Genomic DNA, 55,808 nt, shown 5'->3' on the forward strand with positions numbered 1-55,808 from the left:
GGCGGCATGCCGCGCTTGAGCGCGACCTCGGAGAAATCGCGCTTGAAGACGATGCGCCAGGCCCGCCGCAGCCAGAAAAACGCGATCGGGAACAGGGCCACGAAGAGAATCCAGGTCAATACGGTGCTTACATCCAGAACCATTCACTGCTCCAGTCACGGCTGACGGAAAAAAGACCGCAGCCCGCAAGGTGCCATAAAAGAAAGAACCCCGCCATGGAATCCGCTGGCGGGGTTCTCGGGAGGCCCTCTGGGAGGGAGCCTCAGTACCAGACTCGAAGCTTAGTGCGCGCCGTCGACCGCCTTGGCGCCACGCGGGATACGCACTTCTTCAACCAGATGCTGGATGTGCTCCGGCGGCTCCTTGGTCACCTTATCCACCGCGAAGGCGACGATGAAGTTCACCACCGCACCGATCGCACCGAAGGCTTCCGGCGTGATGCCGAAGAAGCTGTTCGGGCCACCGATCAGATCGACGAACTCGGTGCCCTTGATGAAGAAGATGCCCTTGTGAGCAAACACGTAGAACAGGGTGACGGCCAAGCCTGCCAGCATGCCGGCGATGGCGCCTTCCTTGTTCATCTTCTTGGAGAAGATGCCCATCATGATCACCGGGAACAGCGTGGACGCCGCGATACCGAAGGCCAGGGCCACGGTACCGGCCGCGAAGCCCGGCGGGTTCAGACCGAGCCAGCCGGCGAGCACGATCGCACCTGCCATCGCGATTTTGCCGACCATCAGCTCGTTCTTGTCCGACATATTGGGCGCGAACACGTTCTTCACCAAGTCATGCGACACCGCGGACGAGATCGCCAGCAGCAGACCGGCAGCGGTCGACAGCGCCGCAGCCACGCCACCCGCCGCGACCAGCGCGATCACCCAGTTGGGCAGCAGCGCGATCTCGGGGTTGGCCATCACCATGATGTCGGCGTTGACCGTCAGCTCGCTGCCCTTCCAGCCAGCCTGCTCGGCCTTGGCCAGAACGTCGGCGCTCTTGGTCTTGTCGTTGTAGTACTGGATGCGACCGTCGCCGTTCTTGTCTTCCCACTTCAGCAGGCCGGTCTTTTCCCAGCGCGACATCCAGTCCGGACGCTCGTCGTACTTGAGGCTGGACTCTTCGGCGTACAGATCGCCGTTGGTGGTGATCGCGGAGTTGACCGTAGCGTGCAGGTTGTACTTGGCCATCGCGGCAACAGCGGGCGCGGTGGTGTACAGGATGGCGATGAAGACCAGCGCCCAACCCGCGGAGTAGCGCGCGTCAGCCACCTTCGGCACCGTGAAGAAGCGGATGATGACGTGCGGCAGGCCCGCAGTACCGATCATCAGCGACACGGTGTAGACGAACATGTTGAGCTTGCTGCCCGGCACCGAGGTGGTGTACTCGGCGAAGCCAAGGTCGGTGACGACCTGGTTCAGGCGATCCAGCAGGGACACGTCGGTACCCACCAGGTTGGCGCCCAGGCCGAGCTGCGGCAGGAAGTTGCCGGTGAGGTTCAGCGAGATGAACACGGCCGGGATGGTGTAGGCCGAGATCAGCACGATGTACTGCGCCACCTGGGTGTAGGTGATGCCCTTCATGCCGCCGAACACCGCGTAGGCAAACACGATGCCCATGCCGAGGTAGATGCCGGTCTCGTTGCTGACGCCGAGGAAGCGCGAGAAGGCCACGCCCACGCCGGTCATCTGGCCGATCACGTAGGTGATCGAGGCAATCAGAAGGCAGATCACCGCCACCGTGCTGGCCGACTTCGAGTAGAAGCGGTCGCCGATGAACTGCGGCACGGTGAACTTGCCGAACTTGCGCAGGTAGGGCGCCAGCCACATGGCGAGGATCACGTAGCCGCCGGTCCAGCCCATCAGGAACAGGCCGCCGCCGTAACCCATGTTGGCGATCAGGCCGGCCATGGAGATGAAGGACGCCGCCGACATCCAGTCAGCTGCAGTTGCCATGCCGTTGGTAACCGGGTGCACACCGCCGCCAGCGACGTAGAAGTCGCTGGTGCTGCCGGCGCGCGCCCAGATGGCGATACCGATGTAGAGGGCGAAGGACGCGCCCACCACCAGGTAAGTCAGAGTCTGAAGTTCCATGTCTCCCCCTGTTTATTCTTCGTGGACGTCGAACTTGCGGTCGATCTCACCCATCTTCTTCGCGTAGAAGAAGATCAGCGCGATGAACACGTAGATCGAGCCTTGCTGCGCGAACCAGAAGCCCAGCGGGTAGCCGCCGAGGTGGATCGTGTTGAGCACATCGGCGAAAAGGATGCCGGCGCCATACGAGACCAGGAACCATACGATCATGATCTTGGTCAGGAGGCTCAGCGTGGCTTTCCAGTAGCCTGCTGCATTGTTTTCCATAACGTCTCCTCGTCTGAAGTGAAACTCCCGCGCCGTCCTTCTCCGGCCGCAATACGGCCTGATCCACACGACTGCGGGCGCATTATAGAAACATCAGTCTTACTTATCCCTTACAGCGCCTTACAACAGGCTCCGGCCGCTCAAGCGATCTGCACCGTGTCGGAGCGCCCCCCTCCCCTGTTGTCGACCCAGCTCACGCTCAGCTCATCGCCCTTGGCGCCGCCCTCGAACCTGAACGCCAGACTGGGATTGGCCGACACCGAAGTGCTGAACTCGGCGGCCAGCACCACCCTGTCCTTGTGCCTGACGGTGACCGAGGTAATGAAGTGCGCGGGAATCAGCTCGCCGGACGCCGACCTGCGCTGACCGGTTTCCATGTCGTGCGACATCCGCATGCGAACTTCGGTAATGCCGTCCTTGGCGATGGCACGGATACGCGTCGGATTTGTCATAGCCTTGCTCTCCTTTTCCAATGCACACTCAGCCGCCGCAGCCGCCGAGGGTCACCCTGACTTCCCGCTTGGCGACGAAGTACTTGCCGTCAGCCCGCACCATGGCCAGCACATTGGATGTCTGCCCCATCTTGATGCTTGTCTGCACGTCGGCCATCGTGCCCGACGCAATCACGAAGGAGGCGGCGACCATGTTCAGGTTCTTCTCGACCATGATCACGATCTGATCGGTGCCGGGCAATGTACTGAGCACACCGACCGGCACCGCCGCACCATCTTCGGCAATGTCAGGGGCGGAAATCAGGATGCCGCCACTCTCGGCCGGCGTGGTGGCGCCAAGCGCGGCGACGACCGCATCCAGGCTCTTTGCGCTGAAGGCCGCCTCATTTCGGGCCGCGTGCGCAAGCTCCGGCCTGATGAAGCCGATGGCCGCAAGCAAGCCGAAAACACCCAAGCCCCCTGCAGCTTTCAGGGCGTCCCTGCGTTGATGATTCATCCTTTCACTCCTTGTCGACCAAGCCTTTCATTGTACCCAGGCCCTTCGGCATTGGCTGCGCCACCCCTGAGCCGAGGATTTCCTCCTCGGCCGATTGGATATACTCTGGCCTGTTACGGCCCAGGCCCCAGGACCCGAAAGCGGCTCGCGCCCCATCAGAAGACTTGAACGGCAACCCAACGGAGGAACAACGCAGTGCAACTCAGGATCGCAATCGCCGCACTCGGCCTGGCCGGCCTCGTCGGCACGGCACAGGCGCAGGACGCCGACCCCCATCTCGCCCGCAACCTTGCCGCGACGTGTGCGAACTGCCACGGCACGAACGGCAACGCACAGAAGGGCATGGCGTCACTCGCTGGCGAATCGGCCGAGAAAATCATGAAAAAGCTCGCTGACTTCCGCTCGGGCGACGCGCCGGCAACGATCATGCACCAGATCGTCAAGGGCTACACCGAGGAACAGCTGGCGCTGATCAGCGAATGGTTCGCCGCGCAGAAATAAGGCTCACAGGGGAACAACGATGATCAACAGACGCGACTTCATCAAGGCCATCGGCATCGCTGCGGGTGGCACCACGCTGACCGGTCTCTCCGGGCTGGCCAATGCGGCAGGCTCGACTGCAAAAGGGCACATCGTCGTCGTTGGCGGCGGCTTCGGCGGCGCCACCGTCGCCAAGTACCTGCGCATGTGGAGCCAGGGCAGCGTGGATGTGACACTGATCGAGCGCAACACGCGCTTCGTCTCCTGCCCGATCTCCAACCTGGTGATCGGCGGCCTGCAGCAGATGGACGACATCACGGTCAGCTACGACAACCTGCGTGAAAACTGGGGCGTCAAGGTGATCACGGACGAGGTGACCGCACTCGACCCCGACAAGCGCATGGTTACCACTGCCAGGCATGGCACGCTGGGCTATGACCGCGTCGTGCTGTCGCCGGGCATCGACTTCATCCCAGGCGCAGTCGCAGGCCTCGACGGCAACGAGGAACTCGTGCCGCACGCCTGGAAGGCCGGCCCGCAGACCGCACTGCTGCGCAAGCAACTCGAGGACATGCCCGATGGCGGCGTGTTCGCGCTCACCATTCCGCGCGCACCCTATCGCTGCCCGCCGGGGCCTTACGAGCGCGCCTGCCTGGTCGCCAACTACCTGCGCGACACCAAGCCGAAGTCCAAGGTGCTCGTGCTCGACGCCAACGACGAGATCCAGTCCAAGAAGGGCCTGTTTACCAAGGCGTTCGAGAGCTACGGCGCGCTTCTCGAATACGTGCCCGGCAGCAAGCTCGAGGGCGTGGATGCGGCCAGCCGCAAGGCACGGCTGGAGTTCGACGAGATCAAGGCCGACGTGCTCAATGTCATCCCGCCGATGCGTGCAGGCAATATCGCCGCTCAGGCCGGCCTGCCGCTGATCAACGAGCGCTGGGTCGACGTCGAATGGCTGTCGATGGAAGCCAAGGGCGTGCCGGGCGTACATGTGATCGGCGACGCGATCTTCCCCGCGCCCACGATGCCGAAGTCCGGTCACATGGCCAACCAGCATGGCAAGCTGGTCGCTGCAGCCATTCTGAACCTGCTCGAAGGCAAGGCTCCGAACGCAGCACCCGTACTGATGAACACCTGCTACAGCTTCGTCGATGACAAGAACGTCATCCATGTTGCTTCGGTTCACCAGTACAACGCCGAAAAGCAGCAGCCGTTGCCAGTGGAAGGCGCAGGCGGCGTTTCGGCTGCAGCCAATGAGCTCGAAGGCAAGTTTGCGATGGGCTGGGCGCGCAACATCTGGGCCGACATGCTCGCCTGACGAGTCCCCGCCGCTGCAGGCGCCTCCGCGGCGCCGCGCTGTCATGACGAAGGGGGCGCACGGATCCTGGATCCGTGCGCCCCCTTCGTTTCCGCCCCGAGGCCGTCGCCTTTATCAGTCCAGCGTACTGATGTAGAGCGACACCGCCTTGACCTCTAGCTCGGTGAGCTTCGAGGCGATCGAGTGCATGATCTCGTTGTCGTTGGTGCGCTGACGCTTGTTGAACGAATTGAGCTGGGCCTCGGTGTAGCGTGGCACCTGCCCTGCGAGGCGCGGCAACTGTTCGGTACCCAAGCCACGATCGCCGTGGCAGCCGGCACAGGCCGCCACCCCGGAGAACTCATTGCCGCGATGGAAGATGAAGCGCCCTACCGATGCGAGATCCTTGTCTCGTGCCTCGCGCGGCTTGGTCGGCTTGGTCTCGAAGAACACACCGAGCGCGAGCATTTCGTCCTCGGCAAGATCCTGAACCATGCCACCCATGGTGTCGCTGGCACGCCGGCCGGACTTGAAGTCCGCCAGTTGCTTGGCGATATATTGGTGATGCTGGCCCGCCAGGCGCGGATAGAGCGGCGAAGAACTATCGCCTTCAGGCCCGTGGCACAACATGCAACGCCCCGCATTGATCGCGGCGGCGCGCTCGAGATCGACCTGTGGCAGTTCCCCAGCCGCCGTGGCGAGCGAGGCGAACATGAACATTGACGCCGCAACCGTGATGCTTCTGCCTGCCCTCATTCCTGCACTCTCCTGTTCGCGACAGGACGGCCATCGGCAGCCTGTCAATGGTTCAAGGTTAGCAGAAGCGTCAAACGTGCAGAACGCCTCAGACCGGCTTAAGAGACCGATAGCCGCTCCGGGCGCGGACGGTCAGTCCCAACCCAGCTCGAGAAACCACGGACTCCCGCCCTGAGCCAGTGCCGAGCGCACATAAGGCACCATCTGCGTCGGCAGGCAACGCGGATCATGCCAGTCCAGCGCATCGCACTTGTCCGGTTCGCGGATCTCGGGTCGGCCAGCGAAGGCGTCGGCCCGGACGAAGAAATCGATCCGGTTGGTATCCGAACGTCGGTGGACAGTACCGACGTGACGCAGATCGCCCAACTCGACCCTGAGCCCTGTTTCTTCAAGCAACTCTCGCCTCGCCGCCTCGCCGATGGACTCACCCGGCTCGACATGCCCTCCCGGCAGACTGAACAAGCCGTCGAAAAAGCCGGTGCCCGCGCGCCGCATGAGCAGGATCCCTCCTGCATCCTCGCAGATCACATGAACACCCACGGGAATGCCAGCATGCCTCATCAGTGCTTCCCGGTACTGCCGAATCCGTCGGCGCCGCGTTCGCTCTGGGCGAACTGCTCGACCAGGTTGAAGCCAACCTGCAGCACCGGCACCACGACCAGCTGAGCGATGCGCTCCATGGGCTGAATAGTGAAACTCGCCCGCCCCCTGTTCCACACCGACACGAAGATCTGCCCCTGGTAGTCGGAATCGATCAGCCCGACCAGGTTGCCAAGCACGATGCCATGCTTATGCCCCAGTCCGGAGCGCGGCAGCACCATTGCAGCCAGCCCCGGGTCGGCGAGATGGATCGCCAGGCCGCTCGGCACAAGCGTCGTTTCTCCCGGATGGAGGGTGATCGGTGCCGGCAGGCAGGCACGCAGATCGAGGCCCGCAGCACCCTCGGTCGCATAAGCAGGCGGATGGGTCCTGAGGCGCTCGTCGAGCAGCTTCACGTCGATTCGATGCATATCCATTCTCCCTGCCCACCGCCAGCCCACGGCCGGGTGAGCGTCAATTCACCACAAAATCCGTCCGCCCAGCCCCCGCGCCGGTCACGCCTGCGGTCTGCAGCCATCGAGCAGGCGCGCAAGATGCGAAACAATCCCATGCGCAAGCTCTGCCTTCGGCGCACGTGGCAGCGGATGGCGGCCGGCGTCGTCATACAGGACCACGGTATTCTCATCACCGCCCATGCCGTCACTCACCAGGTTGCCGACCAGCATCGGCAAACCCTTCCTGCGCCGCTTGCCCTCCGCATACGCATCGAGATCCCGGCTTTCGGCCGCGAAGCCTACACAGAAAGGGGCGTCCTGCCTGGCAGCCACCTCGGCAAGAATGTCGGGGTTCGGCGTCAGCGCAATCTCGAGCGTCTCGCCGCTCTTCTTGATCTTGTGCTCGGCAACCTCCAGCGGGCGGTAATCGGCCACGGCCGCAACGCCAATGAACACGTCGGCTCCAGGCAGGGCGGCGAACACCTGCTCGCGCATACCCAGGGCACTCCCTGCGGTGACCCGGCGAACCCCCGCGGGCACCGGCAGGCTGACAGGCCCGCTCACCAGCACAACCTCCGCACCTGCCTGGGCACAGGCGCGCGCAAGCGCGTAGCCCATCTTGCCCGAGCTGATGTTGGTGATACCACGCACCGGATCGATCGCCTCGAAAGTCGGGCCTGCAGTCAGCACCACCTTGCGCCCGGCAAGCACACGGGGCACGAAAAAGCCCTCTAGACGCTCCACGATCTCCTCGGGCTCCAGCATGCGCCCCATGCCGACCTCGCCACAGGCCTGATCGCCGGCGGCAGGGCCGAACACTTCGACGCCATCCTCGCGCACCTGAGCAAGGTTGCGGCGAGTAGGAGGAGACTCCCACATCTGGCGGTTCATCGCTGGGGCAACGATGAGCGGCACATCGCGTGCAAGGCACAAGGTGCTGAGCAGATCGTCTGCCCTGCCCTGCGCGAGCCGGGCAATGAAGTCAGCCGTAGCTGGCGCAACCAGGATCGCATCGGCATCACGGCCAAGGTCGATGTGCGCCATGTTGTTGGGCATGCGCGCATCCCACAAGTCCGTCCACACCGTATTGCCCGACAGCGCCTGAAAGGTGACGGCAGTCACGAAGCGGGCCCCGCCCTCGCTCAGCACCACGTGGACGTCCGCCCCGGCCTTGCCGAGCAGGCGCACCAATTCGGCCGCCTTGTACGCCGCCACCCCCCCGGTGACACCGACGACGATCCTTCGACCCTTCAACATGATCATGCCATTCGCCTATAATAAAACCCGATACACATATACTGCAGCACCCAACCTGAGGAAAGGCCCACGATGGCGATCACCGACTGGCCAGCCGACGAGCGCCCACGCGAAAAACTCATCGCCCGCGGCGCAGCGGCACTGTCCGACGCCGAGCTGCTCGCCATCTTCCTGCGCGTCGGCATTCCAGGCCAAAGCGCTGTCGATCTCGCACGCGGACTGCTGAACCACTTCGGCAGCCTCACCCGGCTATGCTCGGCAAGCGCAACGGAATTCTCGGCCCTGCCCGGCATGGGGCTGGCGAAGTATGCCCAACTGCAGGCAGTGATGGAACTCTCGAGCCGGGCCCTTGCCGAGACCATGAGCGAGCGCGCCCTGTTCGACTCGCCACAGGCCGTACGCGACTGGCTGCGACTCAGGCTGGGGCATCTGCCGCACGAGACCTTCTGCGTCATGCTGCTCGACGCCCGCCACCGCCTGATCGTCGCGGTCGATCTGTTTCGCGGCACACTCACCCAGACCTCGGTCTATCCCCGCGAGGTCGTCAAGCTGGCCCTCGCCCATAACGCCGCCGCGGTCGTTCTTGCACACAACCACCCATCTGGCGCCGCCGAGCCGAGCACGGCAGACGAATTGCTCACCCGCAGCCTGAAAGACGCCCTCGACCTGGTCGACGTCCGCGTACTCGATCATTTCGTCGTACCTGCCCACGGCCAGGCCGTCTCCTTCGCTGAACGCGGCCTGCTGTAGGTATTCGCCCCCGCGCAACGGTAAGCACGCATCGAACCGGCGTTTTTTGTCTCACAGGGCTTGCCATTGGATGGCTGCGTGCATTATCCTCGCACGTTTTCCGCAATCAGAATTCCCTGGAGCATCGTATGGCTCGCGTCTGCCAAGTGACCGGTAAAGCACCGATGGTGGGAAATAACGTTTCCCACGCAAACAACAAGACCAAGCGTCGTTTTCTGCCCAACCTGCAGAGCCGCCGCTTCTGGAGCGAAGGCGAGAACCGCTGGATCCGCCTGCGCGTTTCCAACGCCGGTCTGCGCACGATCGACAAGAAAGGCATCGACGTCGTCGTTGCCGAGCTTCGCGCCCGCGGCGAGAAGCTGTAAGCAACCGAACTGAACGGAGAACGCCATGGCCAAGGGCATCCGCGAGAAGATCAAGCTGGAATCGACCGCCGGTACGGGTCACTTCTACACGACTTCCAAGAACAAGCGCACCACCCCGAACAAGCTCGAGTTCAACAAGTACGACCCGGTCGCGCGCAAGCACGTCCCGTACAAGGAAGTGAAGCTGAAGTAAGACCAAGCCTCGCGGGCAAGCCAGCGAGGCGCGATCCGCCGCCGGACATACCGTCCGCGGCAGGGTCGAAAAGTCACGGCAGATCGACTCCAGCTGTAACGAAAACGGCCATTGCTGATGCAATGGCCGTTTTCGTTACTACACTTTCGCTGTCACTCCCCACCTCGATCGAGGATCTCTCCTCGCCATTGGCGGACCTCCGCTCATGAGGAACTCAAGCGCGCTGGATGTTGGACGCCTGCTTGCCCTTCGGACCCTGCGTGACCTCGAAGGAGACCTTCTCGCCTTCCTTCAGGCTCTTGAAGCCACTCATGTTGATGGCGGAAAAATGTGCGAACAGGTCCTCGCTCCCGTCATCGGGTGTAATGAACCCAAAGCCCTTGGAATCGTTGAACCACTTCACGGTACCAGTTGCCATATTGCTTGAATCCCTCAAAGTTGCTTGATTAGACCGCGACGCCGAAGCACCCTCGGTCTGTTGCGACGCCGACAAAGACCTGCACAAGCCCCTGATGCCGCTCGGGAACAAGCTTCAGCCCAGTGCGCAAGCAAACTTTTACGCATTCGAACTGGGAGCGTCAACGGCCTTGCAGGCCCATTCGATTGCGCAACGCAGCAACCTCACCCCCATTCAAAACCGGACAACAGCAGAGATTCAAGGCGCTGCATGCACTTGCACCGGTGTCGCGGCGCACTATCGAGTACTCGCGCGTGACTCCGAAACCACACACTTGGTTCCCCGGGAAGCGCAGGATTCCGCCCTGGATACGGCTGTTGCACTCTGCCCCGACTTCATTAGAATGAGTTTCATGGGTACCCAGAAACGTGACGATTTAGTCCTGGAGGCGCAGCGGACGCGCACCCGTCCGCCGCCGTTATACAAGGTGCTTCTGCTCAACGACGACTACACACCAATGGATTTCGTAGTGCTCGTACTGCAGAAATATTTCGGCATGGATCGCGAACGTGCCACGCGAGTCATGCTCCAAGTCCACAGAGAGGGCATGGGGGTATGTGGCGTCTTCCCAAGAGACGTCGCGACGACCAAGGTTGAGCAGGTCGCCTCGTTTGCTCGTCAGCATCAACATCCGCTGGCATGCGTGATGGAGGAAAACTGAATGATCGCGCAAGAGCTTGAAGTGAGCCTGCACATGGCCTTCGTCGAGGCCAGACAGAAGCGGCACGAGTTCATCACGGTCGAGCACCTGTTGCTCGCACTGCTGGACAATCCCTCGGCCGCGCAGGTGTTGCGTGCATGCGCCGCCAACCTGGACGAACTGCGGCGCGAACTGACCGAGTTCATCAACGAGCACACACCACGTATCGAGGGCAGCGACGAGATCGACACCCAGCCCACCCTGGGCTTCCAGCGTGTGATCCAGCGCGCCATCCTGCACGTCCAGTCCTCCGGCAAGAAGGAAGTGACAGGCGCCAACGTACTGGTGGCAATCTTCGGGGAAAAGGACTCCCACGCCGTCTATTTCCTGCAGAAGCAGAACGTTTCGCGCCTGGATGTCGTCAACTTCATCTCGCATGGCATCGCCAAGGCGCCCCCCCAGGGTGCAGCACCTCAGAGCCGCAGCGAGGGCGAGTCGCCCGAGCAGGACCAGGAGGACAAGCAATCAGGCGGCGCCCTCGACAGCTACACTCAGAACCTCAACCAGCAGGCCCTGGTCGGCAAGATTGACCCGCTGATCGGCCGCGAGAAGGAAGTGGAGCGTGTCATCCAGACGCTGTGCCGCCGACGCAAGAACAACCCGCTGCTGGTCGGCGAGGCTGGCGTGGGCAAGACCGCGATCGCCGAGGGGCTCGCGCGTCGCATTGTGGAGGGGCGCGTGCCGGAGATCCTCGAGAACGCCCAGGTGTTCGCACTCGACATGGGTGCCTTGCTCGCAGGCACCAAGTATCGCGGCGACTTCGAGCAGCGCCTGAAGGCGGTGCTCAAGCAACTCGTCGAGAACCCGAATGCAATCCTGTTCATCGACGAGATCCATACCCTGATCGGCGCCGGCGCAGCTTCGGGCGGCACGCTGGACGCGTCCAACCTGCTCAAGCCCGCACTGTCATCGGGGCAGCTGAAGTGCATAGGAGCGACGACCTACAACGAGTTCCGCCAGATCTTCGAGAAGGATCACGCGCTGTCGCGGCGCTTCCAGAAGATCGACGTGGTCGAGCCCTCGGTCGCGGAGACGGTCGAGATCCTGAAGGGACTCAAGAGCCGCTTCGAGGAGCATCACGGCATCAAGTACTCGAGCTCGGCGCTGTCGAGCGCAGCAGAGTTGTCTGCACGCTACATCAACGACCGCCACCTGCCCGACAAGGCGATCGACGTCATCGACGAAGCAGGTGCTGCGCAACGCATCCTGCCCAAGTCGCGGCAGAAGAAGACCATCGGCAAGAACGAGATCGAGGAGATCGTCGCCAAGATCGCCCGCATTCCGCCCCGAACCGTGTCCAATGACGACAAGACCGCACTCAAGACACTCGAGCGCGACCTCAAGAACGTCGTCTTCGGTCAGAACGCCGCGATCGAGGCGCTCGCCAAGGCGATCAAGATGTCGCGTTCCGGCCTGGGCAACCCTCAGAAGCCCATCGGCTCCTTCCTGTTTTCCGGCCCCACCGGCGTCGGCAAGACCGAGGTTGCCCGTCAGCTCGCCTATACCCTGGGCATCGAGCTGGTGCGCTTCGACATGTCGGAATACATGGAGCGCCACGCAGTCAGCCGCCTGATCGGCGCCCCCCCGGGCTACGTCGGCTTCGACCAAGGCGGCCTGCTCACCGAGCAGATCACCAAGAAGCCGCACTGCGTGCTGCTGCTCGACGAGATCGAGAAAGCCCACCCGGACATCTACAACATCCTGCTGCAGGTCATGGACCATGGCACGCTAACCGACAACAACGGCCGCCAGGCGGATTTCCGCAACGTGATCGTCATCATGACCACCAACGCGGGTGCCGAAGCCATGCAGAAATCGGTGATCGGCTTCTCCGCCAAACGTGAGGCGGGTGACGAGATGAACGAGATCAAGCGCATGTTCACGCCGGAGTTCCGTAACCGGCTCGACGCCATGATCTCGTTCAAGGCGCTCGACAACGGCATCATCCTGCGCGTGGTCGACAAGTTCCTGATGCAGCTCGAGGCGCAGTTGCACGAGAAGAAGGTCGAGGCCCACTTCAGCAACGAGCTCAAGGCCTGGCTCGCCGAGAAGGGTTTTGATCCGCTCATGGGTGCGCGTCCGATGGCACGCCTCATCCAGGACACGATCCGCTCCGCCCTGGCCGACGAGTTGCTGTTCGGACGCCTGGTCAATGGCGGCAAGGTCACCATCGATCTCGATGACGACGACAAGGTGAAGCTCGTGTTCGAAGAGACCGAGACGGCAACGGCCTGATCGACACCGCCGCCCCCTCGGCAAGGACTGCGAGGCCGCTCCGGTAACGGGGTGGCCTCGTTTTTTTGTATATGATGCCGCCCGGAATGCAGCCTGCGCTGCCTCGCCCACCTGACACTTCTTCCGGGAGCTAGCATGAACATCCAGACAGCCGATCTCTGCGACACCCACGGCGACGCGCTTTCAGTGGTCGCACCGATGTTCTCGTCCTACGGCGGACGAAAGTCGTTCGGCGGCCAGATCGCCACCCTCAAGCTGTTCGAGGACAATTCCTTCGTACGCAAGGCAGTGGACAGCCCCGGCGCCGGCCGCGTCCTCGTTGTAGACGGTGGCGCGTCGATGCGCTGCGCCTTGGTGGGCGACCAGCTCGCCGAGCTTGCCGTGAAGAACGGCTGGGCAGGCATCATCGTGTACGGCTGCATCCGTGACTCGGCCGCGATCGGCCAGATGGATCTCGGCGTATTCGCGCTCGGCACCCACCCGCGCAAGACGGTAAAACGTGACGTCGGCGAGGTCGACGTCCCCGTCACCTTCGGCGGCGTCACCTTCGTACCCGGCCACCATGTCTATGCGGATGAGGACGGGGTCGTCCTGTCGCCAGACGCCCTGCTTTGAGCGCTGAGTGAGCCGCCTCCTGACTGAGGCGGCTCACAGGCACCGTGAATCGGCTTGCAGCGCAACACAGGATGGACGCAAACCCATTTCACTGTACCGATCTTCTTTTCACATCACGAAACATACATCACAACGCACTGTATTTAAAGTATAAATTTTTTTCTTATGTCTTATATAAGACATATTGCTGCTGCGCAGAATGCCGCCTATACTTCCACTCCATCTGCACGGCCCTTTCTCCCTCGAAGACGCCCGCAGTCCGGATAGGAGCCCGGTGCCTGAGCCGGCCCCCGATGGTTGAACCCTTCTGCTCTCTAAAGGAAGCATCATGACTCTGACCCGCGAACAGCAAATCGCCGCCCTCGAAAAAGACTGGGCTGAAAACCCCCGCTGGAAGGGCGTCAAGCGCGGTTACACCGCCGCCGACGTGGTCCGCCTGCGCGGCAGCCTGCAGCCCGAGTACACCCTGGCCCAGCGTGGCGCCAAGGTGCTGTGGGAGAAGGTCAACGGCGGCGCCAAGAAGGGTTACGTGAACGCCTTCGGCGCCATCACCGCCGGTCAGGCCATGCAGCAGGCCAAGGCTGGCCTGGAAGCCGTGTATCTGTCCGGCTGGCAGGTCGCCGCCGACGGCAACACCTCCGAAACCATGTACCCGGACCAGTCGCTGTACGCCTACGACTCGGTGCCGACCATGGTTCGCCGCATCAACAACACCTTCAAGCGCGCTGACGAGATCCAGTGGTCGCGTGGCATCAACCCGGGCGACGAAGGCTTCATCGACTACTTCCTGCCGATCGTGGCCGACGCCGAAGCCGGTTTCGGCGGCGTGCTGAACGCCTTCGAACTGATGAAGAACATGATCGCCGCGGGTGCCGCAGGCGTTCACTTCGAAGACCAGCTGGCTGCTGCCAAGAAGTGCGGCCACATGGGTGGCAAGGTGCTGGTGCCGACCCGTGAAGCCATCGAGAAGCTGATCTCCGCGCGTTTCGCCGCCGACGTGATGGGTGTGCCCACCCTGATCCTGGCCCGTACCGATGCCGAAGCCGCCAACCTGATCACCTCCGACTACGACGCCAACGACAAGCCCTTCCTCACCGGTGAGCGCACCCAGGAAGGCTTCTACCGCGTCAAGAACGGTCTGGAGCAGTCCATCTCCCGTGGCGTGGCCTACGCCCCCTACGCCGACCTGGTGTGGTGCGAAACCGGCGTGCCCGATATCGGCTTCGCCCGCGAGTTCGCCCAGGCCGTGCTGGCCGCCTGCCCGGGCAAGCTGCTGTCGTACAACTGCTCGCCGTCCTTCAACTGGAAGAAGAACCTCAACGACTCGCAGATCGCTTCCTTCCAGGAAGAGCTGTCGGCGCTGGGCTACAAGTACCAGTTCATCACCCTGGCTGGCATCCACGTCAACTGGTACAACACCTTCAAGTTCGCCCACGCTTACGCTCGCGGCGAAGGCATGAAGCACTACGTCGAGATGGTCCAGGAGCCGGAATTCGCTGCTCGCGAAATGGGCTACACCTTCGTGTCCCACCAGCAGGAAGTCGGCACCGGTTACTTCGACGAAGTCACCACCGTGATCCAGGGTGGTTCTTCCTCGGTCAAGGCGCTGACTGGCTCGACCGAAGAAGAGCAGTTCCACTAAAAGGCCGTGCGCGCCCGGCGCCTTCGCGGCGCCGGGCAGGCATGACGAGAAGGCCACCGCACTCGCGGTGGCCTTTGCGCTTCTGCCGCAGGGTGACCGAATCTTCAGCCGCGTCCCGGGCCCATGCCGCTACCGTCACGCGGACCGCCCTGCATGCCTCCTTTCATGCCACGCTCGCCCTTGCGCCCCATCTTCTCGAACTCGGCATCGAAAACGGTCTTCTGCGCATCGCTCAGGCTTGCATAGAACGTCTCGACCGACTTGCGCGCTTCGGCCAGCTCGACCTGGCGCAGCTTGCTCATCTCTTCCATGCGCTGCATGCGCTCGATCGCCGTCTTCGGCGGCTCGGTAGCGCGACGCTCTGCCATCTGGCTTGCCATGCGCTCGGCGCGCACCTTCATCTCGTTCTTGAAGGTGACAAATGCCGGCTTTTGCTCTGCGGTGAGTGCAAGTGCAAGCTCAAGACGAGCCATGTGCAGCTCGGCACGCTCGGTCATCCGCGCCTTCATCTGCTCAGGCGCCATCTGTGACCAGCCGGCCTTGCCGCCGCGGGGACCGTCCCCCATGCACTGCCCGCCTCCCCAGGCCAGGGCGGCGGTCGTTCCAAGCGCACCGGTCGCGATGAGGGCAGCAGCAAGCGAGTTCTTGATCCAGGTCTTCATGATTAATCTCCAATCAGGTTCGGGAAGGGACTTGCCCTTCTGAGGGCGCCCATCCGTTCGGGCGACGGAGCCATTACAGCACCCGCGTGTAAGCGGCGTTTGTCCAGGCACCGGGGTTTTGCAGCCTCATGTCTCAGAGGCCGGAGCAGATACGCTGGGATACAAAACGAAGCGCCCGAGACCTTAAGATGCGCGCATTGGAGAAGCCAAGATGAGCCAGCAAGACCATATCCTGATCGTCGACGACGACCGCGACATCCGCCACCTGCTTGCCGATTACCTCGAGAAACAGGGCTTGCGCTGCACCACTGCCGCCGACGGACGCGAGATGAAGGCCGCGCTCGAACAACACCGCATCGACCTCATCGTGCTCGACGTGATGATGCCCGGCGACGACGGCCTGACGCTGTGCCGCAACCTGCGCGCAGGCGGCGGAGCGCATGCCGGCACCCCCATACTGATGCTGACCGCGCGCGGCGAGGACATGGACCGCATCATCGGCCTGGAGATGGGCGCTGACGACTACCTGCCCAAGCCCTTCGTGCCGCGCGAACTGCTCGCGCGCGTGCGCTCCGTGCTGCGCCGGACCCGTGCGCTGCCGCCCAATCTCGACGCATCGCCTCCCGCCAATGCGCGTGCGCTGCACTTTGCCCACTGGCAACTCGATACGGTCAACCGCCACCTCGTCGACGCTGACGGCACCGTGGTGCCACTGTCCGGCGCAGAGTACCGGATGCTCAGCGTGTTCCTGTCTCACCCGCAGAAAGTGCTGTCGCGCGACCAACTGATGGAACTCACTCAGGGGAGAGAGGCCGACATCTTCGATCGCTCGATCGACCTGCTGGTAAGCCGGCTACGCCAACGCCTGGGCGACAACGCCCGCGAATCGAGCATCATCAAGACCGTGCGCAACGAAGGCTACGTGCTCGCGACCGAGGTAAGCATCGCCGCCGGCACGACGAGCACAAAGGCATGAAGATGCCTTGGCCGCGCAGCCTCTTCGCCCGCCTGATGCTGATCTGGCTGGTGGGCATGACGCTGGTGCTTGCGGTCAGCCTCGCGCTGTTCGTCGGCGAGCGCGAGCGCATCGGGCGCAGCGCCCTGTTCGAGGGCATTGCCCAGGAAATAGCTGCCGCGGCCGACCTGCTCGACCGCATGTCGCCCCCCGAGCGCGAACGCTGGATCGACGAGTTCGGCCGCCGCCGCCTGCGACTGAGCCTGCGGCCCGTCAGCGACGATCGACTGCGGTCACTGGCTGCCGACCACCCCTTGCACCTTGCCCTGCGCACGGCCATGCCTGACCGCCCGTTCTCCATCCTCACCGTGTCCAGGGGCGACCGACCGCACCCGATGCTGCTTGTCAGCCTGCAGCTTCGCGACGGCGGCCACGTCCAGGTGCGCCTTCCCAACATCCCCCCCGCGCCGCCGCTCCACACCCCTCAGCCCGGACGCCTGTTCGCAGCCTTGGCTGCGCTCGTCGTCGGCGTCGGCCTGCTGACATGGCTTGCCGTCCGTCTCGCAACCCGTCCGCTGTCGCGCATGGCCGCCGCCGCGCGCGCACTCGGCGAAGACCCCGCACGCGCGCCCATGGACACGCGCGGCCCGACCGAGGTGGCGCAGGCGGCCACGGCCTTCAACCAGATGCAGCAGCGCATCGCCGAACACGTCACCGAGCGCACCCGCATTCTTGCAGCCATCTCACACGACCTGCAGACACCGATCACCCGCCTGAGACTGCGCGCGGAGATGGTCGACGACGAGGCCCTGCGCAGCCGCATCCAGTCAGACCTCGACGCGATGCAGGGCCTGGTGCGCGAAGGCCTGGCCTATGCCCGCAGCCTGGACGAACGCGCACCGGCACAAGCCGTCGAACTCCTGCCGCTGCTCCATGCCCTGGCCGAGGACGCCCGGGACATGGGCTGGACGGTCAATGTCCCCGACTCGCCCGGTGTCCGTGTGGAAGCCAACCCCTCGGCCTTGCGTCGGGCGCTGTGGAACTTGATCGAGAACGGTATCAAGTTCGGCGGCACGGTCGACATCGCACTCACCAGACACCCATCAGGCGCCTCTGCCAGAGTCGCCATCGCCATCCGCGACCATGGCCCGGGCTTGCCAGAAGCGGAGCTGGAGAAGGTGTTCGAAGCCTTCTACCGTACAGAGGCCTCGCGCAACCGCGAAACCGGTGGCACCGGACTCGGCTTGGCCATCACCCGCAACCTGCTGCAGGGTCAGGGTGGCGAGGTCAGCTTGCACAATCACCCCGATGGCGGGCTGGTCGCCACTGTGGCGCTGCGCGCCCTGTAGCAGGCCGCCAGCGCTTCGAAGGCGCTCCGCTCGGCATCCGTACGGGCCTGGCTCCAGCCCCGCTGCCGCGCCATGACTGCAGCCACGCCGGGCGCGGCACGACGTGCTGCCTCGGCATCCAGGAACAGGCAGCGACTGCGTCGGGCCAGTACGTCCTCCACCCCAAGCGCCAACCCGGCTCGCACGGCATGACGCACCTCTTCGGCAGACGGCACGAAGGGCGATGCGCAGACGCCGTCCTCAGCCCCCAAAGCCGCCTCCCCGTGCATATCTGGCCGCCACAGCCCACCGCTGTCGAGTCTCAGCCTGTCGGTGACGGAGGGTCGATGGGCGAAGCCCGCGACCTCCTCGGCCACGTCTACGGCATGCTCGGCCATGCTGCGGTAAGTCGTCCACTTCCCGCCCAGGACGCTGACCAGCCCGTGCTCCGACACATCGACCCGATGCTCACGCGACAGGCTACCCGTGGCGGCCACGGCACCACCTCCGAGCAGGGGGCGCAGGCCGACGAAAACGCTGCGCACGTCCGCGCGCGTCGGCGCGCGTCGCAGGTAGCGTCCGACCGTCTCGAGCAGGAAGTCGATCTCGCCCGCCATCGGCTCGGGCTCCGCAGGCAGGTCGTCACGCGGGGTGTCGGTGGTGCCGACGAGGACCCTGCCCTGCCAGGGGATGAGGAAGACCACCCGGCCGTCATCGGTATGCGGCACGAGCACCGCGTCCGCTCCGGACAGGAAGTCCGCGTCGATCACGATATGGACGCCCTGGCTCGGACGCAGCTGCTGCGGCGCATCGGGCCTGAGCATGCGCATCACGTTGTCGGACCACACGCCGGTGGCATTGATCACCGCGCGTGCGCCCAGCCGATACGTTCGCCCGCTCTCCCGCTCACGTACGGTGAGGCCGCCTATCCTGCTGCCATCGAGCGCGAACGATTCGAGCGCGCAGTGATTGAGCACCAGCGCGCCATGCAGGATGGCTGTGCGCGCAAGCGCAACGGCGAGCGCCGCGTCGTCGAACTGCGCGTCCCAGTATGCAACGCCACCCAGCGCCCGCTCCGCGCGCAAGGTGGGCATGGCCGTGCGGATATCGGCCGCGGACATGAGCCTGCAGCGCCCAAGGCCGTTGGCGCCGGCGAGCAGGTCGTAGAGACCAAGGCCGAGCCCCATCCACGCCCGCTCGCTCCAGCGCTGCGTCGGCACAACGAAACGCAGCGGGTGCACCAGGTCTGCGGCATTGCACAGCAGGCGCCCGCGCTCGACGAGCGCCTCGCGCACCAGCGCCAGCCTGCCCTGGGCCAGGTAGCGCACGCCGCCATGAATGAGCTTGCTCGACCGCGAACTGGTGCCGGCCGCAAAGTCACGCGCCTCGACAAGCAGGATGGAGTACCCACGCGCGGCCGCGTCCAGTGCACAGCCGAGGCCGCTCGCACCGCCGCCGATGACCACGAAGTCCCAGGTCGACGATGCGTTCAGCCTGGCGAGCAATGACGCGCGTGCGAAGACCTCTCCGTTTTCGCGCGACTGCGTGTACCCCACCCCGCTCAGCTCCCCGCCCAGCCGCGCGCGCATGTAACCGCGCGCGCCCAGCGCGCACGCGCCGCACCGCGGCGGTCCGCCCCCCAACGCGGCTCGAAGCGCCGGTCGAGCCGCCACCCAGCCTCGATCTCGTGGGCATCCGCCCACAGCCCGCAGCCGAGCGCCGCCAGACAGGCTGCACCGTAGGCGGTGGTCTCGAGCAGGCGAGGACGCAGCACCGGTACGCCGAGCAGGTCGGCCTGCATCTGCATGAGCAGGTCGTTGGCCGCCGCCCCGCCATCGACGCGCAGTTCGCACAGGGGCGCGGCACCGTCCCGCACCATGGCCTCGACCAGGTCGGCGGTCTGCGCGGCAATGGCCTCGAGCGCAGCCCGTGCGATGTGCGCTGCCCCACTGCCGCGCGTCAGCCCGAGCAGGGTGCCGCGTGCATTCGCATCCCAATACGGCGCCCCCAGGCCGGTGAAGGCCGGCACCATCACCACCCCGCCGCTGTCGGCCACGCTGGCAGCGAGAGCCTCGACCTCGTCCGAGCGGCGTACGATCCCGAGCCCGTCGCGCAGCCACTGCACGATCGCCCCGCCCATGAACACGCTGCCCTCCAGGGCGTAGCAAACCCCGCTCCCCCCGACCCCCGACCACCCCACCGTGGTCAGCAGGCGGTTGCGCGAGGCCACTGCATGCGCGCCGGTGTTCATCAACAGGAAGCACCCCGTACCGTAGGTGTTCTTGGCCATGCCCGGTGCAAGGCAGCCCTGACCGATCGTCGCCGCCTGCTGGTCACCGGCAATGCCGGCGATCGGGATCGGGGCTCCGAACACGCGGGCATCTGTTTCGCCGCATACGCCACTGCTCGCCACCACCCTGGGCAACAACGCGGCGGGGATGCGGAAGCGCTTGAGCAGCACGGGATCCCAGTCCAGGGTGTGGATGTTGAACAGCAGCGTGCGCGCGGCATTGCCGGGGTCGGTCAAATGCAGCCGGCCGCCGGTAAGATGCCAGACCAGCCAGCTGTCGATGGTACCGAAGGCCAGCTCACCCCGCTCCGCACGCGCACGCGCGCCGGGCAGCGTATCGAGCAGCCAGGCGAGCTTGGTCGCCGAGAAGTAGGGATCGAGCTCGAGGCCGGTGCGCGCGCGCAGGTCGTCCGCCCAGCCTTGGGCGCGCAGGCGTTCGCACTCGGCGGCCGTGCGCCGGTCCTGCCACACGATTGCCGGCGCCAGTGCGCGGCCACTGGCGCGCTCCCACAGCACGGTCGTCTCGCGCTGGTTGGCGATGCCAATCGCCGCCACCTCGCCGGCCCGGATACCGGCGTTGGCGAGCGCCTCGCGCGCGCAGTCGAACTGGGTGCGCAGGATGTCCTGGGCATCGTGTTCGACGCGGTCGGGCGCCGGAAAATGTTGAACGAACTCGGCCTGCGCCACGCCGCGTACCCGGCCCCCCGCATCGAACACCATCGCCCGCGAGCTCGTCGTCCCCTGGTCCAGGGCAAGGAGATAAGCCATGTCGCCTCCGCACGCTAGGTTTGCCGTCACCCCTGGCTGACAGACTAACCCCGCTGCGCCAAGGCGACCACCCCGGGAAAGCCACGATATGGTTCAATGCGCCACCGTATCGCTGCAGCGCAACACCCGCCATGCCCGCCATCTGGATGATCGTCTCCTGCTTCCTGTTCGCCTGCATGGGCGTGTGCGTGAAGCTCAGCTCGGGCAGCTTCTCGACCGGCGAGATCGTGTTCTACCGCGGCGCAGTCAGCATGCTGATGATGGTGGCGCTGGCGGCCCTGCAGGGGCAGCGCCTGACCACGCCGCACTGGCGCATGCACCTCTCGCGCAGCCTGTCGGGTTCGCTCGCACTGTGCTGCTACTTCTTCGCCATCGGCTTGCTGCCGCTGGCCACGGCGGTCACGCTCAACTACACCTCGCCGATCTTCGTCGCCCTGTTGCTGGCTGCTTTTTTCGGCGAACGCCTGCGCTGGCCGGTCCTGGTTGCAGTGCTGGTCGGCTTTGCCGGCGTCGTCATCCTGCTGCGCCCCACCCTGCAACCGGCGCAGTGGCTGGGCGCCGCCGCAGGCCTGGGTTCGGGTGCAGTCGCCAGCCTCGCCTATATCAGCGTGCGTGAGCTCGGACGCGTGGGCGAACCGGAGGTGCGAACGGTATTCTGGTTCTCACTCACCACCACGCTGATCGGCCTCGGCTGGGCCCTGGCCAGCGGCGTGCACCGCCCTGATGGCATGCAGTTGCTGACCTTGCTCGGCGTCGGCGTGTTCGGCGGCCTTGCCCAACTGGCAATGACGCGCTCGTACCGCTTCGGCCGCACCGTGGTGTCGGCCAACCTGAGCTACGCAACGGTCGTGTTTGCGAGCCTGTTCGGCATGCTTTTCTGGGGCGAACTGATGCCACCCTCCTCGTGGCTGGCGATCGCACTGATCATCTCGAGCGCCATACTCATCTCGTTCGCCACCCGCAAGGCGCGCTGAACACGGCAGCGAGACTCGCAAGGCCCCATCCGCGCGCCGTCACGATTGAGCCCGGGCCTGCTCGGGACTATAGTTGAGCCATCCCCGAGCCATAGCAAGGAGGCAGTGATGATCAACACCGAGCATACCGACAAGATGGTGGCAGTCGCCGTCTTCGGCGAATTCACGCTGGCCGACTACAAGGAATTCGAGGAACTGGTCAATTACAAGATCCAGTTCTCCGGCACGGTCGACCTGCTCTTCGACCTGCGTGAGATGGCAGGCTTCACCCTCGACGTGGCCTGGGAGGAGATCAAGTTCTCGCGCCAGCATGCGCACGATTTCCGCCGTATCGCAGTGCTGACCGAGGACCAGTGGCTGACCTGGAGCGCCTGGGTCTCGCAGCTCTTCGTCGATGCCGAGGTGCGTGTCTTCGACGATGAAGGCGAGGCGCGCGCCTGGCTGGAGGCAGATGCAGCCGCAGAAGCGGCTTCCTGACCGCCGTGCAATGAACGCGTCGTATTCGACCCTGATCGGGGCGCTCGACCTGGCTCAACGCCTGCACGACCCTGACTGGGTGGTGTTCGACTGCCGCTTCGACCTTGCCAACCCGGCATTCGGCCACCAGGCCTACCTCGATGGTCATGTGCCGGGAGCCTTCTTCCTCGACCTCGACGACGACCTGTCGAGCGCGAAGACCGGACGCAACGGCCGCCACCCCCTGCCAGATCCGGCCCGGCTGGCCGCCAGGCTGGCCGCATGCGGCGTCTCGAACCACAGCCAGGTGGTGGCCTACGATGACGCAGGCGGCATGTTCGCCGCCCGCCTGTGGTGGCTGCTGCGCTGGCTGGGCCACCACCGCGTGGCTGTTCTCGACGGCGGCCTTCAATCCTGGCTGAGCCTCGGCCAGCCCCTGGACAGCACCCTGCCCGAAGCGCAACAGCGTACCTATACCCTGTCGCTGCGTTCGGAGCGCGTGGACGCCGACTACGTCCTCGAACACCTTGGCAGCGCAGATATGGTGCTGATCGACGCGCGCAGCCCAGACCGTTTCCGCGGCGAGAACGAGGCGCTCGATCCGGTGGGAGGCCATATCCCGGGCGCGATCAATCGCTTCTTTCGCGACAACCTCGACAGCAAGGGCTGCTTCAAGCAGCCGTCCGTGCTACGCGAAGAGTTCGGCGCGCTGCTCGGCGCCCACGGACCGCGACAGGTAGTCCACCAATGCGGGTCTGGGGTGACGGCCTGCGTCAATGCTCTCGCAATGGAGGCGGCAGGCCTGCCCGGCTCGCGCCTGTATGCCGGATCGTGGAGCGAGTGGTGTGCGGACCCCAGCCGACCGGTAGCGCGCGGCAGCGCTTGATGCCGACGCCATGCCTGCGCAGGCGGGCGAACATCGCATGTTTCACCAGTCGACCTTCTCCACCGCGCCGAGCGAGCGCCCGAGAAAACGCTCGCCAATGGTCTGGAAGCGCAGCGGCACGTCGCTGACGACAAACCGATACCCCGCGCGCGCGCCGGCACTGCGCATCAGGCCTGCCTGCTGCAGGCGCTCGGCCGCGAGTTCGGCGGTGGTCACCGCCGAATCGATGAGGCGCACCGACGGGCCCGCGACATCTCGCAACAGCGGCTTGAGCAAGGGGTAGTGGGTGCAGCCAAGGACCAGGCTGTCGACCTCTTCCGCCAGCACAGGCCGCAGGTACTCCTGCGCCGTCAGCCGCGTCACCTCGTGGTCCAGCCAGCCCTCCTCGACCAGGGGCACGAACAACGGGCAGGCCTGCGAATACACGCGCACCGTACTGTCGAGCTCGTGCATGCGCCGAGCGTAGGCATTGCTGTTGATCGTCGTCGGCGTGCCGATGACGCCGATGCGGCGCCCCGTCGAGCTCGCCACCGCCGCACGCGCGCCGGCCTCGATCACGTCGAGCACCGGGACACTGCCGGCGAGGCGATGCACCACCTCGGCCGCCACCGCCGCCATCGTGTTGCAGGCGATGATCAGCATCTTGACCTCGCGCTGGAGCAGGAACTCGGTGATCTGTGCCGTGAAGTGCTCGATGGTGGCAACCGACTTCACGCCGTAGGGGACGCGCGCCGTGTCGCCGAAGTACACGATGCTCTCCAGCGGCAGGCGCTCCATCAGGGCGCGCACCACGGTCAAGCCACCGACCCCGGAGTCGAACACGCCGATCGGACGCGCGGCCTCAGGCTTGCTCAAAAGTGTGCTCCAGCTGCGGCCACGGCGCGGTAAGCGCGGCTCACGACAACACGACCGACGCGAACTTGCGCTTGCCGACCTGCAGCACCACCGTTTCTCCGGCACGCAAGACCAGCGCCTTGTCCTCGGCACGCTCACCGTTGATGCGCACCCCGCCCTGGCCGATCATGCGCATCGCTTCGGACGTGGTGGCGGTCAGCCCCGCCTGCTTGAGCACCTGGAACAGCGGCATGCCGTCGGCGCCGGCGCTGACATTGACCTGCGGGATGTCGTCGGGGATCGCGTTGCGCTGGAAGCGCGCCTCGAAGTCGGCCAGCGCCTCGTCAGCCGCGCACTGGCCATGGAAACGAGCGACGAACTCCATCGCCAGCATCACCTTGACGTCACGCGGATTGCGCCCGCCGTCCACGTCGGCGCGCAGTTGCGCGATCTCGGCAGTGGAGCGGAAGGACAGCAGATCGTAATACCGCCACATCAGCGTGTCGGAAACCGACATGGTCTTGCCGAAGATCTCCTTCGCCGGCTCGGCAATGCCAATGTAGTTGCCGAGCGACTTCGACATCTTGTTGACGCCGTCCAGGCCCTCGAGCAGCGGCACCATCACCACGCACTGCGGCTCCTGGCCGTAGTGCTTCTGCAGTTCGCGCCCCATCAGCAGGTTGAAGCGCTGGTCGGTTCCGCCCAACTCCACGTCTGCCTTCATCGCCACCGAGTCGTAGCCCTGGCACAGCGGATAGAGGAACTCGTGGATCGCGATCGGCTGGTTGTTGCCATAGCGGCGCGCGAAGTCGTCGCGCTCGAGCATGCGCGCCACGGTCTGCTGCGAGGCCAGGCGGATCATGCCTGCAGCGCCGAGATCGTTCATCCACGCCGAATTGAAGCAGATCTCGGTGCGCTCGGGATCGAGGATCTTGAACACCTGGTCCTGATAGGTCCTGGCGTTCTCCATGATCTGCTCACGGGACAGCGGCGGACGCGTGGTGTTCTTGCCGCTGGGGTCGCCGATCATGCCGGTGAAGTCGCCGATCAGGAACTGGACCTGGTGGCCGAGCTCCTGGAAATGGCGCAGCTTGTTGATCAGGACCGTGTGACCAAGATGCAGGTCGGGGGCGGTCGGGTCGAAGCCAGCCTTGACCCTCAGCGGGCGGCCGCTCTTGAGCTTCTCGACCAGCTCGGCCTCGATCAGCAGTGCATCGGTACCGCGCTTGATCAGCTCGATCGCCGCCTGGACATCAGTCATTCAATTTCTCCAAAAATACCTTCCCGAACAAGGGTATTAGTTTGCTAAACTTCGGCAAATTTTTTTCGCCCATTCCAGCGGACAGCGCTCATGAAGGCCAGAAAGACCCGAATTCTAGCCGATCTACCGGCCCAGCTCCTTCTTCGCCCCCGCAGCTGGCTCCTTGCCGGCATCACCGGGGCATCGCTGCTCGGCGTTGTGGCCGCGACCGCAGTTGCACCGGGCAGCGACACGGCCGACATCCAGTTCGCGCGCGTAGTCGAAAGCCTGCCCGCGCCGGTTGCGGTGATCGAAGCGGAGAACGACCTCCCCTTCGTGTACAGCGAGCGCATCCAGGCCGGAGACACCCTGCAGTCCATTTTCAGCCGCCTGCATATCGACGACGCCGAGGCACTCGCACACCTGTCGGCCTCGGCAGAGGGCAAGCAGGCCGTGCGCCAGTTGCGCGCCGGGCGCTCGGTCACCGCCATCGTCTCCCCCGATGGCCGCATCGCATCATTCAGCGTGCCGATGGGCAACAGCGGCACGCAGCTGGTGCTCGAGCGCAACGATCAGGGGCTTGCCTTGCGTGAGTCCAGCGGGGAAACCCAGGTCACGATGACGGAGATGCGTTCAGGCACGATCACGCACTCCCTGTTCGGCGCCACCGACGCGGTCGGCCTACCCGACAACGTCGCCACCCAACTGGCGACGATCTTCGGCACCTGGATCGACTTCCATACCGACCTGCGCAAGGGCGATCGCTTCAACGTCATTTACGAAGCGATCTACGAAGAAGGCAACCCTGTTCGCGCTGGCCGCATCGTCGCCGCCGAATTCATCAACAAGGGCGAGCGCCACGCCGTCGTCCTCCACCGCAGCCCGAGCGGCAAGGAGCAATACTACAGCGACGACGGCCGCAGCCTCCAGCAGGGTTTCCTGCGCTCACCGCTGGAATTCTCGCGCGTGAGCTCGAGCTTCGGCCGCCGCCTGCATCCGATCCACCGCAGCTGGCGAAACCACAACGGCACCGACTTTGCCGCACCGACCGGCACTCCGATCAAAGCCACCTCGGACGGCACCGTCGAGTTCGTCGGCAGCCAGCGCGGCTTTGGCAACCTCATCGTGCTCAAGCACCGCAATGGCATCACCACCCACTACGCCCATCTCAATGGTTTCGCCAAGGGCCTGAGCAAAGGCCAGCCAATCAGCCAGGGCGACCTGATTGGCTATGTCGGCTGCACTGGGTGGTGCACCGGCCCCCACCTTCACTACGAGGTGCACATCAACAAGGTGCCGCAAGATCCGATGACCGTGGCGCTGCCGATGGCAGACACGCTGAATGCGCGCGAACTCGCCGCCTTCAAGCGCGACACCGCGCCGCTGCGCAATCGCTTCGCCCTGCTCAACTACGAGCTTGCCAGCGCTGAATGAATGCTGATCGCAGCCCGCGCGCGGGCTGCAAAATAAAACGGGGCGCCGCGGCGCCCCGTTTTTATTCTGCAGTGCCTACGTCTCACGCCGAGAAAGACGAACCACAGCCGCAGGTGCTGGTCGCATTCGGGTTGCGGATGACGAACTGCGAACCTTCAAGACCTTCGGTGTAGTCGATCTCTGCGCCGATGAGATACTGATAGCTCATGGCGTCGATCAACAGCATCACGCCGTTCTTCTCATAGGTCGTATCGTCCTCATTCACTTCCTCGTCGAAAGTGAAGCCGTACTGAAAGCCCGAGCAGCCACCGCCCGAGACGAAGACGCGCAGCTTGAGCTGCGGATTGCCCTCTTCCTCGATCAGCTCGCGGACCTTGTTCGCTGCGCTATCGGTGAAGACCAGGATATCGGGGGTTTCAACTTCTGCGCTCATGTTTTCTCCTCTGTTGGGGGGTGTGCCGCGAATGATGCGCTCTTCGCGACCCTACCGTGCAAATCGGATCGTCGTCCGAATACCAAGTTCCCGTCAAGGGCTGACGGGAACGATGTCCAGGCCGGCGTCCTCGTCGAAGCCGAACATGATGTTGAGGTTCTGCACCGCCTGCCCGGCCGCACCCTTGACCAGGTTATCGATGACCGACAGCACCACCACGGTGTCACCACCCTGCGGCCGATGGACGGCAATCCGGCACAGGTTCGACGCACGCACGGAGCGGGTTTCAGGATGGCTGCCCGCCGGCATCACGTCGACGAAAGCCTCGCCCGCATAGCGCCGCTCGTACAGCCCTTGCAGGTCAGATGCATCGACACCCGGCTTGAGCCGCCCGTACAAGGTGGCATGGATGCCACGGATCATCGGCGTCAGATGCGGCACGAAGGTCAGGCCGACCTGCTGCCCAGCCGCGAGCGAGAGGCCCTGACGGATCTCGGGCAGATGGCGATGACCCGGCACGCCGTAGGCCTTGAATGAATCCGCTGCCTCAGGCAGCAGGGTATGCACCTCGGCCTTGCGCCCCGCGCCCGACACGCCCGACTTGGCATCGGCGATCAAGTGACCGATATCGATGAGCCCCGTCTCGACCAGCGGCAGAAAACCCAGCTGGACAGCAGTCGGGTAGCACCCCGGGTTGGCCAGCACGCGCGCACTGCGAATCTGCTCACGATTGACCTCCGGCAGTCCATACACGGCCTCGGCGACGAGTTCGGGCGAGGCGTGATCCATCCCGTACCACTTCTGCCACTCGGCAACATCGCGGATACGAAAATCCGCCGCCAGATCGATCACACGCACACCCGCGGCGACGAGCTCCGCAGCCTGCTTCATTGCAATGCCGTTCGGCGTGGCAAAGAAGACCGCGTCGCACTTCTCGAGGCCCGCATCCTGCGGCGTGACGAACTTGAGACTCACCCGACGACGCAGACTGGGGAACATGTCCGACACGGCCATGCCGGCCTCGCCACGCGAGGTGATCGCCGTGAGCTCCACCCCTGGATGCCGCGCCAGCAGACGCAGCAGCTCGACGCCGGTATATCCGGTACCGCCAACGACTCCAACCTTGATCATGCTTGCTCCTCGCAACGAAAGACCTCAGGGCCGGATTATCGCACTGCCGGCTGCGGTGCGCGCATGCCTGACGACGTCACAACGTCCGGCAAAGCTCTTCCCGAAGCCCCTGCACCGGGCAGGGTCAAGCGTGCCGCAGAAAGCACAAAAGCCGCCCCATGGGGCGGCTCCTGCAGACACGGCAACAAAAAGACGATCAGCGCTTCGAGAACTGCTTCGCGCGGCGCGCCTTGCGCAGACCGACCTTCTTACGTTCGACTTCACGAGCATCGCGAGTTACGAAGCCTGCTGCACGCAGATCACCCTTGAGCTCGGCGTTGTAGTCAACCAAGGCACGGGTGATGCCGTGGCGCACAGCACCAGCCTGACCCGACTCGCCACCGCCGGTGACATTCACCATGATGTCGAAACGGCCTTCGTTGCCGGTGAGGATCAGCGGCTGGCGCACGATCATGCGACCGGTTTCACGCGAGAAAAACTCGTCGACCGGCTTACCATTCACGACGATGTTGCCGGTACCCGGCTTGATGAACACACGAGCGACCGCGGTCTTGCGGCGGCCGGTACCGTAGTTGTAAGTCACAGCCATTGTCGGCTCCTTCAGATCTCGAGAACTTGCGGCTGCTGAGCGGTATGCGGATGCGACGGCCCCGCATAGCACTTCAGCTTCTTCAGCATGGCGTAGCCCAGCGGGCCCTTCGGCAGCATGCCCTTCACCGCCTTTTCGAGCACACGCTCGGGGAAGCGCTGCTGGAGCTTGGTGAAGTTGGTTTCGTAGATACCGCCCGGGTAACCCGAGTGACGGTAGTACTTCTTGTCCTGCGCTTTGTTACCGGTCACGCGCAGCTTGTCGACGTTGACAACGACGATGAAGTCGCCGGTATCGACGTGCGGGGTGTAGATAGCCTTGTGCTTGCCACGGAGGCGACGGGCGACTTCGGCGGCGAGACGGCCAAGCACCTTATCCGTGCCGTCGACAACGAACCAGTCGCGCTTGACCTCGTGCGGCTTGGCGGAAAACGTCTTCATGTGAATCCTCGATCTTTGTCGGGCCCTTGGATTTGGCCGTCAAACGGAAAGCTCGCAATCCTAATGCGAACATGGCCCGCGTGTCAATCTCAACTTACAGATTGACGCGAGCACAACAAGCAAAAAAAAACGCAGTCCGCTAGGACTGCGTTAAATCCACACCAAAGGAGGAGGGTGGAGGAGACACCATTTGGATCGGCGCGTCGTCTTCGATGCCGCGTCAGCGATCCGACTGAGGCGAATTATGGCGAGACGAACCCCCTCGCGCAAGCAGTTTTTGTGCATTGCATTACAATTGTTTTGATTGTTCAATAGAGTATCCTTATCGAAAAGCAGTATATTGTTTTATATCAAATTTTCACCCCATCCCGGCCTAGTCAAAGCGCTCGAACCTCTAGCCCATGATTCCAGTGCGGTCTATTTTTGTGCACCGCATGAATACGGTGCCGTACTGGCCACTGGCACGCCCCTGCTCTCCCCGCACCACTCATATCCAAATCACTGACGGAACAGGGAACCCCGCTGAGGAGCAAGCTCACCGCGCAAGCCTGCGGCACTGCGATAAAATCGCGGCCCAACTACCGCCAGACAGGACACATCGGGCGCACAGCCCCAGGAGCAAAATCGAATGGAATGCACGATCAAATGGCTTGACGGGATGAGCTTCGTCGCCGAGACCGGAACGGGGCACATGGTGACGATGGACGGCGCCCCTGAGGCGGGAGGCCGCAATCTCGCTCCTCGACCGATGGAGCTCATGCTCGCGGGCGCAGGCGGCTGCACGGCCTTCGATGTCGTGCTGATCCTCAAGCGTGGGCGGCACGACGTGCGCGGCTGCACCGTGCGCCTCGAGGCCGAACGCGCAGACACCGACCCCAAGGTATTCACCCGCATCCGCTTCATCTATACCGTGAGCGGGCGCAAGCTCAAGCGCGAAAGCGTCGAACGCGCAATCCACCTTTCCGCAGAGAAGTACTGCTCAGCCTCGATCATGCTCGGCAAGACTGCCGAGATCAGTCACGAACTGGAACTCGTCGAGGCCGACTGACCGCCATGGAGTGGACGCTCACCACGCGTCCACAGTGGACTCAAACGCGATAGGTCACGGTGGTCATCAGCCTGGCCGCGAACTTCATCGCCCCCTTCACCGGCGCGGGAAGTTCATGTGCGCCCAGCCGCACGGCCATGTCCGCATGCTCGGCCTCGTCGACCTTCATCTGCTCCACGATCGCACGCGAACGCGCATCGTCAGCCGGCAGCGTCTCCAGATGCCCCTTGAGATGGCGCTCCACCTGGCGCTCGGTCTCGGCCAGAAAACCGAGGTTCCAGCGATCGCCGAAACGCCCGGCAAGCAGACCAAGGGCGAGCGCCCCGCCGTACCACACCGGATTGAGCAGACTCTTGCGCCCGCCCAACTCTGCAATACGGCGCTCGGTCCAGGCCAGGTGCTCGGTCTCTTCCTGCGAAGCCTGACGCAAGGTGTCGCGGATCGCCGGATCACGCGACATCATGGCCTGCCCTTGATAGAGAGCCTGCGCACAGATCTCGCCAACATGATTGATGCGCATGAGGGCTGCGGCGTGCCGACGCTCGGCGTCGTCAAGCATTGCATCCGGCACTCCCTCATCAGGCACGGGACGCACGCTGCGTGCCGGTGCGAGCACGGTACGCAAAGCCTTGTCGAACTCGATGATGGCACGATCAAGCATTATCTGACTCCGAAGGGCTGAATCACGTCGCGCCGCTGTTGCAGCAGCTGCAAGGCATGCTGCCGACTACGGGGCGCGGCCGGGCCATCGCACAGGTAATCCTGCGCCAGGGCAGCGCGAGGGCGGTTGTACGTGTTATCGGAGATCGGCTGCCAGGTATCGTTCCTCGCCGGCACCCAAGACCCATCCGCGCGGCCTGTGGCGTACAGGCGACGCTCACCGGTCGCGCAGCGGATCCCCTCGAAAGTCACGTTCTGCGCCCCACCGGGCGTGCGTACGACCAGCGTGAAGCGCACTACGCCGTCATCACCAACAGCGAGACTGGCCTCGTCGACGAAAAAAGCATTGGGCGTGGCCGCACTGACGTAGAACGCCCTGAGGCGCGACTCCTCGACGGGCGGAGGCATCACCACCTCGCTCTCTTTCCAGTTCGGGTCGGCGTCAAAAAGCAGGCCTGCAGAAACACCCCCCGAAAAGCAGCCCAGGGCAAGCAGGCCCACAGGGGCGATACGACGGAGAATCGAGTTCAAACGTGCAATCTCCACATTGGGACCAAGCAGCCTGCCCCGCATGCAAGCCGGCAGGTGCCACACCCCTTAGGCTTCCCGCAAGCGACGCCTGCATTCAACATCTATGCGCCCGGCCCACTCAAGCCTTGAGACCCCAATTCTGCCGGCTCTGCAAGGCCCGGCAGACGGTAGGGCTCGGGCAGTTCGAATGCGCGCGAGCGATGGAGAATGCGAGCGAGCTCGATGAGCGCCATCTGGTAGACCTGACGCTTGAATTCAATCACCGCATCGAGCGGCACCCAGTAGTCACTCCAGCGCCAGGCATCGAATTCCGGATGAGAGCTCGCGCGCAGGCACACGTCGGAATCCCGCCCCACCAAACGCAACAGAAACCAGATCTGCTTCTGTCCACGATAGGTGTTGCGCCATTCACGCCGTATCCAGTGCTTCGGCACCTCATAGCGCAGCCAGCCGCGCGTGCGGCCGAGGATCTTGACGTGCTCCGGGCGCAACCCGACTTCCTCGAACAACTCCCGGTACATGGCCTGCTCCGGCGACTCGCCGTGCTTGATGCCACCTTGCGGAAATTGCCAGGAATGTTCGCGAATGCGCTTGCCCCAGAACACCTCGTTGCGCGAATTGACCAGAATGATGCCGACGTTCGGGCGAAAGCCTTCACGGTCAAGCATGTCGAACCTTCAAATTCGGTTTATTGACGGCAATTTTTTCACACTTGCGCCCCGTTTGAAAGCGCACCATGTCCGTGCATCACCTACGCTGAACGACGAGCGCGCGATCGTCATGCACGCCATGCGCTAGAATCCCGCGCTCGACAACGCCTTCTACGCAAAAGACCCTCATGCGCGCCAGCCAGTTCCACCTGTTCACCCTCAAGGAAGCCCCGTCGGACGCCGAAGTCGTCAGCCAGAAGCTGATGCTGCGCGCCGGCATGATCCGCAAGGTCGCCGCCGGCATCTACAGTTACATGCCGATGGGCCTGCGTGCCATCCGCAAGGTCGAGACCATCATCCGCGAGGAGATGGACCGCGCCGGCGCCATGGAGCTGACCATGCCGATGGTGCAGCCCGCCGAACTGTGGAACGAGACCGGGCGCTGGGACAAGATGGGCGACGAGCTGCTGCGCTTCAAGGACCGTCACGAACGCGATTTCGCGCTGCAGCCCACCTCCGAGGAGGTCGTCACCGACATCGCGCGCCAGGAGCTGAAGAGCTACCGCCAGCTGCCGAAGAACTTCTACCAGATCCAGACCAAGTTCCGCGACGAGCGCCGGCCGCGCTTCGGCGTCATGCGCGGGCGCGAATTCACCATGAAGGACGCCTACTCCTTCGACCGCAGCGAGGAAGCCGCCGGGCGCAGCTACGACATCATGTTCGCCGCCTACAAGCGCATCTTCGACCGCATCGGCCTGGAATACCGGGCGGTGGCCGCCGACACCGGCGCTATCGGCGGCGATCGTTCGCACGAGTTCCAGGTCATCGCCGACACCGGCGAGGACGCCATCGTCTATTGCCCGGACTCCGACTACGCCGCCAACATCGAGCTCGCCGAAGCAGTGTCCTTGATCGCGCGCCGTGCCGAACCTGCCAAGGCGCTGGAGAAGACCCCCACACCCGGCAAGGCCACCTGCGAGGACGTTGCCGAACTGCTCAAGGTGCCGCTGGCCACCACGGTGAAGTCGCTGGTGCTGGCGACCGACGACCTCGACGACAAGGGCAAGCCGGCCGGCGTCACCGTGTGGCTGCTGCTGGTGCGCGGCGACCACGCGCTCAACGAGGTCAAGGCCGGCAAGCTTCCGGGCCTCAAGTCCGGCTTCCGCTTCGCCACCGAGGCCGAGATCCTCGAGCACTTCGGCTGCAAGCCGGGCTACCTCGGCCCCATCGGGCTGAAGAAGCCGGTCAAGGTCATCGCCGACCGTACCGTCGCCCACATGGCCGACTTCATCTGCGGTGCCAACGACGCCGACTTCCACTTCACCGGTGTCAACTGGAGCCGCGATCTGCCCGAGCCCGACCTGGTGGCCGACATCCGCAACGTGATCGAGGGCGACCCCAGCCCCGACGGCGGCGGCGTGCTTGCCATCCAGCGCGGCATCGAGGTCGGCCACGTGTTCTATCTCGGCACCAAGTACTCCAAGGCGATGAACGCCACCTTCCTCGACGAGGACGGCAAGCCCAAGCACTTCGAGATGGGCTGCTACGGCATCGGCGTCACCCGCATCCTGGGCGCCGCGATCGAGCAGAACCACGACGCTCGCGGCATCATCTGGCCGCGCGCGATCGCCCCCTTCGAAGTCGTCATCTGCCCCGTCGGCTGGGGCAAGTCGCAGGCGGTGCGCGAGGAGGCCCAGAAGCTCTACGACGCGCTCGTCGCCACCGGTGTCGACGCCATCCTCGATGACCGCGACGAGCGTCCCGGCGTGATGTTCGCCGACTGGGAGCTCATCGGCGTGCCGCACCGCGTCACCATCGGCGACCGCGGGCTCAAGGAAGGCGTGGTCGAATACCAGGGCAGGCGCGATGCCGACGCCGCCAAGCTGGCGGTCGGCGAGGTGCTCGGCCACATGCTCGACCGCCTCAAGCAGGGCTGAGCCTCCGGGAGCCCGCAATGCGCCGCCTGCCCACCCCGCTCCGCCAGCTTGCCGCCGCGTGCCTGCTCGCGCTCGCAGCGGGCGGCGCGCAGGCCGGCGCACAACAGTACGAGCCCATGGCAGCCAGTGTCCGCGCTGCGCTGCACGCCGCGGTGAGCGACGCTGCCGCCCCCATGCTGCCGATTCCGGACGCCGGCGAACGCGCACAGTGGCTCGCCGAGATGTCGCGCCGGCTGGCCAGGCGGATCCCGGACGAGGCCTACCGCACGGAACTCCTCACCAGCATCCACTACGAGGCGACCCGCGCCGGGCTCGACCCCCAGCTGGTGCTCGGCCTGATCCAGGTCGAAAGCGCCTTCCGCAAGTACGCGATCTCCTCGGCGGGCGCACGCGGCTACATGCAGGTGATGCCGTTCTGGATCAAGATCATCGGCCGCGAGGACGACAACCTCTTCCACATGCGCACCAACCTGCGCTATGGCTGCACCATCCTGCGCCACTACCTCGACATCGAGAAGGGCGACCTGTTCCGCGCGCTGGGCCGCTACAACGGCAGCCTGGGCAAGGCGCAGTACCCCAACCTGGTCCGCGCGGCGTGGGAACAGCACTGGAGCTGGAACCCGCAACAACTCGCTGCCGCCGGACAGGATACGGGTACGCCAGCAGTGCGCTGAGCCCCGGACCAGCCGGGGCCTGCCGGCGTCAACCAGCGGCGGCCAAGGGCCGCATATCGGCTGTGCGCTCCACTGCGCGCAGCCCGTCCTTCGCACCCGCAACCAGCGACTGCACGTCGCCCGAGATCTCGCCCCCTTCTTCGATGAGGATCTTGCCGTAGCGGATCTTGCCACTGACACGTCCGGTCGAGTGGATCAGCAACTGCACGCGCGCGGTCAGCTCTCCTTCGAAGTGCCCATGGATCTCGGCAATGTCGATACCAACCGTGCCCTTGTAGGCGCCCGCCTCGGCAATGCGAAGCACGCGGCTGTCCATGGTGGCCTCGACGCGCCCCTCGACGACGAGCGTGTCGCAATCAAGGATCTCGGCCCCCTTCAGCTTGACGTCGGGGCCGACGATCAAGCGACTCTCGCCGCTGCGCTCCGTCGGCACTGCCGTCACCGCCTCGACCGCGTTACCTTGAGCTGCCGAGACCGCCTCGCTTGCGGCGACATCGGCAGCCGCTGGCGTCGCCGGCATCTCCGGGCTCACTGGCCGTGCGCTGACCGCGCCACCAAGAGGACGCGGGCTGCGGGCTGCAGGCATCTCGGCTGTCTTATGAAACAGATTGGGCTTGTTGAACATGCTGACTCCTTGAGGTTGATGCAGTCCTTGTGCTGCCATCGTCAGCCATGAGCATGGAACGTGCCGGGCCCCTCACCACAGGCACTTTCCGCAGGCAGTTCAATAACCTGCAGCTCATTCCCGAGCCCATTCCCAACCCAGGGCAGCTGCGCTGGCGTCGCTGCAGCCCGACACGATGCCCTCCTGCCAGCGCCATCCCCCTGATTGCGCAAAGAATCTCCCTGTCGCTTGCAGGCGACAACCGGCAGGCCGTCCTGCGCCGGACGTTACTTCACCTTGCATTTGCGTCCGCGCAGCCCTCGGCTGACTGACCTACACTGCCGCGTTTGCCGACGGCATCTCCCCCTTCAGCCTCCCGGGACCGCCTGCCCATGTTCCGCCCTTCGTTTCGCAGCATCATGCTCACCGCCTTCCTGCTGATCGCGGGCGTGCTGGCTGCCGCGGCAGTGAGCGGATGGCTGAGTCTGGAGGCGCTTGCGCGCTCGATCCACGACGGCAAGCGCAACGCCCTGGCGCTCACCGCCGCCTCACGCGTACTCGGCGAGCGCTCAGTGGACCTGGAACGCAGCGCCCGCCAGTACCTCGTGCTGGGCGAACCTGCCTTGCGGCAGCGCTTCGACGACGCCCTCAGTGAAGCGCACCTTGCTCTGGACACGCTCGAGGCCAGTGCGCAAGGGCTTGCTGCGCCAGTCGGCGAATGGCGTGCCCTGGCAGCCGCCATCGAACGAGGCCTCGAAACCACCCCCGACGGGAGCGGCGCTCAAGCCGCAGCGGACTTCAGCGCCGACTTCCTCGCCCTGAGCCAGGTGAGCGAGGCTGTAGAGCGCACCATCCAGGCGCGTCTTGCGCGTGAGAGCGAGGACCTCCTGGCAGAGCTCGAGTACCGCCGGCACCTGCTCGCCCAGCACATTCTCGCGGCGGTCGCACTTGCGGGCGTACTCGCGGCGCTCACATCATGGTGGCTGCTGCGTCCACTCGCGCGTATGGAACGCGCCATCGCCGCACTCGGCGACAACCATCTCGAATCGCCCATCCGCATCGGCGGACCCGCCGACCTGCGCCAACTCGGCGAGCACCTGGACTGGCTGCGCCAGCGGCTGGCCGAACTCGAAGCCAACCGAAATCGGGTTCTGCGCCACGTCTCGCACGAGCTCAAGACCCCACTCGCGTCCCTACGCGAAGGGGTCGCCCTGCTCAGCGACGGCATCCTCGGTCGACTCAACGCCGAACAGCGCGAAGTTGCCGGCATCCTGGACAGCAGTGCACGCGCACTGCAGGAGCGCATCGAACAGCTCCTGCACTACAACGCCACCCAGTTCGATGCGCGCCGCCTGGACCGCAAGCCAACTGCCCTGCTGCCGCTGCTGTCCGAGGTCGTAAGCGAGCATCAGCTCCTCATCCAGGCGCACAAGCTGGAGGTTCGGATCGAGGGTGACGCGCCGATCCTTTCGGCCGACGTCAGCAAGCTGCGCATCGCCTTGTCGAACCTCATCGCCAACGCAATCCGCTTCAGTCCCGAGCACGGCCTCATCCGCATCGATGTCCAGGTCCAGGAGCCTCAAGTCATCATCGACTGCCGCGACGACGGACCGGGCGTCGCCGAAGAGGAACTTGAGCGAATCTTCGAACCCTTCTTCCGCGGCAGCCGCAGCAGCACCGCAAGCACCAAGGGCAGCGGCATCGGGCTGGCCATCGTGCGCGAGTTCGTCGCCGCGCATGGCGGGTACGCCAGGGCCCTGCCGAGTCCGCAGGGCGCACACTTCCAGCTGGAGCTCCCCCATGCATGATGCACACCCGCACCGACACCCGACTGCGCGCCTACGGCACGCACTCTCACTCGTCCTCGCATGCATTGCCCTTGCTGCCTGCACGAACCTTCCGGGCCGGGACGCACCGCACGCAACAACGGTCACTGAGGAGGCGCCCCCATCCGAGCAGGCAGCCATGAATCGGCTGCACGCAGCAGTACAGGCCAGCCAGCCCGACCGCGCGCGGCTCAATGAAGCACGCCGCCAGCTCGAGCACCTGCTGGAGGACGACAGCACCGAGGCGCGCGCCCATCACCCCTTTGCACGCGCTCTGCTCACCCAGATCCGCGAACGCCAACGCCAGGCCGCCCAGCTCGAGCGCCTGGAGCGCGAAATCGAAACGCACAAGGGCGAGCTCACCACGAGCCGCAGGCACGCGGCCGAGTTGCAGCGCAAACTCGACGCCCTGACTGCAATAGAGCGCACGCTGCCTGCGCCCTCGAGCGTTCCACCCTACGGTCAGAATGGCCTCGCTCCGCGATGAGCGCCAGGGCGACAGCTCCGATCCCTGCCGCCGCACGCCTGCTGCTCATCGACGACGACACCGATCTGCTGCGCCTGCTGTCGATGCGGCTCAAGGCCAACGGCTATCGGGTAAGCACGGCATGCAGCATCGCCTCGGCGCACGCGCGCCTGGCCATGGAGACCTTCGACCTCGTCCTCAGCGACGTCCGCCTGCCCGACGGCGACGGCCTCACGCTGTTCGAAGACATCCGGCGCCACCACCCCGCGCTGCCGGTGATCATGATCACCGCACACGGAAGCATCCCGGACGCGGTGGACGCGACGACACGCGGCGTCGCCGACTATCTGACCAAACCGTTCGACGGCCAGGCCCTGCTCGACCGCATTGCCAAAGCGCTCGGAAATGCCTCCTCGACAAGCATTGCCGAAGGCGACCGGGCCGACTGGTGCAAGGCCATCATCAGCCGCAGCAGCCGCATGCGCGCACTGCTCGCCGAGGCGAGACTGGTCGCGGCTTCCGACGCCAGCGTCCTGATCCTGGGTGAGAGCGGCACGGGCAAGGAACTCCTCGCACGCGCAATCCACAACGCCAGCGCACGCGCGCAAGGCCCCTTCGTAGCGATCAACTGCGGGGCAATCCCGGACCAACTGCTCGAATCCGAGCTTTTCGGGCATGTACGCGGGGCGTTTACCGGCGCCACCTCAACCCACGCCGGCCTGATCCAGGCGGCAGACGGCGGCACCCTGTTCCTCGACGAAATCGGCGACATGCCGCCCGCACTGCAGATCAAGCTGCTGCGTGTCCTGCAGGAGCGCGCAGTACGGCCGGTCGGCAGCACGCAGGCGAGTTCGGTAAACCTTCGCATCCTGTCGGCCACGCACCGCAATCTGGAAGACGCGCTGGGCAACGGCCAGTTTCGCGAGGACCTCTACTACCGGATCAATGTCGTCAGCCTAGACCTTCCGCCGCTTGCCGAGCGTCGCGAGGACATCCCGCTGCTCGCCGAGCATTTCCTGCGCACGCTGGCGAGGCGCTATGGCAAGGACGTGAATGGATTCGCCGCCGACGCGCTCGAGACACTGGCCATCAGCCAATGGCCGGGCAATGTGCGCCAGCTCCACAACGTGGTCGAGCAGGTCTGTGCCCTCAGCACCACGCCCCTGGTCCCGCGCAGCCTCGTCGAGCGCGCGTTGCGCGCACAACCGATCGAAGCCTTGAGCTATGCCGAGGCCAAACAGCGCTTCGAGCGAAACTACCTGATACAGCTTTTGAAACTTACCGCGGGTAACGTCACCGATGCTGCACGCTTGGCAGATCGCAACCGCACCGAGTTCTACCGGCTGCTGCAGCGCCATGGGCTCAGGCCGGAACCGTTCCGCGCCGAGAACCAGCCAGACGAAGAACAAACCCGCAGCCCTTCAAGGAGACCCGCATGAGCATGCGTCAGACCGTAACCACCATCCTCGCCACCACCGCACTGGCCTGGTCGGTGCATAGCCCCGTGATCGCGGCAGGCCCGCAGGCGGCAGCGCCACAAGTCACCGCCAATAGCTGCGCCGACGACAAGAAGGCCGGCGCCGACGGCAGCACGCCGCAGAAGCCGACCTCGACCTGAACGCTCCAACCGTGGGCGGCCCGCTTCAGGCCGTGCCGCCCACGGTAAGACCGTCGATCCGCAGCGTCGGCTGACCGACGCCCACCGGCACGCTCTGGCCATCCTTGCCGCAGGTGCCGACGCCCGGGTCGAGCATCATGTCGTTACCGATCATCTTGACCTTGGTCAGCGCATCCGGACCGTTGCCGATCAGAGTCGCCCCCTTGACCGGGCGCGTCACCTTGCCGTTCTCGATCAGGTAGGCTTCGGCGGTCGAGAACACGAACTTGCCCGAGGTGATGTCCACCTGGCCGCCGCCGAAGTTTGCGGCATACAGCCCCTTCTTCACCGACCGGATGATCTCTTCGGGGTCCTTGTCGCCATTGAGCATGTAGGTGTTGGTCATGCGCGGCAAGGGCAGATGGGCGAAGGACTCGCGCCTGCCGTTGCCGGTTAGCGGCATGCCCATCAGGCGCGCATTCATCATGTCCTGCATGTAGCCGGTAAGAATGCCGTCCTCGATGAGCACCGTGCGTTCGGTCGGGTTGCCCTCGTCATCGATCGACAGCGAACCGCGCCGGTCCTGCAGCGTGCCGTCATCGACCACGGTAACGCCTTTCGCCGCCACCTGCTGGCCGATCCGCCCCGAGAAGGCCGAACTGCCCTTGCGGTTGAAGTCCCCCTCCAGACCGTGGCCGATGGCCTCGTGCAACAGGATGCCCGGCCAGCCCGGCCCCAGCACCACCGGCATGGTGCCGGCCGGTGCCGGATCGGCGCCAAGGTTGACGCGGGCCTGATGCACCGCCGCGCGCGCATAGTCGTGCAGACGATCGTCGCAGAAGTAACCGTAATCGTAACGGCCGCCGCCGCCGCCGCTACCCTGCTCGCGGCGACCGTCCTCCTCCATGATGACGGTGATCGACACCCGCACCAGCGGCCGAACGTCCGCAGCCATATGGCCATCGCTGCGCGCCACCATCACCACCTCCCACGAGCCGGCAACATGGGCCATGACCTGGGTGACGCGGGGATCTTCCGCACGAGCAAAGCGCTCGAGGCGTTCGAGCAGGCGCACCTTGGCGGTGTCGTCAAGTGAGTCGAGCGGGTCGTCAGCGCGGTAAAGGCGGCGCTTGAGCTTGTGCGCACGCATATCCACCTTGCGCCGCTCGCCTGCGGCGGCGATGGCACGGGTAGCCGTGGCAGCGCCGACCAGGGCATCAAGCGAAATGTCGTCGGAATAGGCGAACGCTGTCTTCTCGCCGCTGATCGCGCGCACACCCACGCCCTGCTCGATGTCGAAACTGCCCGACTTGACGATACCCTCTTCCAGACTCCAGGCCTCCGAGCGCTGATACTGGAAGTACAGGTCGGCAAAGTCGATATCGTGGCGCATCAGCTTGCGGAAGGTCTTCTCGAGCTCGGCCTCGCCCAAGCCATAGGGCGAGAGCAGGTAACGGTCGGCGACCTTGAGTGGATTCTGGGACTTGCTCATTGGAATTCCTTGCAGGTGTCGCCAGCGTTGACCGGCCCCACACCAAAACGATCTTCGGGATTAAAGGAGTGCATGCTCAGCCCAGGCGGCGGTGACGCAGCGCAGGCAGGCTGTCGCGCACCGCAGCGATGCGCGCAGGATCCAGTTCGGAGACAACGACCCCTTCGCCGACCTCGCGACAGGCGAGCACCTCGCCCCAGGGGTCGATGATCATGCTGTGCCCCCAGGTGACGCGCCCGTTGGGGTGGCGACCGCCCTGGGCCGGCGCCATGACGTAGCACTGGTTCTCGATCGCGCGCGCGCGCAACAGAACCTCCCAATGCGCTCTCCCCGTCGTGTACGTGAAGGCGGCAGGCAGGACGATCAGGTCAAGCTCGCCCATGGCACGAAAAAGCTCGGGGAAGCGCAGGTCGTAGCACACCGACAAGCCCGTGCGTCCGGCTGGAGAGTCGAAGCAGCACGGCGTGCTGCCCGGCTCGATTGTGGCAGCCTCGTCGTAGCGCTCCTCGGCACGCTGAAAGCCGAACAGATGAATCTTGTCATAGCGCGCGGCAAGCCGGCCCTGGGCATCGAACACCAGGGTGCTGTTGCGTACCTTGTTCTGTACCTCGGCCTGCAGCGGGACCGTGCCGCCGACCAGCCAGATCCCATGGCGACGCGCGGCATCGGCCAGAAAGGACTGCAACGGCCCCTCACCCTCGGCTTCACGGATGCGCACCTTGGCCATCTCGTCGCTGCTGATGAGCGGAAAATACTCGGGCAGGGCGACCAGACACGCGCCCTCGGCCGCGGCCTCGGCAATCAACGCATCCACGGCCTTCAGGTTGGCGTCGACATCGGGGCCCGACACGGTCTGCACGGCGGCGATGCGGACGGGCGCCTCAGGCAGGGCGGCTTCGACAGATTCGGCAGGCTTGGTAATGGTCATATAGCGTACTCGAGGACAAGTCGCAGGGCTGGCAGGATCCCCATTCACGTCATTGAGCGGGCGGCAACTCGACGTTGCCACGCTTGGCAACCTGTGGGTCTACCCAACTGCCTGTAACGGCATACTCGAACGCGAACAGCTTCTCGATCGGGTCGCTGAGCACCTTCTGGGCGAGATAGGTGACAACCCCCACGGCCGGATTGAGCAAGCCCGCCGCCGCACCGATGGCGATCGACTCGGACAGCGTCGGCTGTACGATCACACGCAAGTCCTGGGTCTCGGCAACGAGGTCGGTCGTACCGCTCATCCGCACCCGCGCCGCCGGCCCGCGGATCTCGAGGTCGTCGGTGCGCATCACCCCCGCGGTCACGTCGATGCTACCGGAAATGCGATCGAAGGCGAATCCTTCCGAGAACACGTCGCGAAAATCGAGTGTAATGCGCCGCGGCAAGGATTGCAGGCTGAGAATGCCGAGCAAGCGCCCGACTCCAGGCTCGAGCTTGTTGAATTGGCCGGCCCCGGCCTCAAGCTGCAGACGACCGGCCAGCGACGCGTAGTCGATCGCGGTCGGCGCGCCCTGCCAGCCAAGCTCGCCGCTCAGCGCTGCCTGACCACCGCGTACGACGTCAGGGTAGCCGATACGACGCGAGAAGCGTCCGACGTCGGCGGTATCGAAACTGAACTCCATGCGCGTGCGCTGGCGCCCTGCAGCCAGCCACTGCCCGCTCCCGGACAGCCGCCCATCATCATTGGCGATCGCGAAGCGGTCCAGCTCCCATAGACCGCCACGGTTGCGGGCAAGAACCTCGAGGCGACCGAGATCCATCCCACGCAGCTCGAAGCGCTCAGCCACCACATCCAGGGCAGGCAAACGGCGGGGAGGGGTATCCCCGATCCGGTCCTCCGCAGCCTCGGTGCCACTGGCACGACTCTGTGCATCCGCCGCACCAATGCGCAGGAAGCGCAGCCGCGCTGCCAGCGCACCACTGCCCGCACTGCGCCAGTCGAGCTCGCCGGCAGCGAGATCGCTGTCGATGCGCGCCGTCCAGCCCCCCTGGTCGGGCACTGCACGCAGGTCCACCGCGCGCAGACGATGACCGAAGGCGGTAAGCTCATCGGCCGCAAGCGCGACGGCGGCCAGCGGCAAAGCCGCCAGGCCATCACCGCCACGCTCGGCCACGGCATCGGTCCCGTCATCGTCACCGGCGTCGAGCACACGCCGCCATGCATCCAGATCGAGGCCATCGAGCACGCCCGCGACCGCCACCCCGGAGGACGATCGCGGCACCGCATCAGCCGTCGCACGGCCCAGTGCGACCCCACCGCTCAGGCTCGTCCACTGCCCGTCGGAACGCTGGAGCTCGGCACGCACCAGCCCGCCGAGCCCGAGCACGAGCTCACTGTGCGCCTGCCCTGCCGGGTAGCTGACCGCCAGCTTCAGCGGCCAGCTCTCGCTGGCAGGCTTGTTCACCGGCGGCGGCAGGCTGGAAGCTACCCCCAACAGATCGGAGCTCACTTCCAGACGCGTACCGTCCTTGCCGACCAGGACGCTGGTCGACCACGCTGCCGTTCCCGACAGACCATCGAGCAGGGGAATGTCGTAGGCGGCCCTGAGCGCCGCTGCGTCGGCCTTGCCTGCTGCCTCGAAGCGCACGCTGCCGTCGGTGGCGGTCCGCGCGCTCAGGCGTAGCGGATGCCCGAACAACTGCGCGCGCGCCTCGGGAATGGCGAGGCTGTCAGCGGTGAAGCGCACACGCCCGGCCGCGCGTTCGAGCGCCGGCAGGCCCTCGACCAGCGCAATGCGGTTGGCCGCAAAGCGGTACTCGCCCTCCACCGTGGTATCGACCACGCTACGCAACGGCATCACCAGCTTGAGCTCAAGCTCTCCCTTCCCCTCTGCGCGCATGCCGTCGGTGAAACCTCCGATGCGCCGCGACACCGGGCTGGCGGACACGAAGCGCAGGAAATCGGCCGTCGCCCCCCGCGCCTGACCGGTAATGGTCATGAGTTCGGTGGGACGCTGGTCCAGGTCCGGCACGTCGGCCACCACCCCCGCCAAGTCGACGCCGAGGACACGCCCGCGCTCGGCAAGGATGCGCATGCCGGGCCCTTCGAAGCGCACCTCGCCATGAATGCCCTCGATCGACGGCCAGCCAGGTGCATAGTCGAGCAGGGCATCTTCCACCCGAACGCTGACCAGGAAGGTGCCATCACCATCCCGGAAGGGGAAGTCGGCCAGCCGGCCGCGCAGGCGCAGGCGCGCCTCGGGCACCACGGCGGCGCGGATGGCGGTGCGCACCCAGTCATGAGTGTGGCGATTGACCACGCGCGGCAGGTAGCGCCACACCGCCGTGCCCTCGGCGCGGCTGAGCCTGGCCTGGAGGTCGATCTCGCCCGGCCCCTCGCGGCCCGGCCAGTACCGCCCGGACGCCGTACCAGCCGCGTCGATGTTGTCGAACTCCGCACCATCGAGTGCGATTTCAAGCCCTCTCTCGCGACGCAGCCAGCTCCCCTCGGCGCGCAAGCGGTCAAACGCCAGGCGGCCCGACTCGAACACATCCGGCAGGTCCAGGTGCGCCGTACGCGCATCGATTCGGTAACGGCCTCCGCGCTGGTCGCCGTCGATCGTGCCCGACACCCCGCCCAGGCCCGGCAAGCCATCGCGCGCGAGCAGGCCGAGCTCGGCAAAGCGCGCCCTCACGCGCCACGCCTGGGGAGCCGAGGAGTCGCCGTCCCAGCTCAGGCTGAGATCGTCGACACGGCCATGGGGAGCCAACCCCGCGAGGCGCGCACGCACGCCCTCATCGACCGGGAGGTAAGCGACAAGCCCTGCCAGTGCGGCGAGATCGAGGTGGCTCGCCGTCACGCTGCCGCCAGCTTGCGCGCCATCGGGCGCCTTTCGCAGCTGCACATCGAAGTCGGTTGGCGCCACGGCAAGGCCCGCCACCGTGCGCAGCGCGAGCTGCTGCCCGCTCAAGCGCAGCAGGCCCAGCTTGCGCTGAAGTGACAGGCGGCCGTCGAGATGGCTCACCGCAAGCTCCGGCAGGCCGGGCGCAAGTGTCGCCACGACGCCATCGAGCACGACGTCTGCGGTCATGTCGAGCGCACCACCGGCCGAGGCCTCGAACCAGGCCCGCACCCCTCCATGCCCGGCAAGCGGAAGCGGGTAATCGATCCAGGCCGTCCATGCACCGAGGTCGGCGCGCTCGAGCTCCACGTACATGCGCGCCTCGAGCTCACCGGCCTGCGCCGCCCCAGGCAGCTCGAGCCGGTCGAGTTCTCCGCGCACGACCAGAGTCGAGGCGAGCGCCTGTTGCGGCCGTGCCTGCAGGGCGAAACGGGCTGGCGAGGCGCGCTGATCAAGGCGGAACTCGAGCTGATCGAGCTCCAGCACAGGCGCGCCTCGGACCTTGTCGGTCCAGCGCAGTCGCGAATCGTGGACGACGATCTGGCGCTGAGCGAGCAACCACTCGAGCCCCCTGCCCTCCTCGCCCCCGCTCGTGTCCGCCACCAGGCCGGCGACCAGGATCGTTCCATCGGCCTCGCGCCTCACATCGAGCTCGGCCGCGGCGATATCGAGGCGATGGAAGTGGGGCTGCAAACGCAACAGCGAGGACCATGCCAGGGTGGCATCGACCTTTGGCAGCACCAACGCCGGACGCCCATCGGCATCTGCGATGCGAAGGTTCTCGATCAGCAGCCTCGGCCGCCATCCGGCCCAGCGCCCCTCGACGGCCGCAATCGACACCTCGACTCCGAGGCTGGCCGTCACTGCCGCCGCGATGTCGTCGCGGAAATCGCCCACTGCGGGCATCAGCACATGGCGCACCACCAACACCGCCCCGGCACCCAACAGCCAGGCCAGCATGATCAGCCTGAGACACCACGCGACGAGGCGGCGCCAGCCGGAAGCCGGGGCACGCGGCGTGGGCGGCAAATCGGAACTGCCGGGGGTCAGGGCATCGCTCATGAAAAGGGGTGTTGGCCTGCCGGGCGATAGCCGGCATGGATAGAATGTGTGTCTGCCGCCCCTCGCCTCAGGGCCGACCCAGCGCGCATTTTACCAACGAACACTGCGCCCGCAGCGGAGCTTCGCCATGTTTGCCTCGTCACCCGCCCCCGCGAACGAATACGAAACCGCCGTCGTCGAGGCGCGCAGGTACTCGCGCTATCTCAGCCGCATGCTCGACAGCCAGCCCTGGCTCGCACCCGCACTGGCGGCAAGCCTGGGCCAGCCACTCAGGGCCGAGGACATGCAGCGCTTCATCGCCGAGCGCGAAACGGCGTTCAACGACGCCGAAAGCGCGCTCGGACCGACGCTGCGCCGACTGCGCAGCTGGGTGATGTGCAATCTCATCGTCCGCGACCTGCGCCTGGGCGCCCCCCTTGCCGAGGTCACCGAGACGATGACCGTGCTCGCCGAGGTCGCCGTGCGCCACGCCCACGACGTGTTGCGGGCGGCCCTGGTGCAACGCTACGGCCAGCCGCTGTCGCCCACCGGCTGGGAGCAGGAACTGCTCGTCATCGGCATGGGCAAGCTGGGAGGGCGGGAGCTCAACGTATCCTCCGACATCGACCTCATCTTCCTGTACCCCGAGGACGGCGACACCGGCGGTGCCAAGGTGATCAGCAACTTCGAGTTCTTCGAGCGCCTCGGCAAGCAGCTGATCAAGGCACTCGCCGAGGTGACCGAGCACGGCCAGGTTTTCCGCGTCGACATGCGTCTGCGTCCGAACGGCGATTCGGGCCCGCTGGTGGGCAGCCTCGACATGCTGGAGAACTACTTCATCACCCAGGGGCGCGAATGGGAGCGTTACGCCTGGATCAAGGCCCGCGTCATGCTCGGTGAGCGCTGGACCGAGCTCGAGAAGCTCTCCCGCCCCTTCGTGTTCCGCAAGTACCTCGACTTCGGCGCCATCAACGCCATGCGCGACCTGCATGCGCAGATCCGCCGCGAAGTCGCGCGCCGCGACCGCGCGCACAACGTCAAACTCGGCCCGGGCGGAATCCGCGAGATCGAGTTCATCGCCCAGGTCTTCCAGCTCATCCGCGGCGGCCGCGACAGCGCGCTGCAGGTCCGCCCGACGCAGAAGGTGCTCGCCCTGCTCGCCGAACGCGGCATCCTTGCGACTACCGCGGTAGAGGAACTCGGCGCCGCCTACGTCTTCCTGCGGCGCCTCGAGCACCGCCTGCAGTACCTTGACGACGCACAGACCCACGACCTGCCGCAGAGCGCAGCCGACCAGCAGCTGATCGCCGAGGCCATGGGCTTCGGCAGCCATGCCGAGCTCATGACGGCGCTCGACACACACCGTCGCATCGTCAGCCAGCACTTCGACAGTGTGTTCGGCGACCCCTCGGACGAAGACCACAGCCTGGACGCAACCTGGCAGGGCGCCGAGGATATCGAGACCGTCACCCCGGTGCTTGGCGAACTCGGCTACCGGCACCCGCGCAGCGGCGCCGAGCGCCTTGCATCGATCCATGCCAGCCCGCGCTACCGGCAACTGCCCAACAACATCAAGGGCCGCTTCGATGCGCTCATTCCCCGCGTCATCGAAGCCGCAGCCTCCACACCGGGCCCCGACGACACGCTGGCGCGCTGCCTCGACCTCATGGAGGCGATCGGCCGCCGCGGCGCCTATCTGGCGTTGCTGCAGCAATACCCTCAGGCCTTGCGCCGTGTCGCCGACCTGATGAGCGCCTCGCGCTGGGGCGCACAGTTCCTGACCCGGCACCCGATCCTGCTCGACGAGATGCTCGACGCCCGCAACCTCGACACCGCCCCCGACTGGAAAGCCTTCCGCGCCGCGCTCGGCAGCGAACTCGAGGCCCTCGAACCCGACATGGAGCGCCAGATGGACGTGATGCGCGAACAGCACCACGCCCAGGTATTCCGCCTGCTGACGCAGGACATCGCCGGCCTGCTCACGGTGGAGAGGCTCGCCGACCACCTATCCGAACTGGCGGACATCATGCTGGACCTGACCCTGCCGCTGTGCTGGCGACGGATCAAGATCCGCCACCGCGACACGCCACGCTTCGCCGTGATCAGCTACGGCAAGCTCGGCGGCAAGGAGCTTGGCTACGCCTCGGACCTCGACATCGTGTTCCTCTACGACGACGAAGCCCCCGAGGCGGCGGAGATGTACACCCGGCTCGCGCAACGCACCAACACCTGGCTGTCGAGCCAGACCGCCGCCGGCCAGCTCTTCGACACCGACCTGCGCCTGCGCCCGAACGGCGAGTCGGGGATGATCGCGACCTCGCTGGAGGCCTTCCGCAAGTACCAGCTCGAATCGGCCTGGGTGTGGGAGCACCAGGCCCTTACCCGAGCGCGCTTCTCGGCCGGCGATCGAGCACTCGGCGAGGCCTTCGAGCGCATCCGCTGCGAGGTGCTGCGCTTGCCCCGCGACCTCGGCACGCTGCGCGCCGAGGTGCTCGGAATGCGCCACAAGATGCGGGACGCACACTCGGGCAAGAGCGAGCTGTTCGACCTCAAGCACGACCGCGGCGGACTCATCGACGTCGAGTTCCTGATCCAGTATCTCGTGCTCGGCCACGCCCACCGCCACCCCGAACTCACCGGCAACCTCGGCAACATCGCATTGCTGCGCATCGCCGGCGAACTCGGTCTGATCCCGCCCCCCCTCGCCGCCGCCTGCGCCGACAGCTACCGTGAATTGCGCCGCCTGCAGCACCGCCAGCGCCTCAACGACCGGCCCTCGCGCATCCACCCCGAAGAAGCCGAGACCGCGCGCGAACCCGTGCAGGCGCTGTGGCGACACATCTTCGACGAGTGAGGCGCCCCCCGGACCCGACGCCGCACATGGAGATGAGAGATGAAATATTTCATGTCATGAAAGCAAGCATGACGCACCGCGTCATGGCGACTAGAATCGGCCGGATATCACTTCTCGCCCCGCCAAGGGACTGCACTCGATGAACCAGGAAATCGAACTCAAGCTGACGCTGCCCAAACGGGCACTCGCAGCCCTTCGCCGCCACCCGCTGGTGAGTGAATGCGACAAGCTGGGCAATGCCGTCACCCTCGACAACACCTATTTCGACACCCCCGAACTAAGCCTCAAATCGCGTCGCGTGGCGGTCCGCATCCGGCGCCAGGGGCGACAGCTTCTGCAGACGGTGAAGTGCGCGGCAGTTTCCAGTGGCGGCCTGTCGCAGCGCCCCGAGTGGGAACAAGCCTATTCCGGGGCATTCGATTTTTCTGCGGTCGATGCCCCCGAGGCCGCAAAGCTGCTGCACCGCCACGGCGAAGCCCTGGTGCCCGTATTCACCACCCGCTTCCGCCGCGAGACCCGGCGCTATGCCCCGCGCCCGGGGCTGAGCATCCTGCTCATGATCGACACCGGCGATGTGCTGCTGAGCACTGCCGACGGTGAGCAACGCAGCACCCCTATCTGCGAACTGGAACTCGAGCTCGAGGAGGGGCGCGCCCAGGACTTGCTCGAGCTGGCGTGCACACTCGCGCAGGATATTCCCCTCATGCCTTCGGACATTTCCAAGGCCGAACGCGGCTACAGGCTGTTCCTCGGCACCCCGGTTGACGTGGTGCGTTCCGAACCCTCGCCGATCAGGTCCGGACAGAACGTGGTCGAAGCCTTCCGCTGCCTCGCCCAGTCCTGCGTACGCCAGTGGCAGGCCAACGCCGCCGCTGCACTGGCGCACCCGGACCCGGACAGCATCCACCCTGACTTCATCCACCAGCTGCGCGTCTCGCAGCGCCGCCTGCGCGCGCTGCTCAAGTCTTTCGCGCCGGCGCTGCCCACGGATTTCGTAGGCGAGTGGAACGCACGCCTGCGCGACAATGCCAGCCGCTTCAGCGATGCCCGCGACCTCGACGTGTTCTGCACCGAACTGCTCGACGCCGTCAGCGCCGAAGGTCTGGCCGATGCCGCTGCGCTCGAAGCCTTGCTGGAGAAGGCTCATCGCGCCCGCGACGAGGCACGCAGCAAGGCGTCCCACAGCCTCGACATGGCCACACAGGGACGCCTGCTGCTCGAGTTCAGCGCCGCGCTGATGCGCCTGCCCACCAACAGCCTTGCCATCGCAGCAGACCTGCGCACCTTCGCCCGGCTGCGCCTTGACCGCCTGCGCAAGCGCGCACGGCGCCAGTTCGAGGCGGCGTCGGCCCTTGTCCCGGAGCGTCTGCACGCGCTGCGCATCGGATTCAAGCAGTTGCGCTATGGGGTCGAGTTCTTCGGCCCGCTGTTCCAGGCCAAGACGATGGGGCGTTACCTCGAAGGCATGGTTCGGGCGCAAAGCACACTCGGCTTCCTGCAAGACGTCGACACCGCACATCAGCGCCTGCGTCTGTGGGCAGAGGAAACCCCGGCCACGGCCAGCGGCGCGGCCTTCGTACTGGGCTGGCACGCATCCCGTTACGCACGCCTGCGCCGACGGGTGCTGCAGGACTGCGAGCCCCTGCTGTGGGGCAAGAAACCATGGTGAACGACACCTGCCCGGCGCGATGCTGCGCGCAACGGCATGACAAGCCGTCACGCCGCTGCAACATGCCTACGCAATGATGCCGACCCCACCATCCCGGAAGGAAGACATGGATCTCTTGCTGTGGCGTCACGCCGAAGCCGTGGACGGCAGCCCCGACCACACTCGGGAACTCACCGCGCGCGGCCACAAACAGGCGCGCAAGGTCGCTGCCTGGCTGGATGAGCACCGTCCAAAACAACTCAAGATCCTCGTCAGCCCCACCGTGCGCACCCGCCAGACGGCAACCGCTTTCACCGACAGCTTCCAGATCGTGCCAAGCCTGGGGCCCGATGGCAACGTCGCCGACCTGCTCGCTGCCACGGGCTGGCCGGACGCGAGTGGCGCCGCACTGGTGGTCGGCCACCAACCGGCTCTGGGCCGCCTTGCCGCTTTGTTGCTGGCCGGACAGGAGGCCGACTGGACGATCAAGAAGGGCGCGCTATGGTGGTTCACCAACCGCGTCCGCGAGGGCGAAAGCCAGACCGTGCTGAGAGCGGTGATCCCGAGCGATTTCGCTTGACTGCAGCAGCGCCGGTGCCAGCCGACGCAAGAGTACGGCAAGGAGTGAATTCCTCACGGCACCCGCGGTCTGAAGGGTTCAGAATCGCACGACGCCGGAGCATGGCCGCCGCCTGCGCGGCCTGCGGGCGGACGCTTGTGCTTTGCCGCGCAATGCGTAAGATGCCGTCTTCGGCCCGGAACGGAACATGTTCGAACGCTTTTTGCCCTCTCGCGAAGCCATCACGCAAAGCCGCATGCTGCGCTGGCTGGGGCCGCGTATTCATGATCCGCTGCTGTGGCACATCAACCGCCGTGCAGTCGCACGCGGGGTGGCGATGGGGGTGTTCTTCGGCCTGATGATCCCGATCGCGCAGATTCCTGCGGCGGCCATCGCGTCGCTCGTCCTGCGCGGCAATCTCTGGATCGCCGCCGTCTCCACGCTGGTCAGCAACCCGCTCACTTACGGGCCCATCTACTATTTTGCCTACCGCCTCGGCGCAGGCGTCATCGGCACGCGTACGCCGCCCGACCTGACGCCCGAGGATGTCGAGGCGCCCATCCGCATGATCGACTCCCTGGCACAGGCATGGGCCTGGGTATCGGGCATCGGCCAGCCGCTACTGGTAGGCATGGTCATGATGGCAGTCACCGGCTCGCTCATCGCCTACTGGGGGGCGCAGCTGTTCTGGCGCTTCAAGGTCGTCAACAAATGGCGCCGCCTGCATCGCGAACGCCGGGCGCGCGCGGCATCTGCAGCCAGAAGGCCGCTTGGAAGCGCCTGAAGCGCGGCGTATCCTTACCAGCCCGGTCAACCGCAGAGCGAACAGCCCGATCATGGACGAGCCCATCCCCGACGGCACCCTCGCCACTATCGAGGGCGTGCGGCGCATCCACCACGACGGCTACTGGCTGAAGGTCTACGATCCGCCGGCTGATTCCCTGCAAGCCAAGAAGCAGCTCATCCAGGCCCTGACGCGGCGCCTGTTCAATCACGTCGAGCACGGCATCAACATCCCCGGCAAACGCCTGGACGACGCCCGCCGCGCCTACGAAGCCGAGACCGAGCCCGCGCGCAAACGCGTCAAGGGGGCCATGTTCGCCGGCGCCCTGTTCAACCGCGCGACCGACATTTTCACCAAACTGGTCGAGTTGCAGGAACTCGGCATCGAAATCGACACCGACAACGCGCTCATGCGCGAGTGCGGGCTATGCCTGCAGGAAGCGCTGAACCTTGGACGCCTGGTACTGCATCGCAGCGGGGACGAGGGCATCGACGAGCTCTGGGGCGAGCCTTTCCGCGCGTTCTCGATCCCGGTGGAGGCTTTCTACGAAAGCCGTTACATCAAGATCGCGCAGGCCCTGCGCGAAATAGACCGCATCGCCACCGTCATGGCGGCCACCTTTGCCGGGTCGCCGCTTTTCCAGGGCATAGACCCCCTGGTGCTCGAATTTGCCCGCATCGCGAAGGTCAAATGCGAGACGCTGCGCACCGATCCGGACATCTTCGAGGTCTGGGCCGACTTCGTGGTCGCATCGGAGCGCCTCGGCGCCGTTGCCCCCTGTCTGTCGCCCACCTCCACGCCGGCAGAGCACCAGCTTGCCGCCGACGGCCTTCGCCTGATCCTGCAAGGACGCAATCTGCTCACCGACATCACGCGGGCACGCGTGACGATGCCCAAGAGTGCGCGTGAGTACATCGAGCGCTGCGAGACCTACGCGGCACTCGCCCAGGCTGCAGCACGGCCCGCGCTGGCAGTGGTCGGCAGTCGCCCGCGCAAGCGCGGGCCGACCGCCCCGGCGGTGCTCAGACGATAATACCGCCGCCCAGACAGACCTTCGACTCGTAGACGACCACACTCTGACCCGGCGTCAGCGCCCATTGCGGCTGGGCAAAGGCGATCTCGGCTCGACCATCGGCGATGCGGTCGATCTCGCAGGGCTGGTCGGGCGTGCGGTAACGGGGTTTGGCGGTATAGACCCAGTTCGTGTGGGGGTCGCGGCCGGCGATCCAGTTGAGATCGGTCGCGAGCAAACGCTCCCTGAGCAGCGCGGGATGCGCATGCCCCTGCACCACGTAGAGCACGTTCGCCTTGATGTCCTTGCTGGCGACGTACCAGGCATCGTGCTCGCCCGCCTCATCCTGGTTACCCTTGATGCCGCCGATGTGCAGCCCCTTGCGCTGGCCAATGGTGTGGTACATGAGGCCCTGGTGTTCTCCGAGCAGTCGACCATCGTCAAGCGCGCGGATCTCGCCCGGCTGCGTAGGCAGATACCGCATCAGGAACTCGCGGAACGGGCGCTCGCCGATGAAGCAGATGCCAGTGGAGTCCTTCTTCGCCGCCACATGCAGCCCGGCCTGCTCGGCAATCCGGCGCACCTCTCGCTTGTAGAGCGTACCGAGCGGAAACAAGGTTCTTGCCAGTTGTGCCTGACCGAGGCGGTACAGGAAGTAGCTCTGGTCCTTGGTGCCATCCTCGGCCTTGAGCAGCTGGAACTCGGTACGCCCGTCGTTCGTCCACTCGCGCACCTGCGCGTAGTGCCCAGTGGCAATCCGATCCGCGCCCATCTGCATGGCATGATCGAGGAAGCAACGGAACTTGATCTCGGAGTTGCACAGCACGTCCGGATTGGGCGTGCGGCCCGCCTCGTACTCGCGCAGGAAGTCGGCGAACACGCGGTCCTTGTACTCCTTGCTGAAGTTCACGACTTCGAGCTCGATGCCGATCACGTCGCACACCGAAGCGACATCGACGAGATCCTGGCGACTCGAGCAGTACTCGGAGTCGTCGTCGTCCTCCCAGTTCTTCATGAACAGCCCGGTAACGTCATAACCCTGCTGCTTGAGCAACAGCGCCGTCACCGACGAATCCACCCCGCCAGACATGCCGACGACCACCTTCATCCCGTTCGGGTCCTTAATGGACATTCGGTCCGCCTCCCTTTAGCCATTCGTCGAGCGGCAGGACCACCGCCGGCTCGCCGTGATCGACGAACCATGCGTCGATCGCAAAACGTTCTCCGGCGGCAGTCGCCGGTGCCTGTGCGTGCTCAGGCGCGACATCGTAGCGCGCTGCGCCATGCTCTGCAGCGGCGAGCATGGCAGGCTCGAGGGCGGGCGCATCCGCGGCCGGTTCTTGCGCCAGGACCTCGACCACCGCGCTGAAGTGCTGCAGGATGAAGCGCGTACGCCGTGCCGGCTCGAGCACGCGATGAAAGCGCAGCATGCCGCGCGCCTCTAGCAAGGCCAGCCAGCGCGTACTGGTGGTGGCGTGATCGATGCAGTCCATGCGTCCTTCCACGCCATCGTCCAGAAAGTTGCCGGCGCGGTCATTGCCGACCGGCGACTGCCGCGCCGCCAGCCGATACAGCTGTGCCAGTACCCTGCTCAACGCCTCCCGCTCGGCGGCGGCATTTGCCGACGCCTGCAGGACGTCATCTATCCACCACAGCGTGCTGGTGTCGACGCGTACGGCAGCCTGCTTGGCACAGCCGTAGTTGTGGCACACCATGACCACGGCCGGGGAATGGCGGACGCCTGCTGAATCGGCCCCGACCACCGGGACCATCCCCGCCAGCAGTCCGGCACACAGCAGCCCGGCCAGCCCCCTGCGGCCGAGCCCGCCCGCAAGCGAGATCCGTCGCACCACGCTCAGGATGCGCTGAGCAGCGCGAGCGGAAAGCGCCGGCCCGCAATCCAGTCTTCCACACACTGCAGGATCAGCGGGCTGCGGTGACGCGCCGTGCTTGCGCGCACCTCGTCGGCCGTCATCCACAGCGCACGCACGATTCCCTGATCCAGCGCCCGCCCCGCCTCCTCGCCCCCCAGCCGGCCACCGAACGCGAACCGCAGGTAGGTGATATCACCCTGCGGGCGCGTCCACTGGTAAATGCCGACGAGGTATTCGGGGGCAAAGCCCCACGCCGTCTCCTCCAGCGTTTCACGCACCGCGGCGTCGACCAGGGTCTCGCCTTCCTCGAGATGGCCCGCCGGCTGGTTCAGCCGCAGACCTTCATCGGTCTCCTCCTCGACCAGCAGGAAGCGGCCATCGCGCTCGACCACCGCGGCAACAGTGACGTTGGGTTTCCAGATGCGTTCCTTCACTTTCAGCTCCACGCCGGTGCAGCCGCGTATTCTACCGCGTGCGGCGGGCAACACCCACGACCGCCCGCCGCGACCCGCCTTTACGCTAGAATTGTCAGGCTTTGGCCCTTGCTCGGTTACATCGGGGCCCCACGACTACTCTCGAACACACTTAGAGGCGGAGATCTTCATCATGTCCATGGCTGACCGCGACGGTTTCATCTGGCAGGACGGCAAGCTCATTCCGTGGCGCGAGGCGACCACCCACGTGCTCACCCATTCCCTGCACTACGGTCTCGCCGTGTTCGAGGGCGTGCGCGCCTACAACACCGTCAAGGGCACCGCGATCTTCCGTCTTGCGGAGCACACCCAGCGCCTGATCAACTCCGGCAAGATCTACATGATGGACATCCCGTACTCGAAGGATGAGCTCATGGAGGCCCAGAAGGAGGTGGTGCGCGCGAACAAGCTCGAATCCTGCTACCTGCGTCCGATCGCCTACTATGGCTCGGAGAAGATGGGCATCTCCACCGTGGGCGCGACCGTGCATGTCGCCATCGCCGCCTGGCCCTGGGGCGCCTACCTCGGCGAGGAAGGCCTGGAGAAGGGCATCCGCGTGAAGACCTCGTCCTACACTCGCCACCACGTCAACTCGACGATGCCGCGTGCCAAGGTCGCCGCCACCTACCCGAACTCGATCCTCGCCAACCTCGAAGTGACCCGCATGGGCTATGACGAGGCGCTGCTGCTCGACAACCAGGGCTTCGTTGCCGAAGGGGCGGGCGAGAACCTCTTCATC

Annotated in this window: 57 protein-coding genes (2 of these 57 only partly in view); 28 read left to right on the forward strand and 29 right to left on the reverse strand. The window is 65.4% G+C overall.

Annotated elements, in window-relative coordinates; genetic code table 11:
- The 5 genes from C662_RS02250 to soxY all read right to left on the reverse strand — a co-directional run.
- A protein-coding gene (locus tag C662_RS02250) for a hypothetical protein (RefSeq protein ID WP_002924449.1) crosses the window boundary here: on the reverse strand, positions 1-143 show its 5' end (the start). Its footprint begins 247 nt before the window's first position; 143 of the gene's 390 nt are visible here — the first part of the coding sequence; it begins with the start codon at positions 141-143; its stop codon lies off the left edge, out of view.
- A gap of 138 nt (positions 144-281) precedes the next feature.
- Positions 282-2,087: a sodium:solute symporter family protein gene (locus tag C662_RS02255; RefSeq protein ID WP_002924451.1), complete on the reverse strand. Its 1,806-nt coding sequence runs from the start codon at positions 2,085-2,087 to the stop codon at positions 282-284.
- 12 nt (positions 2,088-2,099) lie between these two features.
- A complete protein-coding gene (locus tag C662_RS02260) occupies positions 2,100-2,354 on the reverse strand; it encodes a DUF4212 domain-containing protein (RefSeq protein WP_002924454.1) in 255 nt (84 codons plus the stop codon).
- A 140-nt stretch (positions 2,355-2,494) separates the two neighbouring features.
- Entirely contained in the window at positions 2,495-2,806 is a 312-nt protein-coding gene (gene soxZ, locus C662_RS02265) for a thiosulfate oxidation carrier complex protein SoxZ (RefSeq protein WP_002924457.1), read from the reverse strand.
- A gap of 28 nt (positions 2,807-2,834) precedes the next feature.
- Positions 2,835-3,302, reverse strand: coding sequence for a thiosulfate oxidation carrier protein SoxY (gene soxY, locus C662_RS02270; protein ID WP_002924459.1), 468 nt, complete (start codon positions 3,300-3,302; stop codon positions 2,835-2,837).
- Positions 3,303-3,497: 195 nt separating this feature from the next.
- On the opposite strand from soxY, the gene C662_RS02275 reads away from it, so the two are divergent.
- Both C662_RS02275 and C662_RS02280 read left to right on the forward strand, forming a co-directional pair.
- Entirely contained in the window at positions 3,498-3,803 is a 306-nt protein-coding gene (locus C662_RS02275) for a c-type cytochrome (protein ID WP_002924465.1), read from the forward strand.
- Positions 3,804-3,822: 19 nt separating this feature from the next.
- Positions 3,823-5,100 (forward strand): NAD(P)/FAD-dependent oxidoreductase, encoded by a 1,278-nt coding sequence (locus tag C662_RS02280; protein ID WP_002924467.1) that lies wholly within the window; start codon positions 3,823-3,825, stop codon positions 5,098-5,100.
- 114 nt (positions 5,101-5,214) lie between these two features.
- Here C662_RS02280 and C662_RS02285 read toward each other — a convergent pair whose 3' ends face one another.
- From C662_RS02285 to coaBC, 4 genes are all read right to left on the reverse strand, one after another.
- Complete coding sequence (locus C662_RS02285) at positions 5,215-5,835, reverse strand: c-type cytochrome (RefSeq protein ID WP_002924470.1); 621 nt, start codon at positions 5,833-5,835, stop codon at positions 5,215-5,217.
- A 132-nt stretch (positions 5,836-5,967) separates the two neighbouring features.
- A complete protein-coding gene (locus tag C662_RS02290) occupies positions 5,968-6,396 on the reverse strand; it encodes an NUDIX hydrolase (protein ID WP_002924472.1) in 429 nt (142 codons plus the stop codon).
- Positions 6,396-6,845, reverse strand: a complete 450-nt coding sequence (dut, locus tag C662_RS02295; RefSeq protein WP_002924474.1) for a dUTP diphosphatase — start codon at positions 6,843-6,845, stop codon at positions 6,396-6,398. The genes C662_RS02290 and dut overlap by 1 nt, the downstream gene beginning before the upstream one ends.
- A gap of 84 nt (positions 6,846-6,929) precedes the next feature.
- Positions 6,930-8,132 carry a bifunctional phosphopantothenoylcysteine decarboxylase/phosphopantothenate--cysteine ligase CoaBC gene (gene coaBC, locus C662_RS02300; protein ID WP_002924475.1) on the reverse strand — a complete coding sequence of 401 codons (1,203 nt, stop codon included), beginning with the start codon at positions 8,130-8,132 and terminating at the stop codon, positions 6,930-6,932.
- Positions 8,133-8,198: 66 nt separating this feature from the next.
- Between coaBC and radC the strand changes: the two genes are divergently transcribed.
- The 3 genes from radC (at position 8,199) to rpmG (ending at position 9,434) form a co-directional block, all read left to right on the forward strand.
- Positions 8,199-8,876: a RadC family protein gene (radC, locus tag C662_RS02305; protein WP_002924476.1), complete on the forward strand. Its 678-nt coding sequence runs from the start codon at positions 8,199-8,201 to the stop codon at positions 8,874-8,876.
- Between the two features lie 128 nt (positions 8,877-9,004).
- On the forward strand, positions 9,005-9,241 hold the full coding sequence (gene rpmB / locus C662_RS02310) for a 50S ribosomal protein L28 (protein WP_002924478.1): 237 nt from the start codon (positions 9,005-9,007) through the stop codon (positions 9,239-9,241).
- Between the two features lie 25 nt (positions 9,242-9,266).
- Positions 9,267-9,434 (forward strand): 50S ribosomal protein L33, encoded by a 168-nt coding sequence (rpmG, locus tag C662_RS02315; protein ID WP_002924480.1) that lies wholly within the window; start codon positions 9,267-9,269, stop codon positions 9,432-9,434.
- A 214-nt stretch (positions 9,435-9,648) separates the two neighbouring features.
- Here the strand turns inward: rpmG and C662_RS02320 are convergent, their stop codons facing one another.
- On the reverse strand, positions 9,649-9,852 hold the full coding sequence (locus C662_RS02320; protein WP_002924494.1) for a cold-shock protein: 204 nt from the start codon (positions 9,850-9,852) through the stop codon (positions 9,649-9,651).
- A gap of 391 nt (positions 9,853-10,243) precedes the next feature.
- On the opposite strand from C662_RS02320, the gene clpS reads away from it, so the two are divergent.
- From clpS to aceA, 4 genes are all read left to right on the forward strand, one after another.
- Entirely contained in the window at positions 10,244-10,552 is a 309-nt protein-coding gene (gene clpS / locus C662_RS20690) for an ATP-dependent Clp protease adapter ClpS (RefSeq protein ID WP_002924497.1), read from the forward strand.
- Positions 10,553-12,826, forward strand: coding sequence for an ATP-dependent Clp protease ATP-binding subunit ClpA (gene clpA, locus C662_RS02330; protein ID WP_002924499.1), 2,274 nt, complete (start codon positions 10,553-10,555; stop codon positions 12,824-12,826). It begins immediately after the preceding gene.
- A 135-nt stretch (positions 12,827-12,961) separates the two neighbouring features.
- On the forward strand, positions 12,962-13,441 hold the full coding sequence (gene rraA, locus C662_RS02335; protein ID WP_002924501.1) for a ribonuclease E activity regulator RraA: 480 nt from the start codon (positions 12,962-12,964) through the stop codon (positions 13,439-13,441).
- Positions 13,442-13,769: 328 nt separating this feature from the next.
- A complete protein-coding gene (aceA, locus tag C662_RS02340; protein WP_002924505.1) occupies positions 13,770-15,083 on the forward strand; it encodes an isocitrate lyase in 1,314 nt (437 codons plus the stop codon).
- A 104-nt stretch (positions 15,084-15,187) separates the two neighbouring features.
- Here aceA and C662_RS02345 read toward each other — a convergent pair whose 3' ends face one another.
- Positions 15,188-15,745, reverse strand: coding sequence for a Spy/CpxP family protein refolding chaperone (locus tag C662_RS02345; RefSeq protein ID WP_002924507.1), 558 nt, complete (start codon positions 15,743-15,745; stop codon positions 15,188-15,190).
- A gap of 211 nt (positions 15,746-15,956) precedes the next feature.
- On the opposite strand from C662_RS02345, the gene C662_RS02350 reads away from it, so the two are divergent.
- Together C662_RS02350 and C662_RS02355 are read left to right on the forward strand one after the other, a co-directional pair.
- Positions 15,957-16,721, forward strand: a complete 765-nt coding sequence (locus C662_RS02350; protein WP_002924509.1) for a response regulator — start codon at positions 15,957-15,959, stop codon at positions 16,719-16,721.
- Positions 16,718-18,049 (forward strand): ATP-binding protein, encoded by a 1,332-nt coding sequence (locus C662_RS02355; RefSeq protein WP_002924511.1) that lies wholly within the window; start codon positions 16,718-16,720, stop codon positions 18,047-18,049. Before C662_RS02350 ends, C662_RS02355 begins: the two co-directional genes overlap by 4 nt.
- Here the strand turns inward: C662_RS02355 and C662_RS02360 are convergent.
- Together C662_RS02360 and glpK are read right to left on the reverse strand one after the other, a co-directional pair.
- The gene (locus C662_RS02360; RefSeq protein WP_002924513.1) at positions 18,001-19,617 is read right to left on the reverse strand and encodes a glycerol-3-phosphate dehydrogenase/oxidase; all 1,617 of its coding nucleotides are present in this window, start codon (positions 19,615-19,617) and stop codon (positions 18,001-18,003) included. The two genes, C662_RS02355 and C662_RS02360, sit on opposite strands and share 49 nt — an antisense overlap.
- A complete protein-coding gene (glpK, locus tag C662_RS02365) occupies positions 19,590-21,086 on the reverse strand; it encodes a glycerol kinase GlpK (protein WP_037984021.1) in 1,497 nt (498 codons plus the stop codon). Before glpK ends, C662_RS02360 begins: the two co-directional genes overlap by 28 nt.
- 131 nt (positions 21,087-21,217) lie before the next feature.
- Here glpK and C662_RS02370 point away from each other — a divergent pair, with 131 nt between their 5' ends.
- From C662_RS02370 to C662_RS02380, 3 genes are all read left to right on the forward strand, one after another.
- Entirely contained in the window at positions 21,218-22,060 is an 843-nt protein-coding gene (locus C662_RS02370) for a DMT family transporter (RefSeq protein WP_002924516.1), read from the forward strand.
- A 108-nt stretch (positions 22,061-22,168) separates the two neighbouring features.
- Positions 22,169-22,537, forward strand: coding sequence for an STAS/SEC14 domain-containing protein (locus tag C662_RS02375; protein WP_002924517.1), 369 nt, complete (start codon positions 22,169-22,171; stop codon positions 22,535-22,537).
- Positions 22,538-22,547: 10 nt separating this feature from the next.
- Positions 22,548-23,402 carry a sulfurtransferase gene (locus C662_RS02380; protein ID WP_198291866.1) on the forward strand — a complete coding sequence of 285 codons (855 nt, stop codon included), beginning with the start codon at positions 22,548-22,550 and terminating at the stop codon, positions 23,400-23,402.
- Between the two features lie 42 nt (positions 23,403-23,444).
- Here the strand turns inward: C662_RS02380 and murI are convergent, their stop codons facing one another.
- Entirely contained in the window at positions 23,445-24,257 is an 813-nt protein-coding gene (murI, locus tag C662_RS02385) for a glutamate racemase (protein WP_002924519.1), read from the reverse strand.
- A 40-nt stretch (positions 24,258-24,297) separates the two neighbouring features.
- Complete coding sequence (gene tyrS, locus C662_RS02390) at positions 24,298-25,497, reverse strand: tyrosine--tRNA ligase (RefSeq protein ID WP_002924521.1); 1,200 nt, start codon at positions 25,495-25,497, stop codon at positions 24,298-24,300.
- 90 nt (positions 25,498-25,587) lie between these two features.
- Between tyrS and C662_RS02395 the strand changes: the two genes are divergently transcribed.
- A complete protein-coding gene (locus C662_RS02395; RefSeq protein WP_002924523.1) occupies positions 25,588-26,910 on the forward strand; it encodes a M23 family metallopeptidase in 1,323 nt (440 codons plus the stop codon).
- A gap of 82 nt (positions 26,911-26,992) precedes the next feature.
- On the opposite strand, the gene erpA is transcribed toward C662_RS02395, so the two are convergent.
- The 4 genes from erpA to rplM all read right to left on the reverse strand — a co-directional run bounded on the left by erpA (position 26,993) and on the right by rplM (position 29,503).
- Positions 26,993-27,343 (reverse strand): iron-sulfur cluster insertion protein ErpA, encoded by a 351-nt coding sequence (gene erpA / locus C662_RS02400; protein WP_002924524.1) that lies wholly within the window; start codon positions 27,341-27,343, stop codon positions 26,993-26,995.
- Between the two features lie 93 nt (positions 27,344-27,436).
- Positions 27,437-28,474: an N-acetyl-gamma-glutamyl-phosphate reductase gene (argC, locus tag C662_RS02405; RefSeq protein ID WP_002924527.1), complete on the reverse strand. Its 1,038-nt coding sequence runs from the start codon at positions 28,472-28,474 to the stop codon at positions 27,437-27,439.
- A gap of 196 nt (positions 28,475-28,670) precedes the next feature.
- Positions 28,671-29,063: a 30S ribosomal protein S9 gene (gene rpsI / locus C662_RS02410; protein ID WP_002924528.1), complete on the reverse strand. Its 393-nt coding sequence runs from the start codon at positions 29,061-29,063 to the stop codon at positions 28,671-28,673.
- 11 nt (positions 29,064-29,074) lie between these two features.
- Positions 29,075-29,503, reverse strand: coding sequence for a 50S ribosomal protein L13 (gene rplM, locus C662_RS02415; protein ID WP_002924531.1), 429 nt, complete (start codon positions 29,501-29,503; stop codon positions 29,075-29,077).
- 628 nt (positions 29,504-30,131) lie between these two features.
- Between rplM and C662_RS02420 the strand changes: the two genes are divergently transcribed.
- A complete protein-coding gene (locus C662_RS02420; protein ID WP_002924535.1) occupies positions 30,132-30,551 on the forward strand; it encodes an OsmC family protein in 420 nt (139 codons plus the stop codon).
- Between the two features lie 40 nt (positions 30,552-30,591).
- On the opposite strand, the gene coq7 is transcribed toward C662_RS02420, so the two are convergent.
- From coq7 to C662_RS02435, 3 genes are all read right to left on the reverse strand, one after another.
- Entirely contained in the window at positions 30,592-31,212 is a 621-nt protein-coding gene (gene coq7, locus C662_RS02425) for a 2-polyprenyl-3-methyl-6-methoxy-1,4-benzoquinone monooxygenase (protein WP_002924538.1), read from the reverse strand.
- Positions 31,212-31,742, reverse strand: coding sequence for a CNP1-like family protein (locus C662_RS02430; RefSeq protein WP_002924541.1), 531 nt, complete (start codon positions 31,740-31,742; stop codon positions 31,212-31,214). Before C662_RS02430 ends, coq7 begins: the two co-directional genes overlap by 1 nt.
- A 101-nt stretch (positions 31,743-31,843) precedes the next feature.
- Positions 31,844-32,410: an RNA pyrophosphohydrolase gene (locus C662_RS02435; RefSeq protein ID WP_002924543.1), complete on the reverse strand. Its 567-nt coding sequence runs from the start codon at positions 32,408-32,410 to the stop codon at positions 31,844-31,846.
- A gap of 170 nt (positions 32,411-32,580) precedes the next feature.
- On the opposite strand from C662_RS02435, the gene C662_RS02440 reads away from it, so the two are divergent.
- Positions 32,581-34,329 carry a proline--tRNA ligase gene (locus C662_RS02440; RefSeq protein WP_002924544.1) on the forward strand — a complete coding sequence of 583 codons (1,749 nt, stop codon included), beginning with the start codon at positions 32,581-32,583 and terminating at the stop codon, positions 34,327-34,329.
- Positions 34,330-34,346: 17 nt separating this feature from the next.
- Positions 34,347-35,003, forward strand: a complete 657-nt coding sequence (locus C662_RS02445; RefSeq protein ID WP_002924545.1) for a lytic transglycosylase domain-containing protein — start codon at positions 34,347-34,349, stop codon at positions 35,001-35,003.
- 28 nt (positions 35,004-35,031) lie between these two features.
- Here the strand turns inward: C662_RS02445 and C662_RS02450 are convergent, their stop codons facing one another.
- Entirely contained in the window at positions 35,032-35,628 is a 597-nt protein-coding gene (locus tag C662_RS02450) for a bactofilin family protein (RefSeq protein WP_002924546.1), read from the reverse strand.
- Between the two features lie 371 nt (positions 35,629-35,999).
- Between C662_RS02450 and C662_RS02455 the strand changes: the two genes are divergently transcribed.
- The 4 genes from C662_RS02455 (at position 36,000) to C662_RS02470 (ending at position 39,517) form a co-directional block, all read left to right on the forward strand.
- Positions 36,000-37,415 (forward strand): sensor histidine kinase, encoded by a 1,416-nt coding sequence (locus C662_RS02455; protein WP_002924547.1) that lies wholly within the window; start codon positions 36,000-36,002, stop codon positions 37,413-37,415.
- A 157-nt stretch (positions 37,416-37,572) separates the two neighbouring features.
- Complete coding sequence (locus tag C662_RS02460) at positions 37,573-37,920, forward strand: hypothetical protein (RefSeq protein WP_002924549.1); 348 nt, start codon at positions 37,573-37,575, stop codon at positions 37,918-37,920.
- Positions 37,917-39,338, forward strand: a complete 1,422-nt coding sequence (locus C662_RS02465) for a sigma 54-interacting transcriptional regulator (protein WP_002924551.1) — start codon at positions 37,917-37,919, stop codon at positions 39,336-39,338. Before C662_RS02460 ends, C662_RS02465 begins: the two co-directional genes overlap by 4 nt.
- Complete coding sequence (locus C662_RS02470) at positions 39,335-39,517, forward strand: hypothetical protein (RefSeq protein ID WP_002924553.1); 183 nt, start codon at positions 39,335-39,337, stop codon at positions 39,515-39,517. The genes C662_RS02465 and C662_RS02470 overlap by 4 nt, the downstream gene beginning before the upstream one ends.
- Before the next feature lie 25 nt (positions 39,518-39,542).
- On the opposite strand, the gene tldD is transcribed toward C662_RS02470, so the two are convergent.
- The 3 genes from tldD to C662_RS02485 form a co-directional block, all read right to left on the reverse strand.
- Positions 39,543-40,988, reverse strand: a complete 1,446-nt coding sequence (gene tldD, locus C662_RS02475) for a metalloprotease TldD (protein ID WP_002924560.1) — start codon at positions 40,986-40,988, stop codon at positions 39,543-39,545.
- Positions 40,989-41,064: 76 nt separating this feature from the next.
- On the reverse strand, positions 41,065-41,916 hold the full coding sequence (locus C662_RS02480) for a carbon-nitrogen hydrolase family protein (protein WP_002924563.1): 852 nt from the start codon (positions 41,914-41,916) through the stop codon (positions 41,065-41,067).
- 49 nt (positions 41,917-41,965) lie between these two features.
- A complete protein-coding gene (locus tag C662_RS02485; protein WP_002924567.1) occupies positions 41,966-45,886 on the reverse strand; it encodes a YhdP family protein in 3,921 nt (1,306 codons plus the stop codon).
- 127 nt (positions 45,887-46,013) lie between these two features.
- On the opposite strand from C662_RS02485, the gene glnE reads away from it, so the two are divergent.
- From glnE to C662_RS02510, 5 genes are all read left to right on the forward strand, one after another.
- The gene (gene glnE, locus C662_RS02490; RefSeq protein ID WP_002924575.1) at positions 46,014-48,719 is read left to right on the forward strand and encodes a bifunctional [glutamate--ammonia ligase]-adenylyl-L-tyrosine phosphorylase/[glutamate--ammonia-ligase] adenylyltransferase; all 2,706 of its coding nucleotides are present in this window, start codon (positions 46,014-46,016) and stop codon (positions 48,717-48,719) included.
- 139 nt (positions 48,720-48,858) lie between these two features.
- A complete protein-coding gene (locus C662_RS02495; RefSeq protein WP_002924583.1) occupies positions 48,859-50,388 on the forward strand; it encodes a CYTH and CHAD domain-containing protein in 1,530 nt (509 codons plus the stop codon).
- A 106-nt stretch (positions 50,389-50,494) separates the two neighbouring features.
- Positions 50,495-50,947, forward strand: coding sequence for a SixA phosphatase family protein (locus C662_RS02500; RefSeq protein ID WP_002924585.1), 453 nt, complete (start codon positions 50,495-50,497; stop codon positions 50,945-50,947).
- Between the two features lie 187 nt (positions 50,948-51,134).
- The gene (locus C662_RS02505; RefSeq protein WP_002924588.1) at positions 51,135-51,710 is read left to right on the forward strand and encodes a DUF2062 domain-containing protein; all 576 of its coding nucleotides are present in this window, start codon (positions 51,135-51,137) and stop codon (positions 51,708-51,710) included.
- A gap of 52 nt (positions 51,711-51,762) precedes the next feature.
- A complete protein-coding gene (locus tag C662_RS02510; RefSeq protein WP_002924592.1) occupies positions 51,763-52,743 on the forward strand; it encodes a hypothetical protein in 981 nt (326 codons plus the stop codon).
- Here C662_RS02510 and mnmA read toward each other — a convergent pair.
- The 3 genes from mnmA to C662_RS02525 all read right to left on the reverse strand — a co-directional run bounded on the left by mnmA (position 52,733) and on the right by C662_RS02525 (position 55,030).
- Positions 52,733-53,854, reverse strand: coding sequence for a tRNA 2-thiouridine(34) synthase MnmA (mnmA, locus tag C662_RS02515; protein ID WP_269745240.1), 1,122 nt, complete (start codon positions 53,852-53,854; stop codon positions 52,733-52,735). The two genes, C662_RS02510 and mnmA, sit on opposite strands and share 11 nt — an antisense overlap.
- On the reverse strand, positions 53,844-54,494 hold the full coding sequence (locus C662_RS02520) for a hypothetical protein (protein ID WP_002924596.1): 651 nt from the start codon (positions 54,492-54,494) through the stop codon (positions 53,844-53,846). Before C662_RS02520 ends, mnmA begins: the two co-directional genes overlap by 11 nt.
- 83 nt (positions 54,495-54,577) lie before the next feature.
- Positions 54,578-55,030 carry an NUDIX hydrolase gene (locus C662_RS02525; protein ID WP_002924598.1) on the reverse strand — a complete coding sequence of 151 codons (453 nt, stop codon included), beginning with the start codon at positions 55,028-55,030 and terminating at the stop codon, positions 54,578-54,580.
- A 172-nt stretch (positions 55,031-55,202) separates the two neighbouring features.
- Between C662_RS02525 and C662_RS02530 the strand changes: the two genes are divergently transcribed.
- On the forward strand, positions 55,203-55,808 hold the 5' portion of the coding sequence (locus C662_RS02530; protein ID WP_002924600.1) for a branched-chain amino acid transaminase. 315 nt of this gene lie beyond the right edge of the window; 606 of the gene's 921 nt are visible here — the first part of the coding sequence; it begins with the start codon at positions 55,203-55,205; its stop codon lies beyond the right edge, outside the window.

This window comes from Thauera sp. 28 (assembly GCF_000310145.2).
GTDB lineage: Bacteria > Pseudomonadota > Gammaproteobacteria > Burkholderiales > Rhodocyclaceae > Thauera > Thauera mechernichensis.

Bases quoted from the DNA above. Each gene is read 5' to 3' on its own strand.
- C662_RS02255 (WP_002924451.1), bottom strand. From the start codon at position 2,087: ATGGAACTTCAGACTCTGACTTACCTGGTGGTGGGCGCGTCCTTCGCC.
- C662_RS02260 (WP_002924454.1), bottom strand. From the start codon at position 2,354: ATGGAAAACAATGCAGCAGGCTACTGGAAAGCCACGCTGAGCCTCCTG.
- soxZ (WP_002924457.1), bottom strand. From the start codon at position 2,806: ATGACAAATCCGACGCGTATCCGTGCCATCGCCAAGGACGGCATTACC.
- soxY (WP_002924459.1), bottom strand. From the start codon at position 3,302: ATGAATCATCAACGCAGGGACGCCCTGAAAGCTGCAGGGGGCTTGGGT.
- C662_RS02280 (WP_002924467.1), top strand. From the start codon at position 3,823: ATGATCAACAGACGCGACTTCATCAAGGCCATCGGCATCGCTGCGGGT.
- C662_RS02285 (WP_002924470.1), bottom strand. From the start codon at position 5,835: ATGAGGGCAGGCAGAAGCATCACGGTTGCGGCGTCAATGTTCATGTTC.
- C662_RS02290 (WP_002924472.1), bottom strand. From the start codon at position 6,396: ATGAGGCATGCTGGCATTCCCGTGGGTGTTCATGTGATCTGCGAGGAT.
- dut (WP_002924474.1), bottom strand. From the start codon at position 6,845: ATGCATCGAATCGACGTGAAGCTGCTCGACGAGCGCCTCAGGACCCAT.
- coaBC (WP_002924475.1), bottom strand. From the start codon at position 8,132: ATGATCATGTTGAAGGGTCGAAGGATCGTCGTCGGTGTCACCGGGGGG.
- radC (WP_002924476.1), top strand. From the start codon at position 8,199: ATGGCGATCACCGACTGGCCAGCCGACGAGCGCCCACGCGAAAAACTC.
- rpmB (WP_002924478.1), top strand. From the start codon at position 9,005: ATGGCTCGCGTCTGCCAAGTGACCGGTAAAGCACCGATGGTGGGAAAT.
- rpmG (WP_002924480.1), top strand. From the start codon at position 9,267: ATGGCCAAGGGCATCCGCGAGAAGATCAAGCTGGAATCGACCGCCGGT.
- C662_RS02320 (WP_002924494.1), bottom strand. From the start codon at position 9,852: ATGGCAACTGGTACCGTGAAGTGGTTCAACGATTCCAAGGGCTTTGGG.
- clpS (WP_002924497.1), top strand. From the start codon at position 10,244: ATGGGTACCCAGAAACGTGACGATTTAGTCCTGGAGGCGCAGCGGACG.
- clpA (WP_002924499.1), top strand. From the start codon at position 10,553: ATGATCGCGCAAGAGCTTGAAGTGAGCCTGCACATGGCCTTCGTCGAG.
- rraA (WP_002924501.1), top strand. From the start codon at position 12,962: ATGAACATCCAGACAGCCGATCTCTGCGACACCCACGGCGACGCGCTT.
- aceA (WP_002924505.1), top strand. From the start codon at position 13,770: ATGACTCTGACCCGCGAACAGCAAATCGCCGCCCTCGAAAAAGACTGG.
- C662_RS02345 (WP_002924507.1), bottom strand. From the start codon at position 15,745: ATGAAGACCTGGATCAAGAACTCGCTTGCTGCTGCCCTCATCGCGACC.
- C662_RS02350 (WP_002924509.1), top strand. From the start codon at position 15,957: ATGAGCCAGCAAGACCATATCCTGATCGTCGACGACGACCGCGACATC.
- C662_RS02355 (WP_002924511.1), top strand. From the start codon at position 16,718: ATGAAGATGCCTTGGCCGCGCAGCCTCTTCGCCCGCCTGATGCTGATC.
- C662_RS02360 (WP_002924513.1), bottom strand. From the start codon at position 19,617: ATGCGCGCGCGGCTGGGCGGGGAGCTGAGCGGGGTGGGGTACACGCAG.
- glpK (WP_037984021.1), bottom strand. From the start codon at position 21,086: ATGGCTTATCTCCTTGCCCTGGACCAGGGGACGACGAGCTCGCGGGCG.
- C662_RS02370 (WP_002924516.1), top strand. From the start codon at position 21,218: ATGCCCGCCATCTGGATGATCGTCTCCTGCTTCCTGTTCGCCTGCATG.
- C662_RS02375 (WP_002924517.1), top strand. From the start codon at position 22,169: ATGATCAACACCGAGCATACCGACAAGATGGTGGCAGTCGCCGTCTTC.
- C662_RS02380 (WP_198291866.1), top strand. From the start codon at position 22,548: ATGAACGCGTCGTATTCGACCCTGATCGGGGCGCTCGACCTGGCTCAA.
- tyrS (WP_002924521.1), bottom strand. From the start codon at position 25,497: ATGACTGATGTCCAGGCGGCGATCGAGCTGATCAAGCGCGGTACCGAT.
- C662_RS02395 (WP_002924523.1), top strand. From the start codon at position 25,588: ATGAAGGCCAGAAAGACCCGAATTCTAGCCGATCTACCGGCCCAGCTC.
- erpA (WP_002924524.1), bottom strand. From the start codon at position 27,343: ATGAGCGCAGAAGTTGAAACCCCCGATATCCTGGTCTTCACCGATAGC.
- argC (WP_002924527.1), bottom strand. From the start codon at position 28,474: ATGATCAAGGTTGGAGTCGTTGGCGGTACCGGATATACCGGCGTCGAG.
- rpsI (WP_002924528.1), bottom strand. From the start codon at position 29,063: ATGGCTGTGACTTACAACTACGGTACCGGCCGCCGCAAGACCGCGGTC.
- rplM (WP_002924531.1), bottom strand. From the start codon at position 29,503: ATGAAGACGTTTTCCGCCAAGCCGCACGAGGTCAAGCGCGACTGGTTC.
- C662_RS02420 (WP_002924535.1), top strand. From the start codon at position 30,132: ATGGAATGCACGATCAAATGGCTTGACGGGATGAGCTTCGTCGCCGAG.
- coq7 (WP_002924538.1), bottom strand. From the start codon at position 31,212: ATGCTTGATCGTGCCATCATCGAGTTCGACAAGGCTTTGCGTACCGTG.
- C662_RS02435 (WP_002924543.1), bottom strand. From the start codon at position 32,410: ATGCTTGACCGTGAAGGCTTTCGCCCGAACGTCGGCATCATTCTGGTC.
- C662_RS02440 (WP_002924544.1), top strand. From the start codon at position 32,581: ATGCGCGCCAGCCAGTTCCACCTGTTCACCCTCAAGGAAGCCCCGTCG.
- C662_RS02445 (WP_002924545.1), top strand. From the start codon at position 34,347: ATGCGCCGCCTGCCCACCCCGCTCCGCCAGCTTGCCGCCGCGTGCCTG.
- C662_RS02450 (WP_002924546.1), bottom strand. From the start codon at position 35,628: ATGTTCAACAAGCCCAATCTGTTTCATAAGACAGCCGAGATGCCTGCA.
- C662_RS02455 (WP_002924547.1), top strand. From the start codon at position 36,000: ATGTTCCGCCCTTCGTTTCGCAGCATCATGCTCACCGCCTTCCTGCTG.
- C662_RS02460 (WP_002924549.1), top strand. From the start codon at position 37,573: ATGAATCGGCTGCACGCAGCAGTACAGGCCAGCCAGCCCGACCGCGCG.
- C662_RS02465 (WP_002924551.1), top strand. From the start codon at position 37,917: ATGAGCGCCAGGGCGACAGCTCCGATCCCTGCCGCCGCACGCCTGCTG.
- C662_RS02470 (WP_002924553.1), top strand. From the start codon at position 39,335: ATGAGCATGCGTCAGACCGTAACCACCATCCTCGCCACCACCGCACTG.
- tldD (WP_002924560.1), bottom strand. From the start codon at position 40,988: ATGAGCAAGTCCCAGAATCCACTCAAGGTCGCCGACCGTTACCTGCTC.
- C662_RS02480 (WP_002924563.1), bottom strand. From the start codon at position 41,916: ATGACCATTACCAAGCCTGCCGAATCTGTCGAAGCCGCCCTGCCTGAG.
- C662_RS02485 (WP_002924567.1), bottom strand. From the start codon at position 45,886: ATGAGCGATGCCCTGACCCCCGGCAGTTCCGATTTGCCGCCCACGCCG.
- glnE (WP_002924575.1), top strand. From the start codon at position 46,014: ATGTTTGCCTCGTCACCCGCCCCCGCGAACGAATACGAAACCGCCGTC.
- C662_RS02495 (WP_002924583.1), top strand. From the start codon at position 48,859: ATGAACCAGGAAATCGAACTCAAGCTGACGCTGCCCAAACGGGCACTC.
- C662_RS02500 (WP_002924585.1), top strand. From the start codon at position 50,495: ATGGATCTCTTGCTGTGGCGTCACGCCGAAGCCGTGGACGGCAGCCCC.
- C662_RS02505 (WP_002924588.1), top strand. From the start codon at position 51,135: ATGTTCGAACGCTTTTTGCCCTCTCGCGAAGCCATCACGCAAAGCCGC.
- C662_RS02510 (WP_002924592.1), top strand. From the start codon at position 51,763: ATGGACGAGCCCATCCCCGACGGCACCCTCGCCACTATCGAGGGCGTG.
- mnmA (WP_269745240.1), bottom strand. From the start codon at position 53,854: ATGTCCATTAAGGACCCGAACGGGATGAAGGTGGTCGTCGGCATGTCT.
- C662_RS02520 (WP_002924596.1), bottom strand. From the start codon at position 54,494: ATGGTCCCGGTGGTCGGGGCCGATTCAGCAGGCGTCCGCCATTCCCCG.